Raw genomic sequence first — 52,493 nt, 5'->3', positions numbered from 1 at the left:
GCCGTCGCCCTGTCCGTCGGGGCGGTGGTGGCCGCCGGACTGCTCGTCGCCGCCTATCTGCCCGGTGACCCGCCGGCCGACCGCGGTGCTTCCGTGACGACGGCGGACGCGCCCGCGGCGCCGCCGCCGTCCGCCGTCGCCTCGTCCGCTTCGCCGTCGCCCTCCGTGTCGAAGAAGGCCAAGCCCAAGGCGAAGCCGAGCAGCCCCAGGCCCACCAGGACAGCGGCCCGGCACGCGCCGCCCGCACCGGCCCCGAAGCCCGTGGTGGCCTCGGCGCGCAAGGGCGTCGGGGTGTGGACGTTCCCCGGCGTGAGCAAGGCGCTCGCCGACTCGGGGGCCGGCTGGTACTACACCTGGTCCACCCAGCACTCCGGCGTCGACGCACCGGGTGCGACGGGCTTCGTGCCGATGATCTGGGGCAAGGACTCGACGGGCGCCGCCGACCTGGCGCGGGCCCGCGCCGCCGGGCCGTATCTGCTCGGCTTCAACGAGCCGGACATGGCGGCCCAGTCGAACATGACGACCGATCAGGCGCTGTCGCTGTGGCCGACGCTGGAGAAGACGGGCCAGATCCTCGGCAGCCCCGCTGTCGCGTACGGCGGTGACACGGCGGGCGGCTGGCTCGACCGCTTCATGAGCGGGGCCAAGGCACGCGGCTACCGCGTCGACTTCATCGCGCTGCACTGGTACGGCGGCGACTTCCGTACGGAGGCTGCCGTCGGCCAGCTCAAGTCCTATCTGGAGGCGGTCCACGCGCGCTACGGCAAGCCCGTCTGGCTGACGGAGTTCGCGCTGACCGACTTCTCGCAGGGCGTCCGCTTCCCGTCCGAGACGGAACAGGCCGCCTTCCTCTCCTCGGCGGCCCGGATGCTGGCGGGGCTGCCGTACGTCCAGCGCTGGGCGTGGTTCGGGCTGCCCGCCAAGGACAGCGGCGCGAGCACCGGCCTCTACCGGAGCGGGCCCGCGATCACCCCGGCGGGCGAGGCGTTCCGCGCGGCCCGCTGAGCAGGGCGGGCTTCGGTACCGAACGGAGAAACCATTCTGAAGTGGGCACGCCTCGGCTCTCCCGGGCGTTGAGCCAGTGGTTCAACCTGACAGCACGAGGAGAGATACCGAATGGCCCTCTGGGACCGTTTCAAGGATTCAGCCGCGACGATGCAGACGCAGCTCACGGCCAAGAAGAACGACCTCAAGAGCGGCGCGTTCCGCGACGCCAGCATGGCCATGTGCGCTCTCGTCGCCGCGGCCGACGGCTCCGTCGACGCCTCCGAGCGCCAGCGCGTCGCCTCGCTGATCGCCGCCAACGAGGTCCTGCAGAACTTCCCCGCCGCCGACCTCCAGCGGCGCTTCGACGACGCGATCAACAAGCTCACCGCCGACTTCGCCTTCGGCAAGGTGAGCATCCTCCAGGAGATCGCCAAGGCCAAGAAGAAGCCCGCCGAGGCCCGCGCCGTCATCCAGATCGGCATCGTCATCGGCGGCGCCGACGGCGACTTCGACAAGGACGAGCAGGCCGTCGTCCGTGAGGCGTGCTACGCCCTCGACCTGCCGCCGCACGAGTTCGACCTCTGATCAGCCCTTCACCGGTGGGGTGATCCGCCGTCGCGGATACGATGGCGGATCACCGAAGGGGTCGTGGATGACAACCATCAAGGACGTCGCCCGCCGGGCGGGTGTCGCGCCGAGCACGGTCTCGTACGTGTTCAACGGGTCCCGGTCGATCTCCGAGGAGACGCGCCGGCGCGTCCAGGAGGCGGTGGAGGCCCTCGGCTACCACCCCAGGGCCAGCGCCAGGACGCTGCGCAGCAGCCGTACCCAGGTGATCGCGCTGGCGCTGCCGCGCGCCGCGGGGCTCCAGCACTCGGTGGACGGCCGCTTCGCCATCGACGTCAGCGACGCGGCGAACAGCCTCGGCTACGACCTGCTGCTCACCACGTCCCAGGACAAGGCGGGCGGGCTGCGCCGGGTGGCCCTCAGCGGTCTCGCCGACGCGGCCGTGCTGATGGCGGTCGACATGGAGGACGCGCGCATCGACGTCGTACGCGAACTGCTCTTCCCCGCGGCGCTGATCGGCCGGCCCGCCGACGAGGACGCCCTCCCGTGGACCGACCTCGACTGGGAGGAGGCGGCCGCGCTCGCCGTACGGGAGCTGGCGGCCGCGGGACACCGCACGATGGTGTATCTGGCGCCCGGTGAGGCCGAGGTGAGGGCCCGTCGCAGCTACGCGCTGCGTGGGATCGCCGGCGCCCGCAGGGGCGCCAGGGACACCGGCGCCGCCGTCAAGGTGGTCCATTCGATCGACGACCCGGTCAAGCTCGGCCGCAGACTCGGCACCCTGCTGTCGGACCCGACGGGCGAGGGGCGCGCGCGGCCGACCGCCCTCGTCGTCCAGCACCCGTCGGCGCACCACCACATCCTCACGTCGGTGGCCGCTTCGGGGCTGCGGGTGCCGGAGGAGCTGACCGTCGTGGTGATCGGCACCCTCCCCGGCGACCCGGCGGGTCGCCGGCTGCCCCGGATCGAGCTGCCGGTCGAGACCCTGGCCACCGAGGTGACCCGGCTCGCGGTGTCGGCCGCCGACACCCTGCGCGCTTCGGTGACGAGCGAGGTCGAGCCGGGTGGTCAGCTGCTGGCCGCCTCGATCGGCCATCTGCTGATCCCCCCGGTCCTGCTGCCCGGCACGGCCCCCCTCACCGCCACGGACCGCTGAACGGCCCAGCGGGGGTACTAACATCGCGTAGCGGATGTTCTGTACCGAGCTGGGAGGCGGGCCGTTGCACACGCTGGCCCTGAATCTGTTCGACCCCGAAGCGGGTCAGGGGGCCCGGCAGTTCGCCGAGCTGGGGCTCGCCCTGCTGCTGTCGACCGTCATCGGCGCCGAGCGGGCGATCCGGCAGAAGAGCGCGGGGCTGCGCACGCACACCCTGGTCGGGGTGGGCAGCGCGCTGTTCATGGAGGTGTCCCAGCACGGCTTCAACGCGGTGCTGGGCATGGAGAACGTGTCGTTCGACCCCTCGCGCGTCGCCGCCCAGGTCATCTCCGGTATCGGGTTCATCGGCGGCGGCATCATCTTCGTCAGGCGCGACGCCGTACGGGGACTGACGACGGCCGCCACCGTATGGCTGACCTGTGCGATCGGCATGGCCTGCGGCGGCGGGCTGCCGCTGCTCGCGATCGGCGCCACGCTGGCGCACTTCCTGGTCGTACAGGGCTATCCCCTGGTCACCCGGCGCATCCCGGTCCTGGCCACCCCCGAGCAGGCCCGGCTGCATCTCGCCTATCTGATCGGGACCGGGGTGCTGACCCGGGTGCTGGAGTACACGGCGGCCCAGGGGTTCCAGGTGGTGCAGGTCCGGGTGGACCGGGCGGCGCGGCGGCCGGGCGGCGAAGGGGACGGGGACGAGGACCACCCGGAGGCCGGCACCGCCCTCGTGTACGTCGATATCGCCGGCACCGGCAGCGTGCACCGGCTGGTGGCCGAACTGTCCGAGTTCGAGGAGCTGTTGAGCGTCTCCTCGATCAAGGAAGAGACGGCCGAGTGAGCAGCTGCGCCGCCAGCCGCTCGATCCGTTCCTGCCAGGCGGCCAGCGCCGTCTCCGCGTCGAAGCCCTCGGGCCCGCTCTGGGTCAGGACGAGTCGCGCGCCGTGGCCCGTGCCCTCGCCCAGCTCCCAGCTGACCGCGCCGTCGGGCTCGACGGCGAAGGTCACGAAGCCGGGGGGCCGCACCTCCGTCACATGACCCGCCTCGACCTTCTCCGCCGTGAACCCCTCGGGCACCGGCAGTCCCGGCACCGGCTCGACACCGGCGCACAGGGTGTCCCAGACGACCTCGGCGGGCCGCACCAGCTGGCGTTCGAGCCGCAGCCGTCTGCCGCCGGGTACGGATTCGACGACGCCCCTGCCGAGCCCGAACCGTTCCACGTACGCGTCGTGCAGCGCGCCGTCGTCGCGGCCGGCCTCGACGGGCCCGCCGTCGAGGAGCTGACCGAGCGCGCCGAGACACAGGTGCCAGCCGGAGGCGAAGCTCGCCGCGCCGGGCTGGTCGCCGAAGGTGTGCACGAGCGTGAGCAGCGAGCCGTCGCCGTCCGGGCTGACGGACCATTTCAGCTGGTCGGTGCCCCAGGTGAAGCCGAAGAGGCGCGGTTCGTCGAGGTCGGTGACGGTGCCGCTGGCGGCGGGCGCCGACTCGCCGGGCAGGTGGAAGCCGATCGTGCCGCCGGGTACGAGGTCGACGGTGACCTCGAAGGGGAACCAGCGCGCGAGCCGTTCGGGGTCGGTGAGGGCCGCCCACACCGCCTCGGGCGGATGCGGGAGCCGGCGCTCCATGCGGAGCGCGGTGCGGTCGCCCGTCGTGGTCAGGGAGTCGGGGCGCGAACTAGTCGTCATGGGAGTCGTCCTCCATCGCGTCGAGGTGCCGTTCGAGTGCGTCGAGAGTGCCGGACCACAGATGCCGGTAGTGGGCGAGCCAGTCGTCGAGTTCGGCGAGCGGCTCGGGCCGCAGCTCGTACCAGCGGCGCTGCGCGTCCTGCCGGACCCGTACGAGTCCGGCCTCGCGCAGCACCCGCAGATGCTTCGACGTGCCCGGCTGGCTCAGTCCCAGCCGCTCGGTGAGCTCGCCGACCAGATAGGGGCGTTCCAGGAGTAGATCGAGGATCCGCCGCCTGCTCGGATCCGCGAGGACGTCGAACGGTATGGACATACCACGAACATACCCCGGGCGGTATATAACCGTCAAGCAATGTACAGCGTATGTGCGACCGGCTCATCCGGTCATGGTCACGCACAGAAGTCAGTTGATTTCTGGCTGGAATCGCATCGTGACAGCCCGTCATCGGCCGGTCCATAATTGTAAGTTGGGGCGATCAGAAATCGATCACTCTGCTCTCCCAGGATTCGCCCCGCGGCCAGCCCGGCCCCCCACCCGAACGGCGCAAGGAGAGCGGCCGTGCATGACGAATTCCTGTGCCATGTCACCGCGTACGGAATCTGCGGCGGTCAGTACGTCGGCGTACCGCTGGGCACCTACCGCGCCCCCACCCTGCCCCTGGCCCTGTGGTGGTTACGGGACCGCGCCACCTGGATCGCGGAGCGGCTGGATCCCAGCCCCGAGAGCGGGCGCTTCCCCGCGTCCGCGCTGACCCCCGTCGGCGAGAGCGTGCCGAACGTGCCGGACACGCTGCGGGCCTGGCGGGACGACGTGTCGCACCAGGACATGGTGGCCGAGCATCTGGCGGCCGGCCGGCTGATCAGGGTCGCGACGCGCGACGACACCACGGAGTACGAGCTGCTGGCCGAGTCGGTCGACGCGCTGCGCATGGACCGCGCCCTGCCGTCGCTGATCACCTCGGCGGCGAGACCGGACGTCTACCGCAGCGAACGTCCGCTGGCCTCGTCGGCGATCACGACGGTACGCGACCTCCGGCAGGCCGGCGACACGCTGCAACTGGGCAGGGTGCACCACTGACACGACACCGCCGCGTGCCGGAGCGCGAAGCGCCGGGACACGCGGCAGTGGTCGAGCCGGGGTCACTTACGGGGTCACGAGTGCTTTCCGCATCGCCCGCAGGGGCGCTCCCGCGTCGTGCAGACTGCGCAGCGCCTGGCGGTACGAGCCGATCAGGCCAGTCTCCAGGTAGCCGACTTCGAGCTCTTCGCAGTACCGCCTGACGATGGGCTGCGCCTTGCGCAGCTGCGGGGTCGGCATGTTCGGGAACAGGTGGTGCTCGATCTGGTAGTTGAGGCCGCCCAGCGCGATGTCGGTGAACCAACCGCCGCGCACGTTGCGCGAGGTGAGCACCTGACGGCGCAGGAAGTCGGGGCGGTCCGCGCCGGTCAGCACCGGCATGCCCTTGTGGTTGGGGGCGAAGATCGAGCCCAGGTAGATCCCGAACAGACACTGGTGGACGGCGAGGAAGGCGAGCGCCTTGCCGGGCGGCAGCACGACCAGCAGGGCCGCCAGATAGACGGCGAAGTGCCCGATCAGCAGGGCCCCTTCCTGCCTGCGCTGCTTCAACGACCGGTTGGCGAGCGACCGTACGCCCGCGACATGCAGGTTGAAGCCCTCAAGTGCCAGCAGCGGGAAGAAGAGATACGCCTGCGAGCCGCCGATCAGCCGCGCCACTCCCCTGGCTTCCCTGGCCTGGGACTGGGACCACACCAGGATGTCCGGGTTGACGTCGGGGTCGAGGTCCTCGTGGTTCGGGTTGGCGTGGTGCCTGGAGTGCTTGTCCTGCCACCAGCCGTAGCCCATGCCGATACCGAGGTTCCCCGCGAGCCTGCCGGTGCGGACGCTCGCCCGGCGCAGCCGGAAGACCTGGCGGTGCGCCACATCGTGCGCGACGAGGGCGACCTGACCGAAGACCACGGCGAGGAACGCGGCGACGGCCAGCGTCCACCAGCTGTTCCCGATCATGGCGAAGGCGATCCAGCCGACGGCGTACAGTGCCACGACGAGGGAGATCCGCAGGACGTAGTACCAGGGGCGGCGGCGCATCAGTCCGGCCGCGTTGATGAGCTGGGTCAGGCGCGCGAAATCGCTGCCCGACTCGCGTGGTGGATCCAGAACCGCCGATTCGGAATCGCCGGTGGTGGGCAGGGACATTGAGCCACGCCTTTCGGGTCGGTTCACGACCGCTGGTAGCCGGTGCGGTGAATGCTCGGCAGGGTGGCTTGTTCAGCACACATTGTTTGAGGCAAACAGACGCCGCGTAGGATGCGCATAAGAAGTCGTGCGCATAAAGAGAATCGCAAGGTCGCTGGCTGCCGGGTCCAGGGCAGCTGGGAGCCAGGGTCTTGGGCGTCTTGCTCTGTCAGTGTAACCGCCGGCGCCCGGAAGCGGCCTTGCTCGGCCGACCGAGCGGTAACAGTTCGCCGCCCCGGCCAGGTGCCATCGCCGCCTGCGGGGGTAACAGTCACACTGACGACACCTGCACCACCAGCGGATAAAGAGGCGAATTGCTCGTGTTCGAGGCTGAGGACATCCGGGAATGGCGTGGCCACGATGTGGTCGACACCGACAAGAAGAAGATCGGCTCGCTGGAGGCCGTGTACGTCGACACGGCGACGGACGCACCGGCGTTCGCCACGGTCACCGTCGGGATTCCGACCAAGAAGCGGCTGATCTTCGTACCGCTCACCGACGCGACCGTCGGTCCGGGCTATCTGAAGGTCGGCTGGGACAAGCAGTTGGTCAAGGAGGCGCCCTCGATCGACACGGACGGGGAACTGCCCGCCGAGGACGAGCCGCAGATCTTCGCGCACTACGGACTTCCCTACAAGACGGGTGCGACCGGCGAGCGCCGGCTCGCGCGCCGTTAGGAGGGCGGGATGGCCCTTTTCCTGCTCCTTCTCCTGATCGCCGTCGCGCTCGGAATCATCGGTGTGGCGGGGTCGGGCCTTTCTTATCTGCTCGCGATCGGTGTGATCGTGTTCGTTCTTGATCTGGTCCTGCTCGGTGCCCGCTGGGGCGCCCGCCGCGGGAGGCGTGTCACCCGCTGATCGCGGTCTATGCTGAGATGAGCCACTTGAGGCTGCCGTCCCCCCACGTGGAGTACGGAGAAGGGGTGGCCGCCAATGATCAGTGACGCCATGACCGAGGTCCTCCGGCTCGTGCACATTCAGGCCCAGCCGAGGCTGGCCGGCTGCGCCGAGGTGCTCGGGGTCGACGGTCTCGCGGTGTCGCTGGTCGTGGACGGTCAGATCACCGAGCAGCTGTGGTCCTCGGGCAAGACGGCGGCACTCTTCGAGGATCTTCAGTTCACCCTGGGGGAAGGCCCCGGCCCCGACGCGCTGCGCGATCACGCGCTGCGCATGGTCGACGACATCGCCACTGTCCCGTCGGGCAGATGGCCCGCGCTGCTGCCGGCGCTCGGGGATCTGCCGGTGGCCGCGGTGTTCTGCTTCCCGCTGCATCTCGGCGGCATCTTCGTGGGCGTCCTGACGTTGCTGCGGGCCGAGCCAGGACCGATGAGCGGCCAGCAGATGGACGACGCGCTGGCCCTCGCCGAGGCACTCACCCTCCAGTTCCTGGGCGGCGAAGGCGTGCAGCTGGAGTCCTGGGGCGACGCGCGGCCCACCGAGCTCCACCGGGCCGTCGTGCACCAGGCCACCGGGATGATCAGCGTCCAGCTCGGTCTCGCGCTCGGCCCCGCCCTGCTGCGACTGCGCGCCTACTCCTTCAGCCAGGGCCTGCCGATCACCGACATCGCACGCGACATCGTGGCGCGGCGGCTGCGTCTGCCGCCCACTGCGGGCGACCCCGGCCCGACCGATCCGACCGACGAAATGAGGGGATGACCTCTATGTCCCGCGAACAGCAGGTGTCAGCGGTGTTCGTGCAGGTTGCGGATTCGCTGACGGACGACTTCGACCTGATCGACTTCCTCGAGCAGCTCTGCGCGCACTGCGTCGCCCTGCTGGATGTGTCGGCCACCGGAATTCTCCTCGCCGACGAGAAGGAGACCCTGCAGACGATCGCCGCGTCCGACGAGACCACGCATCTGCTGGAACTCTTCGCCCTGCAGCACGACCAGGGCCCCTGCGTGGAGTGTTACCGCAGCAGCACCGCGCGTACCAACATCGACCTGGCGGACGCCGAAGCGACCGCAGCCTGGCCGCAGTTCGCCGCGCACGCGCGGGAGAGCGGGTTCGCCACGAGTCACACCTTCCCGCTGCGGCTGCGGGACAGGGCCGTCGGCGCGCTGAACCTCTTCCACACCGACACGCAGCCGCTGAGCCCGCAGGACGCGTCGCTGGCGCAGGCGCTGGCCGATGTGGCGACCATCGCGCTGCTCCAGCAACGCGCCCTGGACCAGCAGCACATCGAGAAGGCCCAGCTGCAACGCGCGCTCACCAGCCGCATCATCATCGAACAGGCCAAGGGCATCCTGGCCGAGCGCTGGCAGACCGACGTGGACGCCGCGTTCGCCGCGCTGCGTTCGTACGCGCGCTCACATCAGCTGCGGCTGTCGGACTGCGCCCGCCGGGTCATCGACCAGACGCTCGACACCGACGCGATCCCGCACGGCGGAGGCAATGCCTGAGCCGGACGGGGGACGCTAGAGCCAGCCGTTTCGGCGGAAGGTGCGGTGGATGCCGAAACAGGCGACGACGATCACCCCCATGACCAGGGGGTAGCCGTACTGCCAGCGCAGCTCCGGCATGTGCTCGAAGTTCATGCCGTAGACGCCGCACACCATGGTGGGGACGGCGATGACGGCGGCCCATGCGGTGATCTTGCGCATGTCCTCGTTCTGCGCGACGGTCACCTGCGCCAGATACGCCTGGAGGATCGAGTCCAGCAGGTTGTCGAAGGCGGCTATCTGCTCGGTGACCCTGGCCAGATGGTCGACGACGTCCCTGAAGTACTTCTGGATCTCGGGGCCTATCAGCCCGTCAGGCTGGGTGGCCAGCTTCTGCAGCGGCCGGTCCAGCGGCGCCACCGCCCGCTTCAGCTCCAGCAGCTCCCGCTTGAGCTGGTATATCCGGCCGGCGTCGGCGCGCGCGACCTGCCCGGAGAAGACCTCCGTCTCGACCTCGTCGATGTCGTCCTGGATCGCCTCGGCGACGGCGAGATAGTCGTCCACCATGTGGTCCGCTATGGCGTGCAGCACGGCGGCCGGGCCCTTGGCGAGCTGTTCGGGGTCGGCCTCAAGGGCCTCGCGCAGCGGACCGAGCGACCCGTGCCTGCCGTGCCGGACGGTGACCACGAACTGCGGCCCGGTGAACACCATCAGCTCACCGGTGTCCACCACCTCGCTGGTCGCGGTCAGTTGCTCGTGCTCGACATAGCTGACCGTCTTGAAGACGGCGAACAGTGTCTCGTCGTACCGCTGCGCCTTCGGCCGCTGGTGCGGGGTGACGGCTTCCTCGACGGCGAGCCGGTGCAGGTCGAACAGCTCGGCCACCCCGGAGAACTCCTCCCAGGTCGGCTCGTGCAGCCCGATCCACACAAAACCGCCGCCCGACCTGCGGACCTTGCGCAGCGCCTCGTCAGCCGGGCAGTCACCGGACTGCCGTACGCCGTCCTGGTAGACCACACAGTGCACCACCGCGCTGCCCAGCGGTGATCTGGCCGGATGGCTCAGGTCCACGGTGCGCCGGTAGGCCCTGCCCATCGTGCGGCGCAGGTTGCGGATCATCGACACGCTCATGCCTCCTTCGGCTGATCGGCCGCCAGTGTGGCACGGCGGGACGAAGGGCCCGTGGCGAGGCGGAACGCCCCGCACCGGCAGGCGTATCTTGGGGCAACCCGTGCCGTGTCCTTGAGGGGTAGTCGACAACACATGACCCGGAAGCAGCCCAGCGAGACGAACCGTCCCGGCCGGATCCGCCGTCTGTGGGGCGAGGCGGTCGCGTACACGGAGCTGGTCTGGCGGCTCGGCCGCGAGACGGAGCTGATGCACCGGGCCATGGGGTTCGCCGCGCTCGGCTTCCTGACCCTCGTCCCGCTGCTGATCCTGGTCGCCGCCGCCGACCCGGCGAGCGGTGAGGGGTTCGCCAAGTGGCTGGGGCAGGGGCTCGGGGTCTCGGCCGACTCCCAGCAGGAGATCCAGGAGCTGTTCGGCAGACCCGGCCAGGCGTTGCAGCGTACGACGGCGTTCGGGCTCGCCGCGCTCGCGGTCTTCGGGCTGACCTTCGGGTCGGCGGTGCAGACCGGCTACGAGCGGGTGTGGGAGCTGTCGACCGCGCGCTGGCACACGATGTGGCGCCATGTGGTCTGGCTGGCCGTGCTGGTGGTGTTCCTGGTCATCTTCGTCAACACCCCGGTGACCTCGCGGTCCACGCTGGAGCTGGTCTTCGGCACGATCGGCGATGTGATCGGCACGTTCCTGTTCTTCTGGTGGTCGCAGCGGCTGCTGCTGGCGGGGCGGGTCCGCTGGCAGGCGCTGTTCCCCGGCGCGGTCGCCACCGCGGTGGGGCTGCTCGGTCTGCGGGCCTTCTCCGCGATCGTCTTCTCGCCGCTGATCGCGTCGAGCGCCGTCACGTACGGTCCTTTCGGCACCGTCCTGGTGATCCAGTCGTGGCTCGTCGGGGTGGGGTTCGTGGTGTACGGCGGCGCGCTGGTGGGGCGGCTGTACTACCAGCGGCAGATCGAGTACCGGCTGCGGCACGCGCCCGCCGGGGAGGGGCAGGAGGACGGCGGCGGCCCGGCGGAGCCCCGGCTCTGACCTACGGAAGGGCGGCGCCGCCGGCCTCCCGGCCGACGGCACCGCCCTGTTCGTACCGCCCTGTGCGTACCGGTCAGCAGCTGAGGTTGCCGCCGGGGTCGACGCCGAGTATCTGCGCGAAGTTCGTGTAGCTGTCGATACGGCTCTGCACCTGGGCGGGGTTGCCGCCGTTGCACTCGATGCTGCCGTTGATGGACCGGATGGTCTCACCGAATCCGGCGCCGTTGACGATCGCGTCGTGCGGGGTCATCGTGCCGGGACCGCTCTGCGTGTTCCAGTACCAGAGGCCGGTCTTCCAGGCGACGGACGCGTCGTTCTGGACCAGGTCGGGGTTGTTCAGCAGGTCGATGCCCAGCGCGTCGCCCGCCGACTTGTAGTTGAAGTTCCAGCTCAGCTGGATCGGCCCGCGCCCGTAGTACTTGTCCGTGCCCGCCGGGCAGCCGTAGGACTGGGTGGCGTCGCAGTAGTGCGGGTAGTTGGCGGTGTTCTGCTCGACGACGTAGACGAGGCCGCCCGTCTCATGGCTGACGTTGGCGAGGAAGGCCGCGGCCTCCTGCTTGCGTACGGTGTCGCTGCCGGTGCCGGAGAAGCCGGGGTAGGCGCTCAGCGCGGCCGTCAGACCGCTGTACGTGTAGAACGAGTTGCGGCCGGGGAACATCTGGTTGAACTGGGCCTCGCTGACGAGGAAGTCGTCCGCCTGGGCGGCCTGCACGGTGGTGGCGGGGCCGAAGGTCAGTACCGCGAGTGTGGCGGCCGAGGCCGTCGCTGTCAGCAGCCCGATGACGCGGTTGCGCATGTGACTCACTCCCTCTCTCAGCCGCCGACGTTGACGTCGATGCAGGCGTAGAACGCGTTCGCCGTGTTCGCGATGTTCCACACCGCGAGGACCTTCTGCTTCCCGGTCAGCGAACCGAAGTTCACCTGGTGGGTGACGGTGGCACCCGGCTGGGCCCCGTTGTCGTCGAACTCGGCGATCTCCTGGCCGCCGACGAAGTACTGCCAGGTGCTCGTGGAGTGCTGCGCCGTCAGGGTCCACTTGAATTCGGTGGTCTGCTGGACGGGGGTGACCGTCCACCCCTTGGCGTCGTCGTCGAGGTCGGCGAACCGTTCGTTGCCCCCGCTGCAGCTGGTCAGCCCCTTGGGGCCTTCCACGCTCTGCGGTTCGTAGGTGATGTCACCGCAGCTGACGGTGCCGGCGGCGCACTGGGCCTGCCGGCTGGGGGGCGAGGAGATGTAACCGTGGGCACTCGCGGAACTCGCCGGCAGACTCAGGGCGAGTACCGGGGCCAGAACCGCGCCGACGGCAGCGGCGATCTTCCTTTTCCGGTGCATGCGTACTCCTTCACATCAGGTCTTCCCGCGTGGTCTCGGGTCCGTGGGGGAACCCGGGTCCTGCGGGCCGGCCTCTCAGGTGTGGGGCCAAGAGGCGCGAAGGGGCAGTGAAGGAGACCGCGTCGGCGACGGCCGGAGGCCGGTGCTTCAGCAAACATCTCCCTCACTTGGCCTAGACCATACAGGTCGTCGTGTTCGCGTCAAGGGCTCGCGCGGAGGGCTCGGGTGAGCGCCCGTCAGCTGCCGGCGGCGGCCTGTCCGTGCCGGTACGGGTGGCGTGCGCCGGAGGCTCGTACTGTGGTGGGCATGATCGATCGCAATGCCCGGCGTCCGCGCCTCGGCTATCCGGTGGCGGCGGCGATCTTCGCCATCGGCATGCTCGGCACGACGCTGCCCACCCCGCTGTACGGCCTCTACCGGCAGGAACTCGGCTTCTCCGAGCTGATCGTGACGGTCGTCTTCGCCGTGTACGCGGTCGGCGTCATCGCCGTACTGCTGCTCGCCGGCAACTACTCGGACGTGGTGGGCCGGCGGCCCGTCCTGCTGGTGGCGCTCGGCCTGTCGGCGGCGAGCGCGCTGTGCTTCCTCTTCGAGGGCGGTCTCGCGGTGCTGTTCGTCGGACGGCTGCTGTCGGGCTTCGCCGCCGGGCTGTTCAGCGGAGCGGCGACGGCCACCGTGCTCGACCTGGCCCGGCCGGACCAGAAGGTACGGGCCGGACTGGCCGCGACGGCCGCCAACATGGGCGGTCTCGGCTGCGGGCCGCTGCTCGCCGGACTGCTCGCCCAGTACGCGCCGTCGCCGCTCAGCCTGCCGTTCATCGTGGACCTCGGCCTGGTCGCCGTCGCCGCCGTACTGACCTGGCTGCTGCCCGAGCCCGTCGAGCACCCGCGCTGGCCGGCGCCGCTCAGTCCGCAGGGGGTGCGGGTACCGCCCGAGGTGCGCGGGGTGTTCGCGCCGTCGGCGCTGGCCGTCTTCGCCGGCTTCGCGCTGCTCGGTCTGTTCACCGCCGTGGCGCCGAGCTTTGTGGCCGAGACCCTGGACGTGCACAACCTGGCCGTCTCCGGGGCGATCGTCTTCTCGGTCTTCCTCGCCTCCACCGTCGGCCAGTCCCTGATGGGGCGGGTCGGTGTACGCAGGGCGCTGCCGGGCGGCAGCTTCGTCCTGGTGGTGGGCCTTGCCCTGGTCGGGGCCTCGCTCGCCGCCGAGTCGCTGCCGCTGCTGGTGGTGGGCGCGATCCTGGCCGGGCTCGGCCAGGGCCTCGCCTTCCGGGCCGGCATCACCGCCGTCGGCGGCGCCGCGCCGCCCGCCCACCGGGCGGGCACCATCTCGGCCTTCTTCGTCGTCGCCTATGTCGGCATCTCGTTGCCGGTCGTCGGCGTCGGCGCGCTGACCGTCGCCCTGGGCCTGCGCACCGCCGGACTGACGTTCACCGGCTGCGTGCTGGTCCTCGCGCTCTGCGCGGGGGTGTACCTGAGCCGCAGGCCGGTGCCGGAGAGCTGAGACCCTAGTCGCGGCCGATCGGCGGGACCCTTTCGCCTGCCGGTACCGGGCCCGGCGGGGTGCCGTCGCCGAAGGGGCGGCCGCCCAGCCGTTCACGGTGGTGCGGGGTCAGCCAGCCCGCCGGGTCGGGGCCGATGGCCACGATGCCGGTGGGGTTGATGCCGGTGTGTACCCGGTAGTAGTGCTGCTTGATGTGGTCGAAGTCGACCGTGTCCCCGAAGCCCGGGGTCTGGAACAGGTCCCTGGCGTACGCCCAGAGCACCGGGTCCTCGGCCAGTTTCGCCATGTTGCATTTGAAGTGGCCGTGGTAGACCGCGTCGAAGCGCACCAGGGTGGTGAACAGCCTGATGTCCGCCTCCGTGATGGTGTCGCCCACCAGGTAGCGCCGGTCGGTGAGCCGCCGCGACACCAGGCCGAGGCGTTCGAACACACCGCGGCACGCCTCCTCGTACTCGCGCTGGCTGGTCGCGAACCCGGCGCGGTACACACCGTTGTTGACGTCCCGGTAGACGCCCTCCATCACCTCGTCGATCTCGTCGCGCAGCGCCCGCGGACAGAGGTCCGGCGCGCCCGGCCGGTGCAGCGCCGTCCACTCGGTCGCGAGGTCCAGGGTGAGTTGCTGGTAGTCGTTGGTCACCAGCTTCCCCGTGGGGACGTCCACGACGGCGGGCACGCTGACGCCGCCGGGGTAGTCCGTCTCCCGCGCGTCGTACGCCTCGCTCAGGTAGCGGATGCCGAGCACCGGGTCCCGGCCTTCGGGGTCCAGGGTGAAGCGCCAGCTGCGGGCGTCCTGGACGGGATCGGTGACGGCGAGCGACAGGGCGTCCTCAAGTCCGAGCAGCCGGCGCGAGATCACCGCGCGGCTGGCCCAGGGGCAGGCGCGGCTGACCACCAGCCGGTAGCGGCCGGCCTCCACCGGCCAGCCGTCGCGGCCGTCGGCGGTGATCCGGTCGGCGAAGTGGCTCCTGGACCGTTTGAACGGTTTGCTGCCCAGCTCGGAGTTGCCGTCCCCGGCTGCCGGCGGCCGGCCTCCGGTCGTGTCCGATTCGCTCATCGTCACTCTCCTCAGCTCTGCCTCGTCCGGTCCCGGCGGCCCGCGATCACGTCGGCCAGCGCGATGACCAGCGCCACCACCACGAACCCCACCGAGACGACGAGTCCGTGGTCGAAGGCGGAGTTCCAGCCGTTGGGGCCGACCTGGGCGAAGAAGACCGAGCCTACGGCGGCGATGCCGACGGCGGACCCGACACGCTGGCCGGTCTGGAGGGTGCCGCCCGCGCTGCCCGCCCTGTTCACCGGCACCTGGGAGAGCGTCAGGGTCTGGTTGGGCGCGATGACCAGGCCGCTGCCGAGGCCCGCCAGCAGCAGCGGCGCCGCCATCGCCCAGCCCACGCCACGGCCCGGCACTTGGTGGACGGCGATCACGGTCCCGACGAGTCCGACGACCACCATCGTCAGTCCGATGGCCACCAGCGGCCGGCCGAACCGGTCGACCAGCTTGCCGCCGATCCCCGCCGACGCGCCGGACCCCAGGGCGAAGGGGGTGATGGCGACGCCCGCGAGGAGCGCCGAGTAGTGCAGCCCGCTCTGCAGATAGAGCGTGCTGATGAAGAAGATCGAGGTGAATCCGGCGAAGTACAGCAGGATCAGCAGACAGCCCAGCCAGTACGAACGGACCCGGAACAAGGACAGGTCGATGACGGGCTGGACACCGCCCTTCGGACAGCGGCCCTCCCACCGGACGAACGCGAACAGCAGCGCCGCCGCGACGATCAGCAGCAGATACTTCTCGTCGCCCGGCCACTGCTGGGCCTGGACGAAGGGCAGCAGCAGCGCCAGCACACCGCCGCCGAGCAGCAGGATGCCCAGCGGGTCGAGGTCGCGGGCCCTGACCCGGCCCGCCGAAGGGGTGTCCGGCAGCAGCCGCCTGGCCAGCAGCAGACAGACGGCGCCCAGCGGCAGGTTGACGAAGAACACCCACCGCCAGCCCTCCTGCGCCCCGGCCGCCTGGATGAGCAGCCCGCCGAGCAGCGGCCCCACCGCCGTCGAGATACCGACGACCGTGCCGAAGGCGCCGAACGCCTTGCCGCGCTCCCGGCCCGAGAACATCTGCTGGATCAGCGCGGAGATCTGCGGCGAGATCAGTCCGCCGGCCGCGCCCTGGATCAGCCGGGCGACGACCAGCCACAGACTGGTCTGGGCGGCTCCGCAGGCGGCCGACGCCAGCGTGAACAGCGTCAGTCCCACCATGAAGACGGCGCGCCTGCCCCGGGCGTCACCGAGCCGGCCGGCCGGGATCAGGAAGAGGCCGAAGGACAGCGCGTACCCCGACAGCACCCACTGGAGGTCGGACTCCGGTGTGTGCAGCCCCTCCTTGATGGAGGGCAGGGCCACATTGACGATCGAGACGTCGAGCAGTGTCATGAAGCCGGCGACCAGGCACACGGCCAACGCCTTCCACCGCCGCGGGTCGGGCCCGTCCGCCGTGTCCTGCTCCGCCGGGGCTCCATCGGACTGCGCGGCCACAGACATCCTCACTTCTCGGTGCGGGTTCCGGCCACCGTCCCTGGGGCCGGAACTCGTCGGCAGGATCGCAGTTCCGTATGCCCCGGAGCGCCCCCGGCGAAAACAGCACCGCCGCCGCTCAGCCCCTGATCAGGGTCGTGCCCGCCGGGAGTCCCGTCACCTGCGCCGCGCCGTCCGGGCTGACGCTGACGTCCAGCCGGTGGCCCGCCAGGTCGAGGCCCGTGACCGTGAGCGGCCGGTACGCCTCGGTGAAGGCGGGCGCCAGGGTGAGCGTGGAGCCCGGCACGTCGGCCGAGAGTCCGAGCACCGACTGGAGGACCAGGACGGACGAGGCGGCGGCCCACGCCTGGGGACGGCAGGACGCCGGATAGGGCGCGGGGCGGGCGGCGTTCGCCGCGCCGTGCCCCGCGAACAGCTCGGGCAGCCGGGCGTCGAAGGCCGCCGAAGCGGTCAGCAGGCCGGCGGCCAGCGGCGCCGCCTCGTCGGGGAAGCCTGCCCTGACCAGGCCGTGCACGGCGATGGCCGTGTCGTGCGGCCAGATGGACCCGATGTGGTAGCCGTACGGGTTGTAGCCGACCGAGGCGCTGCTCAGGGTGCGCAGGCCGTGGCCCGAGTCCAGGTCGGGGGCGCTGATCCGGGCCGCGAGCAGGGCGCTCTCGTCCCGGTCGAGCAGGCCGGTGCCCAGCAGATGGCCGAAGCCGGAGGTGACGGAGTCGACGGGGCGCTTGTCCCGGTCGAGTGCCACGGCCGGGTAGCGGCCGTGCTCGTCCTCCACCCAGAAGTGGGCGCGGAAGCGCTCGCGCAGCCGGTCGGCCCACTCCTCCCAGCGGTCGGCGCCGGGCCTGCCGAAGGCGCGCAGCAGGGCGGCGCCGCCCCGGGCCGCCTCGTACGCGTACGCCTGGACCTCGCAGAGCGCGATGGGCGGTGCGGCAAGGCGTCCGTCGCGGTACCGGATGCCGTCGCTGGAGTCCTTCCAGCCCTGGTTGGCCAGGCCGCGGCCGGTCTCGTCGATGTATTCGAGGAAGCCGTCGCCGTCGGCGTCGGCGTGGTCCCGCATCCAGGCGAGGGCCGACTCGGCGTGCGGCAGGAGCTGTTCGACCTCTTCGGGGGCGAGGCCCCAGCGCCAGGCGTCGTGCAGCAGGGTGACCCACAGCGGGGTCGCGTCGACGGTGCCGTAGTAGGAGGCGGGCAGGCCGAAGGAGTCGTGGAAGGTCTGTTCGCTCCTGCGCACCTCGTGCAGGATCTTGCCGGGCTGCTCCTGGGTGTCGCGGTCGGACCTGACGCCCTGGCGGCGGGCGAGGGTACGCAACGTGCCGGCGGCGAGTGAGGTGCCGAGCGGCAGCAGCATCCGGGCCGCCCACAGCGCGTCACGGCCGAAGAGCGTGAGGAACCAGGGGGCGCCGGCGGCGAGGAACTGGTCGGCCGGGTCCTCGGGGTCGGTGAGGCGCAGCCGGTCGAGGTCGGCGGCCGACTGGCTCAGCCAGTGGTCGAAGCGGTGGTCGGCGCTGGCCAGTTCGGGGGTGCGCCAGGGCACACTGCCCGCGGTGGGCGCGGGGAACTGGTCGCCGGTGTCGTGCGCCGCCGAGCAGTGCAGTACGGCGGTCCAGACGGCGCCGGGCGCCAGCTCGACGTCGTAGCGCAGCTGTCCGGCCCGCGCGTCGATCTCGGGCGCCGCCGTGCTGGTGAGGCGGACGGCGAACGCGTCCTGCTCCCAGGCGAGTCCGCCGTCGACGGCCGTGGCGGCGACGGGTGGGGTGGGCCGGCCGGTCTTGACGCGCTCCATGGGGGCGAGGTCGGTCGTCGCCGTGACGACGAGGCCGACCCGGACGTCCTGGCCGCCCGCGTTGGTGAGTTCGAAGGTCTCGGTCAGCTGTCCCGGGGCCACCCGCCGGCTGCGGCGCAGGGTGACGGCCGGGTCGGGGGTGACCTCGCCGAGGCCGCGCAGCACACCGCGGAAGGTGGCGCTGTCCGCTCCGTCGAGGGCGCCGCCCACCGGGGCGAGCGCGACGCCGTCGGCGGCGACGGTCAGCCGGGCCAGTGCTCTGCTGTCGCCGTGGTAGAAGCCGTCGGCGCCGCCGCCGAGTTGGCCGTGAGGACGCGATATCGCGAAGCTCGGCGCGTACAGCGTCACCACCGCGTCGTGCAGGAAGGGCTGGAGTCCTGCCACCTGAGAGCCGTCCCCGTCGGTGAAGTCTTTTGTGTCGTGGGTCTTGACAGTGGTGTCCAACAGAGCAGAACCTCTCAGTCATTGGAGCGTTCCAAAAACTCTAACGACGACATCGGGACGTTGACAACGGTTTTGGAACGCTCCAATGAACTGATTCGCTTTTGCTACGAGTTCCTGTCCGTTCCTACAAGTTCCGGAGACCGCCATGGCCCGCTCTGCCAGCAACCCGCCTGCCAAGGCGGGTCCCGTGACGCTCGCCATGGTGGCGAAGCGGGCCGGCGTCTCGCCGCAAACCGTCTCCAACGCTCTCAACTCGCCGGACTTACTGCGTCCCGAGACGCTGGACCGGGTGCTGCGCACCATCGAGGAGATGGGGTACCGGCCGCACCGGGCGGCGCAGACGCTGCGTACCCGCTCCAGCAAACTGATCGGTTACGCGATACGGCCGGCCCCCGGTCTCTCGGCGCCGGTCATGGACCGCTTCCTGCACGCGCTGTCGCAGACGGCCGACGCCGCCGGTTACCGGATCCTGCTGTTCGCCTGGCCCGCCGACGGCGAGGGCGGCGGCCTCCCCGGCTACGAGGAACTCATCGACCAGCACAGCGTGGACGGTTTCGTGCTGAGCGGCACCGACAGGGGCGACCGCAGACAGGCGTGGCTGGAGAAGCGCGACGTGCCGTTCGTGGGTTTCGGCCGGATGTGGTCGGGCCGCCAGGTCGGTGACTGGGTCGATGTCGACGGTGCCTCGGGCACGGACGCGGCGGTCGAGCATCTGGTGGGCCTCGGCCATCGCCGTATCGCCTTCCTCGGCTGGCCGCGCGGGTCCGGTGTCGGTGACGACCGTGCCGAGGGCTGGCAGCGTGCCATGCGACGGCACGGTCTCCCGGTGCGCGGCAGGCGCGCGCAGAGCGTGGACGACATCGCGTCGGCGCAGGCCGTCGCGGGACCGCTGATCGACGGCGGCGCGACGGCCGTGGTGGCGGCGAGCGACATGCTGGCGCTGGGCTGCTACCACGCGCTGCGCGAGCGGGGCGCGGTACCGGGCAGGGACGTGGCGGTCGTCGGCTTCGACGACTCCCCCACCGCCGCCCTCATCTCCCCCGGTCTCTCCACCCTCGCCCAGCCGACCGAGGCGGTCGGCCGGGAGTGTGTCCGGCTGCTGCTGGCGCGGATGGCGTCGCCGGGCCGGGATCCCGAACGTGTCCTGCTCGAACCGTCGCTCGTCGTCCGCGACAGCACACCCCCGTACCCGCCCCCCGCCAACTGAGTCCGTCCGACCGAGTCCGTACGCACGTCTTTACTGGAGGAATTCATGGTCACCCGCACGGCTGCCGCCGCCTTCGTCGCATGCGCGGCGCTGCTGGCAGCCACCGGCTGCTCGTCCGGCTTCGACAGTGGGAAGGAGCCGTCCCAGGAGAAGAGCGGTCCGCAGCACCTGTCGGTGCTGATCGCCACCTCGGGCGACGCCGAGACCGCGGCGGTCAAGGCGGCAGCCGCCGCCTACGCGAAGAAGTCCGGCAACACGGTCACGGTCGAGGCCGCCAAGGACATGAACCAGCAGCTGGGGCAGGCGTTCGCGGGCAACAAGCCGCCGGACGTCTTCTACGTCAACTCCGACCAGTTCGCCAACTACGCCAAGGGCGGCTCGCTCTACCCGTACGGCGCGCAGATACCGGACGCCGACGACTTCTCGCCGCAGCTGCGTGACTCCTTCAGCTACGACGGCAAGCTGGTCTGTCTGCCCAAGGACACCTCGACGCTGGGCCTGGTCGTCAACACCGACCTGTGGGCGAAGGCCGGGCTGACGGAGAAGGACTACCCGACCACGTGGGAGCAGCTGCGGACGGTCGCGGACAAGCTCACCGGCAAGGGCGTCACCGGCCTGGTCACCAGCGACGAGTACCAGCGGCTCGGGGTCTTCCTGAAGCAGGCGGGCGGCTGGGTCACCGACTCGGGCCAGACGAAGATGACGGCCGACACCCCGGAGAACGCCGAGGGGCTCGGTTACGTCCAGTCGCTGCTCAAGTCCGGCTCGATGAAGTACGCCAAGGACGTCGACACCAGCTGGGGCGGCGAGGCGCTCGGCAAGGGCAAGGCGGCGATGACCGTCGAGGGCAACTGGCTGGACGGCGGGATGAAGCTCGACTACCCCGACGTGAAGTACAAGGTGCTGCCGCTGCCCGCGGGCCCGAAGGGCAAGGGCACCCTGGCGTTCAGCAACTGCTGGGGCGTCGCGGCCGACAGCGCGCACCGCTCGGCAAGCGTCGACCTGGTCAAGTACCTGAGCTCGGGCGACCAGCAGCTCACCTTCGCCAAGGCGTTCGGTGTGATGCCGTCGCGTACGAGCGCGCTGAAGACGTACGCCCAGCAGTACCCGGCCGCCAAGGCGTGGGTGGACGGCAGCGCCTACGCACAGGGCCCGGTGACGATCGCCGGCTTCGACAAGGTGCTGAGCCAGTTCAACACCGAACTGCAGTCGCTGCGCACGACGGACCCGAAGAAGATCCTCGGTGATCTGCAGCGCAACGGCGAAGCGGCGATAGCGAAGGGCAACTGAGCCCGGATGCCGCTACGTTCGATCCGCTCGGCGGGCAGGGCCCGCTCGGTGCGCCGGGACGGACCGTGGGGCTGGCTGTTCGTCAGCCCCATGGTGGTCGTCCTCGGTCTGTTCCTCGTGCTGCCCATCCTGATGGCGCTGTGGGTGAGCCTGCTGCGCTGGGACGGTCAGTCCAACCCGTTCACCGGCAGCGCCGACTTCGTGGGTCTGGACAACTACCGGACCCTGTTCGTCCAGGACGGCCTCGACCGCACCCTGTTCGCCACGGCGCTGCGCAACAACGCCTACTACGTGCTGCTCACGGTGCCGTTGCAGACGGTGCTGGCGCTGGGGCTCGCGATCATCGTCAACCAGCGGATGCTGCGTGGGCGCGGCGCGCTGCGGACGACGTTCTTCTTTCCCTCGGTGACGAGTTCGATCGCCGTCGCCACTGTCTTCCTCTTCATGTTCCAGGGCAGTGGGTCGGTCAACAAGATGCTGTCGTGGGTGGGGGTGAAGGGGCCCAACTGGTTCTCCGACCCGCGTGGTGTGCTGTCGCTGATCCTGGGTTCGGTGGGCATCGTCGATCCCGAGCGCCCGTCGGGGGCGCTGGCGTCCCACTCGTTCATGGGTCTCTCCTGGTTCGAGTGGCTGTCCGGGCCCTCGGTCGCGATGTGCACGATCATCCTGCTGTCGGTGTGGACCACGTCCGGCACCTTCATGCTGATCTTCCTCGCGGCGCTCCAGGACGTCCCGCGTGAACTGGAGGAGGCGGCGGCCATCGAGGGCGTCAACCGCCGCCAGTTGCTGCGGTACGTGACACTCCCCGCGCTGCGTCCCGTGCTGTTCCTGGTGCTGACGCTCGGGCTCATCTCGACCTGGCAGGTCTTCGACCAGGTGTACGTGATGGGTCAGGGGGCGCCGGGCAACACCACGCTGACGCCGGCGTTCCTGTCGTACTCGTCGGGCTTCGACAACTCGGACTTCGGTCAGGGGGCGGCCATCGCGTTCGTGCTGCTCGTCCTGATCCTCGTCCTGACCGGACTCCAGCGCTGGGTACTGCGGGAGCGCGGCGCACGTACCGGGAGGACACGATGAGTTCACAGGGCCGGCCGGTGCTCAACCGGTTCCCGATTCCGCTGCGGGTGGTGGGCTACGCCCTGGTGGTGGGGGTGGCGCTGCTGTATCTGCTGCCGTTCGCGCTCCAGTTGGTGACCGGTTTCAAGACCGATCCGGACGCGGCGGCGCATCCGCTCTCGCTGCTGCCCACCACACCCACCACGGCGGCCTACCAGCGGCTGTTCGGCCTCGGCGGCGCGGCGGACGGTGTGCCGTTCCTGCGCTGGCTCTCCAACTCGGCACTGGTGGCCGTCCTGGTGACGGCGGGCCGGGTGCTGTTCGACTCGATGGCCGGGTACGCGCTGGCGCGGCTGCGCTTCCGGGGCCGCAAGGTGCTGTTCGTCTTCGTCATCGCCGTGATGGCGGTGCCGGGAGTGGCGCTGCTGATCCCGAAGTTCCTGGTGCTGAACATCTTCGGACTGTTCGACACCTACACCGGCATGATCGTGCCGCTGCTGGTGGACGCCACCGGCATCTTCATCATGAAGCAGTTCTTCGAGTCGGTGCCGCCGGAGGTCGAGGAGGCCGCGCGGATGGACGGGGCCGGGGTGGTACGGATCTTCTGGTCCGTCGTCCTGCCCATGGCGAGGCCCGCGTTGATCACGCTGACCATCCTGTCGTTCCAGGGGTCGTGGAACGAGTTCACGCACTTCCTCATCGCCACCCAGTCGGGGCAGTACGAGACGCTGACCACGGGTCTCGCGCGCTTCGTCTCCGGCGGCCTCGGCGGCGGCACCCAGTATCCGCTGAAACTGGCTGCCGCCCTGCTCTCCACCCTGCCGGTGGCAGCGCTGTTCTTCTGCTTCCAGCGCTACTTCGTCAGTGGGGCCAATTCCGGGGCTCTGAAGGACTGATGTCGTGCTGACGGCCGGGCTGCGCGGGGATCCGCGCACCGGCCGTCGTAGCGCCGGCCGGCGCACCCCCGGCGGTGGCGGGCTGGTTCCAGTCGCCTTCGCCCAGGACCAGCAGCGGGTCGAACATCACCACGACACCGGAGAGTACGAGGAAGACGGCCGGGCCGAGCAGCATCGGGAAGAGCAGCGAGGTGGGTGAGGAGCCGGACACCGTGCCGGCGTCCTCCTGCAGATGCACGCTGATCGCCAGCATGCCGACGTAGTGCATCCCGGTCACGGCGATGCCCATGACCAGACTCGCGCCCAGGCTGGCCAGAAAACCGTGGACCGATACGGCCGCCCAGAGTGCGGCGGTCGCGGCGACGACGGCGATCACGATGGAGAGGGTGACGGTCGTGACGTTGTACTCCAGGTGCCCCTGGAGCTCCATTCCGGCCATTCCGAGGTAGTGCATGGCCGCGACACCGAGTCCGGTGATGACACCGGCGGAGAGCAGCGCCGCCGTCGTGGCACCGCGGTAGCCCACGATGAAGACGCCGATGCCGACCATCACGATCGCCACGGCCAGGCTGGCCACGGTGGTGAGTTTGTCGTAGCTGATAGGCGCCTCCTCGACGCTGAATCCGATCATCGCTATGAAGTGCATCGTCCAGATGCCGGAGCCGATGGAGAGCGCACCGAGCGCCAGCCAGCCGGGTTTCCAGGAACGCTCGTGCCGTAGCGAGCGGGTGGTGCAGCGCAGCCCGAGGGCCGAGCCGAGACATGCCATGAGAAAGGCCACCACGGGGGTGACAGCGCCGTAGGTGAATCCATCCACTGTGCCCTGCATAGCGGTGCACGCCCTTCAACCGGTGTCGCTCGTCTGAGATACGACAGCCCGACGTGAGCGTAGGCGGAATCCAGCCACAAACAAGGGTCTGGGCGATTACGTGTTGACAAAGGTGCGTGTTCACCATGATCAACGCCTAATGATTGCCATCCGGCCGCCGTGATGGCGGTGTTGGCATAGATTTTTTCCTGGACACGTCAAGAAATTGCGTGCAGTCATCTTGTCCATGCGTTGTCATGTCCATACCTTGTCTTCGGATGGCCCCCGTCCGGTGTGGGCCCTGAGCCGATTGCGAGGGATCCGTGAGTATTTCCAGACGGTCCGTCATCCTGTCCGCGCTCGCCGGCACCGCCACCGTCGGCGGGTGGTCGGCCGCCACCACGGCGACGGCGGCGCCCACCCTCGCCGCCGCTTCGCCGCCCGGCGATGTGGTCGGCAAGGTGACCGTGGGCTACCAGGGCTGGTTCGCCTGCAAGGGCGACGGAGCGCCCATCAACAGCTGGTGGCACTGGAGCGCCAACGCCGGTCAGCCGCCGTCGCCTTCGAACACCACCATCGCCTCCTGGCCGGAGATGAAGGAGTACGAGAAGTCGTACGCCACGGCGTACGGGAACCTCGGCAGCGGCGCTCCGGCCACGCTGTTCTCGTCGTGGGACCAGCAGACGGTGGACACGCACTTCCGCTGGATGCAGGAGAACGGCTGTGACACCGCGGCCCTCCAGCGGTTCAACCCCTTCGGCGCCGAAGGCCCCACCCGGGACGCGATGGCGCAGAAGGTGCGCCAGTCGGCCGAGGCGCACGGCCGCAAGTTCTACATCATGTACGACGTCACCGACTGGACCGCGATGCAGTCGCAGATCAAGGACGACTGGACGTCGAAGATGAAGGCGCACACCGCGTCGGGCGCGTACGCCAAGCAGAACGGCAAGCCGGTGGTGTGCATCTGGGGCTTCGGCTTCAGCGACCCCGGCCGGCCCTTCGAGCCGGCGCCGTGCCTGGACGTCGTCAACTGGTTCAAGAGCCAGGGCTGTTACGTCATCGGCGGGGTGCCCACCCACTGGCGCACCGGCACCGAGGACTCACGTCCCGGCTTCTCCGACGTCTACCACGCGTTCAACATGATCTCGCCCTGGATGGTGGGCCGGATCAGCAACGTCGACCAGGCGGACCAGTTCTACCGCGACAACAACGGCCCCGACCAACTCGACTGCGACGCGCACGGGATCGACTACCAGCCCTGTGTCATCCCCGGCGATCTGCAGGGCAGGGCGCGCGCCCACGGCGAGTTGATGTGGCGTCAGTTCTACAACCTGGTCCGGATCGGTGTGCAGGGCTTCTACATCTCGATGTTCGACGAGTACAACGAGGGCAACCAGATCGCCAAGACCGCCGAGACGGCCGCCGACGTGCCGACCGGGTCCGGGATCTGGGCGCTCGACGAGGACGGCACCCGCTGCTCGTCCGACTACTACCTGCGGCTGACCAACGACGGCGGCCGCATGCTCAAGGGACAGATCGCCCTCACCGCGGTGCGCCCGACCGTACCGCTGCCGGGCGGCGGCGGACCGACGCAGCCGACCGGCGACCTGGCCCTGCGCCGCCCGGCGACAGCCAGCAGCACCACGCAGTCGTACGGGCCGGGCAACGCCGTGGACGGCAACGCGGGCACCTACTGGGAGAGCGCCAACAACGCGTTCCCGCAGTGGCTCCAGGTCGACCTCGGCAGCGCGTACACCGTCAAGCGGCTGGTGCTCGCGCTGCCGCCGGACCAGGCGTGGGCGACCCGCACCCAGACCGTGGCCGTGCTCGGCTCCACCAACGGCACCACATTCACCACGCTGTCGGGCGCGGCGGGCCGTACGTTCAACCCGGCCTCGGGGAACACCGCCACGATCACCCTGCCCGCCGCCGTCACCACCCGTTATGTGCGGCTCCAGTTCACCGCCAACACCGGTTGGCCGGCCGGACAGCTCTCCTCGCTGAGCGTCTACGCCGACTGAGCGCGCGGCAGGTGCGGCCGGCGCTGATTGGTGCCGCCGATTCGGGTTACCCGGGGGGCAAGGCAGGCACAGCGCACCAGGTACCGGCACGACCATGCGCCGGCCGCACCCAGGAGAGGTCATACCGATGACGGACGAGCGGAGCACGAACGACGGCGAGCCCACCGCCGAGGAGTTGCGGGAACAGGCCGAACGTACCCGCGACGAGCTGGGCAGAACCGCGGAGGGCGTCGCGGCCAAGGCCGAGGCGGTCAAGAACGACGTGAAGGCGCGCGCCCAGGAGACGAAGGAGCGGGCGCAGGAGAAGGCCGCCGAGGTGCAGGAGAAGGCCCAGGAGAAGGCGACCGAGGTCAAGGAGCGGATCGACGACCAGGCCGCCAAGACGAAGATCCAGCTCCAGGACCGTACGGCGCAGCTCCAGGAGAAGGCGAGCCAGACGCTCCAGCGCGCCCAGGACAAGGCTCCCGACCAGTGGAGCGAGCGGGCGTCGCAGCTGGCCGAGGCGGTCCGGCGCAATCCGGCACCGTACATAGCGGCGGCCGCGGTGATCGTCGCGCTGACGGTACGGCGCTCCCGGCGCTGACGGCCGGCCGGAGCAACGGCTCGACGAGGGAGGACAGCGGGCACCGGCCCGCTGCCCTCCCTCTCGCGTGCGTGCTCAAGAGCGGACGATCCTGACAGATCCTCAGTTCGCAACCCGGCTCGGGGAAACAGTAAATGAATTCTTGACCGCGTGGGGCGCGTCGAACCGTGCATGGTCATGCCATCGTGTTGCAGCACCAGCACCCTCCTGGGCCGGCGACCGGAAGGCGGAACCGTATGGGCAGCACACGCAGAGGCACGGCGGCTCGCCGCTGGGGAGCGCTGGCGGGGGCAGCCGCGCTGACCGTACTCGGCGGGGCCGCGCCGTCCTTCGGCGCGGTACGGGGCGGGCAGCACCCGGGCAGCCACACCGCCACGCCCGTCAAACACCTGGTCGTCATCTTCGACGAGAACATCTCGTTCGACCACTACTTCGGGACGTATCCGAAGGCGGCCAACACCGACGGCACCCGCTTCACCGCGTCCCCGCGCACGCCCAGGGACATCGACAACCTGCGCACGGCGGGGCTGCTGACGAAGAACCCGAACCAGTACGCGCCCAAGCGGCTCACCCCTGAACAGGCAGTGACCTGCGACCAGAACCACGCGTACAGCCCCGAGCAGTACGCGTACAACGGCGGCGGCGCCGACAAGTTCGTCCAGTTCACGGACTCCGGCAAGTGCTCGGGCAATCTGTTCGGCGAGCCGGGTCTGGTGATGGACTACTACGACGGCAACACCGTCACCGGCATGTGGAACTACGCCCAGCACTACGCGCTCAACGACAACTCGTTCGGTTCGGCCTACGGCCCCTCCACGCCCGGCGCGATCGAGCTGGTGTCGGGCCAGACGCACGGGGTGGTCTCCACCGACCCCGCGTCGTCCACGGAGGACCCGGAGCAGACCGACGAGCCGGATCCGGCCGCGGTCGCCTCCCCCGACGAGCGGGGCGTCGGCACGATGATCACCGACCCCGACCCGGCGTACGACGACTGTTCGGGCAACGACCACACCAGCCAGTCGTCCCTGGCCGAGCTGCGCGGCAAGAACATCGGTGACCGGCTGAACGAGAAGGACGTCAGCTGGGGCTGGTTCCAGGGCGGCTTCCGGCCGAGCACCCCGTGGGACGGCGGCGACACCCTCGCCACGTGCGACGGCACCACGCACGCCAACGCGATCGGCGCCCAGGTCGTGGACTACAGCCCGCACCACAACCCGTTCGCGTACTACCGCTCGACGGCCAACCCGCACCATCTGGCCCCGGAGTCCGTCGCCGAGATCGGCCACGACGGCCGGGCCAACCACAACTACGACCTCACCGACTTCAACGCGGCGCTCAAGGCGGGCAAACTGCCCTCCGTGAGCTTCCTCAAGGCGGCGTCCTACCAGGACGGGCACGCGGGGTACTCGGGCCCGGTGGACGAACAGAACTTCCTCGTCGGGCAGATCAACGCGATCCAGCGCTCGCCGCAGTGGAAGGACACCGCGATCGTCCTCGCGTACGACGACTCCGACGGCTGGTACGACCATGTCTACGCCACGCCGCGCAACGGCTCGGACGACACGACGAAGGACAGCAGCGGCCGGAGCCTCGACGCGCCCGGCTGCCGGAACGGGCCGCCCGCCGCGGGCGGTTACCAGGACCGCTGCGGCCCGGGCGCCCGCCAGCCGCTGCTGGTGATCTCGCCGTTCGCGAAGGTCAACAGCATCGACCACACCAGGACCGAGCAGACGTCCGTGCTGAAGTTCGTGGAGGACAACTGGCACACCCGGCGGATCGGGGACCACTCCTTCGACACCCGGGCGGGATCGCTGGAGAACATGTTCGACTTCGACCGCCCCAACGGCAGGCAGGTACTGCTGAATCAGGACGGCTCGGTGGCCTCGGTCGGCCCGGTCCGGCACGTCGCGCCCGTCACCACGGCGATCACCGACCCGCAGCCGCGCGACGTGGCGATGGCGGACCTCTCGTCGAGCAGCAGCACCCCTTCGCCCACGCTGCTGGGCACGGCGGCGGGAGCGGTGCTGGTCGCCGGTGCGGGAGTGACCCTGGCGGTGCGCAGGCGGCGCCACTCCCGCGGCGCGCTCTAGTGTGACTCGCGGGAGACCTCGTGGCCGCTGGAGCCGACGAGGAAGTCCAGGTCGACGCCCTGGTCCGCCTGGTTCACATGCTCGACGTACAGCCGCTCCCAGCCGCGCCTGGGGGCGGCGAACGCCGCCGTCATCGCCTTCGACGGACGGCGGCGCGCCAACTCCTCGGCCGGTACGTCGAGATCGATCCTGCGGGCGGCCACGTCCAGCACGACGAAGTCGCCGGTCTCGACCAGCCCCAGCGGGCCGCCGGCCGCCGCCTCCGGCGCGGTGTGCAGGACGACCGTGCCGTACGCCGTGCCGCTCATCCGGCCGTCGCAGACCCGCACCATGTCCCTGACGCCCTGCTCCAGCAGTTTGGTGGGCAGCGGCATGTTCGCCACCTCCGGCATGCCCGGGTAGCCCTTGGGACCGCAGCCCCGCAGTACGAGCACCGACGAGGCGTCCACGTCGAGGTCCGGGTCGTCGATCCGGGCGTGCATGTCCTCGACGCTGTCGAAGACGACGGCCCTGCCCCGGTGGCGCAGCAGTTCGGGCGAAGCGGCGGCCGGTTTGATGACGGCGCCGGACGGGGCGAGGTTGCCGCGCAGCACCGCGATGCCGGCGTCAGGCAGCAGCGGGTCGGCGCGGCTCCGGATGACGGTCTCGTCCCAGATCCGCGCGCCGTCGAGATGGTCGACCAGCGGGGTGCCGGTGACGGTCAGGGCGGCCGGGTCAAGCAGGTCGCCGACCTCGTTCAGTACCGCCAGCAGCCCGCCCGCGCGGTGGAAGTCCTCCATCAGATGGCGGCCGGCCGGCTGGAGGTCGACGAGGAGCGGCACGCCCGCGCCGGTGCGGTCGAAGTCGTCCAGCGTCAGTTCGATGCCGAGCCGCCCGGCGATGGCCAGCAGATGCACCACGGCGTTGGTGGAGCCACCGACGGCGGCGAGCGCGACGATCGCGTTGAGGAAGGAGCCCCGGGTGAGCAGCGTGCTGGGGCGGCGTTCCGCGGCGACCATCTCGACGGCGAGCGCGCCGGTGGCGTGGGCGCTCTCCAGCAGCCGGCTGTCGGGGGCGGGCGTCCCGGCCACCCCCGGCAGCGTCGTACCCAGCGCCTCGGCGACGACGGCCATGGTGGAGGCCGTTCCCATGGTGTTGCAGTGGCCCCGGCTGCGGATCATCGAGGATTCGGACCGCAGGAAGGCCTCCTCGGAGAGGGTGCCCGCCCGTACCTCCTCGCTGAGTTTCCACACGTCGGTGCCGCAGCCCAGCGGCTTGCCGCGGAAGGTGCCGGTCAGCATCGGGCCGCCAGGCACGACGACTGCGGGCAGGTCGACGGAGGCCGCCGCCATCAGCAGCGACGGAATGGTCTTGTCGCAGCCGCCCAACAGCACGACGCCGTCGACGGGGTTGGCGCGCAGCATCTCCTCCGTCGCCATGGCCGCCATGTTCCGCCACAGCATCGCCGTGGGCCGTACCAGCGTCTCGCCGAGGGAGACCACCGGCAGGTTGAGCGGGACGCCGCCCGCTTCCCAGATGCCCTGTTTGACGCTCGCCGCGACCTCGTCGAGATGGGAGTTGCACGGGGTCAGGTCGGACGCGGTGTTGGCGATGGCGATGTGCGGCCGGCCGTCGAAGGCGTGGGCGGGCAGTCCTCTGCGCATCCACGCCCGGTGGATGTAGGAGTTCCTGTCGGTGCCCGCGTACCACTGGGAACTGCGCTGTTCCGCCATTGCGTACTCCTCCGTCGTCCGTGGCTGCCAACTTGCCATGCCGGGGCGGTGTTTTTGAAGTGCGCTCCACCCGTACGGATGTTCATGCCGCGTACTAATATCTGGCCATGCGCGCCTTTGTCATCACAGGTCCGCGCCGGTGCGGGGTGCGTGACGTGGCGCCCCCGGCAGCGGCGCCGGGACAGGTCGTCGTCGATGTGGAACGGGCCGGTGTCTGCGGTACGGACAGCGAGCTGTTCACCGGCGAGATGAGTTACATGGACGAGGGCAACTCCCGCTACCCGATCCGGCCGGGCCACGAGTGGTGCGGCGCGGTCTCCGCGGTGGGCGACGGCGTCGACCCCGGCTGGCTGGGACGGCGGGTGACCGCCGACACCATGCTCGGCTGCGGCGGCTGCCGGCGCTGTCTCGCCGGCCGCCACCATGTCTGCGAGGACCGGTACGAGATCGGCATCCGGGGCGGCTGGCACGGCGCGCTGGCCGAGCAGCTCGTCGCGCCGGTGAACGCGCTGCATCCGCTGCCGGACTCCGTGGACGGTGTCGCGGGCGCCCTGGTCGAGCCCGGCGGCAACGCGCTGCGCGCCGTCGAGGCGGCGGCCGTCGCGCCCGGTGAGCGGCTGCTGGTGCTCGGCCCCGGCACGATCGGGCTGCTCGCCGCCCTGTTCGCGCTCGCCGCCGGGGCGGAGGTCCATGTCATGGGTCTGACCCCGGCGTCACTCGACTTCGCCCGCAGCCTCGGTGTGCACGGCGCCTGGACCGAGTCCGAGCTGCCCGACCTGCCCTTCGACGGGGTCATCGACGCCTCCAACGCCCCCGGGCTGCCCGCGCTCGCCGTGGAGCGCGTCGAGCCGGGCAGGCGGGTGGTCTGTATCGGGATCGCCGCGACGCCCAGTTCCGCCGACACCCGGGCGCTGGTCCTGAAGGACGTCACAGCCGTGGGCATCCTCGGTGCGTCGGCCGGCCTGGCGCGTACGATCGGGCTGTACGCCTCCGGCGCCGTGGATCCTCGTCCGCTGGTCGCCGCCACCGTCGGTTTCGAATCTCTCGGCGGAATTCTCTCGGGTGTACGTCCCGAAGGGGTGGGGCCTGGGCCTAAATTCCTGGTGAGCCCCGGTACCTGAGATCCGCCCCGGCTCCATGCCGTAGGCTTCCCAAAGATTGTCTGACCGCATCTTTTTAGGATGTTAAGGAGCACCGTGATGGCGAAGCAGGATGCCGGAGCCGGGCTGGTGAAGCTCCTCTCGGCCGACGCGCAGCAGGTGGCGACCGGCTGGGTCGAGCGCGTCTCGGATTCCCTGGGCGGCCGCATCAGCAGGGCCGAGGTCGACCAGGAGCTGCGCGAGCTGTTCACGGCGCTGGTCGAGGCACTGCGGGCCGGCGGCCCCGACGCCCACGGTGAGGCGATGTCCGAAGTCAGGGCGCTGCTGACCGAGTTGTCGCGGAACCGGGCACGCCAGGGCTTCACGCCGACCGAGACAGCGGTCAGCGTGCTCGCGCTGAAGCAGGTCGTCGAGCCGGTCCTGCGTGACGGTTCGGCCGCCGACATCCAGGCGTACCTGGAACTGAGCCGGCTGGTGGACGAACTGAGCCTGTTCACCATCGAGACGTACACCCGGGCCCGCGAGGAGATCATCAGCTCCCAGGCGGACCAGCTCATGGAGCTGTCCACGCCCGTGGTGAAGCTCTGGGACGGCGTGATCGCCGTACCGCTGGTCGGCACCCTCGACTCCGCCCGTACCCAGGTGGTGATGGAGAAGCTGCTGCAGGCGCTGGTGGACACCGGCTCCGAGCAGGCGATCATCGACATCACCGGGGTCCCCGCCGTGGACACCCAGGTCGCCCAGCACCTGCTGAAGACCATCGTCGCCGCGCGGCTGATGGGCGCCGAGTGCACGGTGTCCGGGATCCGGCCGCAGATCGCCCAGACCATCGTGGCGCTGGGCATCGAGTTCGGTGACATCGTGACGAAGGCGAGCCTGGCCGACGCGCTGAAGCTGGCGCTGCGCAAGTCCGGTGTGGATCTGGTCGCCCGCAAGGATGTGCTGCGGTGACCGAGCGCGTTCCCGTCCTGCGGATCGGTGACGTCCTGCTGGTCTCCATCCAGGTGGACCTGGAGGACCAGACCGTCCTGAACCTGCAGGAGGACCTGGCGGCACAGATCGTGGCCAGATCGGCGCGCGGTGTCGTCATCGACATCACGGCCGTCGAGATCGTCGACTCGTTCGTGGGCCGCATGCTGGCCACGATCGCGGCCATATCCCGCATGCTCGACGCGGAGACGGTGGTGGTCGGCATGCGCCCGGCCGTCGCCATCACGCTCGTGGAGCTGGGTCTGTCGCTGGGCGGTGTGCGTACCGCACTCGACCTGGAGAAGGGCCTGGCCCTGCTGCGGCGATCCGACAGCCGCACGGATCCGGCATGATCACGCCCTGGGCCGCCGGGGAGGCACCGCAGACACACCCCATCGTGAAGAACGACGACGTCGTCCGGGTGCGCCAGCTCGCCAGGACACTGGCCCAGCAGTGCAAGCTCTCACTCGTCGACCAGACGAAGTTCATCACGGCGGCCAGCGAACTCGCCCGTAACACCCTGGTGTACGGCGGTGGCGGGCTGCTCACCGCGGGTCTTGTCCGCAAGGACACCCGGGTCGGGGTGGCCGCGATCTTCAGCGACGACGGTCCCGGGATCCCGGACATCGAGCTGGCGATGACCGACGGCTGGACGTCGGGCTCGGGTCTCGGGCTCGGGCTGAGCGGGGCGCGCAGGCTGGTGGACGAGTTCGACCTGAAGACCGAGGCGGGGAACGGCACGACCGTCACCGTGGTCAAGTGGTCGAGGTGACCGCCCTCGGCGTGCTCGACTGCGAGGATGTCGCCTGGTTCCGCGACAGCCCGACCATGCCCGCCTCGGCGCGCGGCGCCGCCGCCACCCTGGCGCGGCGGATCGGGCTGAACAGCCATCGCGCCTCGGAGGTGGCACTCGCCGTCACGGAAGCGGCGACCAACCTCCACCTGCACGCCGTCGACGGATCGCTGCTGCTGCGGGTGTTGCGTACGGCGAACGAGGCCGCGGTGGAGTTCCTGACCGTGGACATGGGGCCCGGTATGCGCGACGTGGCCGGCGCGTTCGCCGACGGGACCTCCTCACGGGGCACGCTCGGCATCGGGCTCGGCGCCGTGGCGCGGCTCGCCGACACCTTCGACATCCACTCCATCCCCGGTCGTGGCACGGTGATGAGCGCGCAGTTCTGGTCGCGCAACGCGTCGGACAGCGTACGGGCGTCGGAGACGGCCGTGGTCGACACGTCGGTGGCCGCCGGTGTGACCCGTCCCATCAGCGGCGAGACCAGCTGCGGCGACGCGTGGGCGGTACGGGTCGAACCCGGCGCGGACGCCGAAACGGCGCCCGCGCTGCTGGTGATGATGTGCGACGGGCTCGGGCACGGCCCGCTCGCTGCCCTGGCCGGTGACACGGCGGTCACCGCCTTCCGGCAGAGCAGTGCCCGGCTGCCCGACGCCGTCCTGCGCGACATCCATACGGCGCTGCGCGGCACACGGGGCGGCGCGGTGGCGGTCGCCCGGGTCGAGCCGTCGGCGGGGCGCCTGCTGTACTGCGGTGTCGGGAACGTCAGCGGCTACGTCATCACTCCGACGGCCAGGGCCGGGCTGATGTCGGCGCCGGGCATCGTCGGCCAGCAGATGCGCACCCTGCGCACCTTCGAGCAGCCGCTGGTGCCGGGCGGTGCGCTCGTGATGCACTCGGACGGACTGACCGAGCGCTGGACCATGGACGCCCTGCCGGGACTGCTGCAGCACACCCCCGCCGTGATCGCGGGGCAGTTGCTGCGCGAGGCGGCCGTACGGCGCGACGACGCCGGGATCGTGGTTGTCAAGGGAGCCTGGTGAAGGTGGCCGGCGCCGGCGCCGGACATCTCCTCGCTTTCGACCTCGCGTCGGCGCAGGACGTCTTCGCGCTGCGCCGCAGCGGGCAGTCGGCGGCCGAGGCGCTCGGCCTCGACGCCCAGGACCAGGTGCGGCTCGCGACGGCGCTCAGCGAGCTGGGCCGGGACCGGCTGGGCTGCGCGGCGCTGACGGTGACCTTCGCGCTGGCCGGCGAGGCGCCGCCCACCCTGCTCGTGACGCTCGCCTGGAACAGCGGTCCGCCGCCCAGCACCGAGTCGCTGGAGCTGGCGACCCGGCTGGTGCCCAGGCTCCGGCACGAGCCGGGCGACCCGCGCAGCCGGATCGTGGTGGAGCAGCCCGCCGTCGCCCTCGCCCCGCACGAGGCACACCGCCGGGTGAGCGAGGCGCTGCGCCGGACGGACCACACCACGCTCGCCGAGGATCTGCGCGCCCAGACCCGCGACCTGATCGCCACGCTGGAGGAGACCCGCGCCCAGCGGGAGGAGCTGCGCCGGCTCAACGAGGAGCTGGAAGAGACCAACAAAGGTGTGCTGGCGCTGTATACCGAACTCTCCCAGGAGCTGGAGGAGACCAACAGCGGTGTGGTGGCCCTGCACAGCGAACTGGAGGACAAGTCGCGGCAGTTGCGGGAGACCAGTGAGGCGAAGACCCGGTTCTGGACCAACATCAGCCATGAGCTGAAGACCCCGGTCAACGCCGTCGTGGCCCTGTCCCAGCTGCTGCTGGCCCCGGACTCGGCGTATCTGGACGACGAGCAGAAACACCGGATCGCGCTCATCGCCTCGTCGGGGAACACCCTGCTCGCGCTGGTCGGTGATCTGCTGGACGTGGCCAAGGCCGAGTCGGGGCAGCTGGAGCCGCACCTCGAACCGGTCGACCTGCGGACGCTGGTGGGGCAGCTCGGCGGTGTGCTGCGCAGTATGTTCCCCACCGACGACGTCACGTTCGTGACACCCGAGGCGAAGACCCTGCCCGTCGTGGTCACCGACGAGGTGCTGCTGACCCGGGTGCTGCGCAATCTGCTGTCCAACGCGCTGAAGTTCACCGACAGCGGCGAGGTACGGCTGGACGTCGAAGCCGACTCCGCCGGGCCCTGGCTGACCTTCACCGTCAGCGACACCGGCGTCGGCATTCCCGCGCACGAACTCAAGCGGGTCTTCGAGGAGTTCTACCAGGTGCCCGGGGCACACCAACGAGGACGACAGGGCACAGGACTCGGGCTGCCGTACGCCCGCACCCTCACCGAGCTGCTCGGCGGCACGCTCCGGCTGACCAGCAGGCCCGGGACCGGTACCCGCATCGTGGTCCGGCTGCCCAACCCGTCCCCGGGGACGACACACGCACAGGAGGCCGACCGGTGACCGACGACGCGGCGCTGCTCGACAGTGCCCCAGCCACCGTTCTGGTGATCGACGACGACGAGTCGAACCGCTACGTCCTCAGCAGCTGGCTCAGGCGGGGCGGGCACACGGTGATCGAGGCGCACGACGGGACACAGGGCCTCGCGCTGCTCGCGCCGGGCCTGGAGCCGCGGCCCGAGGTCGCCGTCGTCGACGTACGGCTCCCGGACATGACCGGGTTCGAGGTCTGCGAACACATCAAGGCGGACCCGTACACCGCGGCGCTGCCGGTGATCCATATCTCGGCGGCCGCCCTCACCCCCGAGGACCACGCCGAGGGGCTGCACCGCGGGGCGGACGCGTATCTCAACCAGCCCATCGATCCCGCCGAGTTCCTGGCGACCGTCACGGCGACCCTGCGCTACGCGCGCGCCCGCCGCAGGGCCGAACGGCTCGCGGCGCGGCTGACCCTGCTCAACCGCACCACCCTCGACGTGTACCGGGCGATCGGCTTCCACTCCTTCGCCGCGGCGGCGACGGGCGGGGCCGCGTCCCTGATGTCGTGCGCCGTCAGCGCGGTCTTCCTGACCCCGCAGGGCCAGGCGGTGCACAGCTCCATCACCGGGCCCGGCCAGGCGCCGCGCTCCACACCGTCCACCCCCGAGCTGCTGAACCGGCTCGCCGGACACACGCTCGGCACCGGCACCGGCGCGGAGATCGCCCGGCTGCCACGGGCCGTGTGGAAGACACTGCTGCCGGGCGACCAGCTCGACGAGGACGTGATCCTGGCGGTGGCGCGCACCAAGCGCGGCCGGCCGCCGGTCTGCTTCGCCGTACCGGCCGCCGCCGTGGGCGGCAACGACGACCAGGAGCTGTTCCAGCAACTGGCCCATGCCTGCGCCCTGTCGCTGGAGGCGCTGCGCACCTACAACGAGGAACACTCCTTCGCCCTCACACTCCAGCGCACCTTCCTGCCGGACCGGCTGCCCGCGGTGCCCGGGGTCGATCTGGCGTTCCGCTATCTGCCGGCGTCCCGGCATGCGGAGATCGGCGGTGACTTCTACGAGGCGCTGGAGACCTCCGACGGGCTGCTGCTCGCCATCGGTGACGTGGCGGGGCACTCCATGGCGGCGGCGGCCGTGATGGGTGAGGTGCGGCACGGGATGCGCGCCTACGCGCTGGAGGGCCACTCCCCGCACCACATCAACGAACGGCTGGAGACACTGCTGGCGCAGTCACAGCCGGGGCTCACCGTGACGATGTGTCTGATCCTGGTCGAGCCCGGTGGCCGCAGGCTCCACATCTCCAACGCGGGGCACATTCCGCCGCTGCTGCTCCTTCCCGGCGGCGGGGCCGAATTCGTCCACGAGCACGGCCCGTTGCTGGGGTTGGGGCTGCCGCACCCGGCGGCCACGGTGGTCGACACCGCGCCGGGCACCCGGATCGTCCTCATCACCGACGGGCTCGTCGAGGTCCGCAGTACCAACATCGACGACAGTCTCGACGAGTTGAGTGCCGCGGCCGCGACGGGTCCGCAGGAGCTCGAAGCGCTGTGCGACTCGCTGCTGGAGAGGTTCGGCGAGGAGAAGGACGACGACATCGCCCTGCTCACCGTCCGGCTCAACTGACCGGATCAACAGGCCGGATCAACTGGCCGGATCAACTGGCCGGCCGGGCGCCTCCGTCGGCGAGCGCACTGACCTCGCTGTCGACGTATCCGCGGTGCCGCTCGGCGTCCTCGCGCGCCTTCTTCGGGCTCCAGCGTCCCGCCATCACGAAGATGAACGGGATGAAGACGACCTGGCCGCCGACGGTCACCCACCACCAGGTCTGCCACTGACCAGGTCCGTCGGCCACCGCCTTCTGCACCTCGGGACCGTGCTCGCGAAGGATCTTCAGCTGCGGCTGCGCCTTCTGTACGAGCGCCAGGTCGGCGGGTCCCACCTCTCGGGCGGCCTGTTGTGCCAGCGCCGGGGGGATCGCCGTCGGCGGGTACTTGGCGAGTTGGGCGAAGATCTCGGGGTGCGCGTCGACGACGGCCAGCGCGGGCGCCGCCTGTGCCTGCGCGGTCGCCACCTCCGTACCGTGTTCGACCAGCGGGGACGCCGAGGTCACCACGATCGGGACGAAGGCCGAGGAGACCGCGACCACGATCCGGATGATCCAGCCCCACACGGCGAGTCCGGTGGCGGTGGCGGCCGGGTTGCGGCGCTCCACGGTCTCGGTGAAACTCGCCATCCACGGCGCGTAGGCGATGCCGGAGAGCGCCCCGATCCCGATGAACAGCACGGCGAAGGTGTAGTAGCCGGTGTGCGGATGCGTCGCGAGGACGGCGAACGTGGACGTGACGGCGATCGAGCCCAACCCGCCGACCAGCATGAACGGTTTGCGCACCTTGACGAGGTCGGAGAGCAGCCCGGCCACCACGAGGGCGATGGCGTTGGCACCCCAGTACCAGTTGGCCAGTCCGTTGGTGCGCTGCTGGCTGTAGCCGAAGTTGGCCGAGAAGTAGACGACGAAGTTGCCGACGGCGGCGAAGTACAGCAGCAGGAAGAGGCTGATGGCGATGGCGGAGCCCACCACGTCGAGATGGAGCATCTGCCGCCAGGTCTGTTGTGACTCCCTTACGGGCGCGGCTCGTTCGGCGCGGGCCTCGACCAGTTTACGGTCGTGCAGGCTGACCATGACCTGGTCCCGCATGCCGGGGGACAGCTCCCGCAGCCCGAGCAGGGCGATCACGAACATGATCAGCCCGGCGATGCCGGAGTAGCGCAGCTCGTCCTGCCAGGTCGACGAGTCGAGTGTGCTGCTGGTGACCACGGTGACGACGAGACTGCCGAGGACGGGACCCATCGTCCAGTACCCCATGGCGGTCGCCCTGCCGAGCTGCGGCGAGAAGTCGCGGATCAGTGCGGGGGTCGCGACCAGGACGATGCCCTCGACGAAGCCGACGGCCGCGAAGAGGATCAGATAGGCCGTCTCGTTGGGCGAGTTGGGCAGTCCGAGCAGCAACAGCAGTCCGGCCACGAGCAGTCCGTAGACAACGAGGTTCGCCCGTCCCCAGCGGTCGGCGAAGCCGGCGATGAGGGAGGTGAAGGCGCCGACGGCGTTGCCGATGACGGACACCCACACGAAGTAGGTGTACGACATGTGGTAGTTGGTGATGATCGAGGTGGCCACCGCGTACTGCACGTACAGCATGTAGTAGAGGACGACGGTGGTCACGACGACGATCGCGAGATAGCCGTAGCGGCGTGCCGGGTCGGGATAGTGCGCCAGGTCCCGGCGCCAGAGCCGGGCACCGATACCGGGCGTGCCGGCGTCGGTGGTGGGTCCGTTCCCCATGTCGGCAGCCTGCGGCGGATGGGTGGACATACGGCCTCCTCGGGGTACCGGGAGCAAGGCGTCCGACCGCGCTTGATGCGCCGGTGGCCGCTCCGGGAACGACCAGAGGCTAGTACCGACTGGTCGGTACGGCCTAGATGCGTGCAGGGGGAATTTGACCGGACACCGGGGCGCCGCCGGGGCGGCTCAGGGCTCGACGGCGGCTGGTGGCGGATCGGTGGCCGTTCAGTAGCCGCCGCGCCCGCGCAGGATCCGGCGCGGGTTGTCGACCAGCATCGTGGCGATCTCGCTCTCGGACACGCCGCGCGCCCGCAGCGCGGGCAGCACATCGCGGGTGAGGTGCAGATAGTGCCAGTTGGGCAGCAGTCCGGGCAGCTCCCGCATCGGGAACCAGTCGATGTAGCAGGACGCGTCGTGGGACAGCACGATCCGGTCGGCGTAACCGCGCTCGCACAGCGCGGCCACCGTGGCGACCCGCCGTTCGAAGGGCAGGAGCGAGTCCAGACCGAACCGGTCCATCCCGAGCAGTGAGCCCCGGTCGGCGATGGCCGTCAGATAGTCCAGGTCGGCGCTGTCGCCGCAGTGTCCGATGACGACGCGGGTGAGGTCGACCCCCTCGGCGGCGAACAGGTCCTGCTGCTCGATGCCGCGCCGGGTCCCCGCGTGGGTGTGGGTCAGGATCGGCACACCGGTGGCGCGGTGCGCCCGTGCGACGGCCCGCAGCACCCGTTCCACACCGGGGGTCACACCGGGCTCGTCGGTGGCGCATTTGAGCACCCCGGCCCTGACCCCGGTGTGGGCGATGCCTTCGGTGATGTCGGCGACGAACAGGTCCACCAGGGGGTCGTCGCCGCCGAGCGGTGTGCCGGGGCCGCGCATGCTCAGATAGTGCGGGACGTCGTTGTAGGTGTAGAGCCCCGTGGCGACGACGATGTTGATGCCGACCTGTTCGGCCACCCGCTGGATCCGCGGGATGTACCGGCCGAGTCCGATGACGGTGGGGTCGACGATGGTGGAGATTCCGGCGGCGGCGAGTTCCGTGAGCCGCCGGACGGCGCGCGGCACCTCTTCGGACTCCTGGAACCCCTGGTGCTCCGGGTAGTTGTCGGCGAACTCGGGGCTGAGCACGAAGATGTGCTCGTGCATCAGCACCCTGCCGAGCTCACCGGCCGGCACGGGGCCGCGCACGGTGGGCACGGTGTCCGGTGTCGCGGGGGTGTCTCCGTACGCCATCGCCCGGCCCCTCCCGCGTCGCCCGTGTGGTGCGCGGTAGTGACCGTAGAGGCAGCCCGTCGCGCGGTCAATGGGCGCTACCGGCGGTCCAGTCGGCGCTGCGAGACTGCACGACGCCACCGACCCGGAGTGATGCAGATGACCCAGTCGCTCGAAACACTGCCGCCCGAAGAAGGACCCGGCGAAGAACCGGACGAGACCCCCGCCGGGAGACCCGGTCCCGCGCGAGCCGCCAGGCGCTGGCCGCTGGTGGTGCTGCGCACCCTGGTGTGCGCGCTGACACTGCTGATGCTGATCCAGCCGGTCCTGGCCGGACAGTTCGTCACCGGTGACACCGATCTGCTGGACCTGCACGCCCTCAACGCCACCTTCATCTCCGCCGTGAGCTGGATCCTGGTGGCCGCCGCCGTCACACTGTGGCGGCCCGGCGGCGGACCGGTGTGGCCGATCGGTGTGACACTGCTGGTGGCCGGGCTCGTGGAGGCACAGAGCGGCTTCGGCTACTCGCGGAATCTCGCCGTGCACATCCCGCTCGGTGTCGCCCTGGTCGCCGGTACGACGGCGCTGGGGTACTGGGTGTTCGCCTACCGGCCCGGCCGGCCGCGGAACGCGTCGTGATGCGCGCACGGATCGACCGGCGGACGCTCGTCAAGGGCGCCGCCGTCGCCGGGATCGGCGCCGCCGGCCTCGGTGCCACCGGCTGCGGCGCCGACCGGGGCGACGTGTCGGGGGAACAGCTGACCAGCGCGGCCCCGCTCCCCCGGCCCTTCCGGGTGCCGCTGCCGGTGCCGGTCACGGCAAGGGCACAGCGCGCCAAGGACGGCAGCGACCACTACGAACTCGTGCAGCGGCGGGGCGAGATGGAGATCCTGCCGGGGCTGCGTACCGAGGTCTGGGGGTACGACGGCACGTTCCCCGGCAGCACACTCGTCGGCCGCTCGGGCCGCACCACCACCGTGCGGATCCGCAACAGCCTGCCGGTGCCGACCTCGACGCATCTGCACGGCGGGGTGCAGGCCGCCTCGTCCGACGGCTATCCGATGGACCTGGTCCTGCCGCCCGGCTACCGCCATCCGCCGGCCGGGCCGGCACACGCCATGCCGGGGATGCCCGGAATGCCCGGGACAGCGAAGGGCGGGGCTGCGGGGTGGACGCTGACCTCGGGCGCCAAGACGTACACGTATCCCCTCGACCAGCCGGCCGCCACGCTCTGGTACCACGACCACCGGATGGACTTCAGCGCGCCGCAGGTCTGGCGCGGGCTCGCCGGGATGTTCCTCGTCCACGACGACACCGAGGACGCGTTGCCGCTGCCCCGGGGCGAGAAGGACATCCCGCTGATGATCTGCGACCGTGCCTTCGAGGAGGACGGGGCGTTCCGCTACCCGTCGCTCGACCCCTCGCTGACCGGCCGGCCGGGCGTCGAAGAGGCGTACATGGAAGGGGTGACGGGCGATGTGGTTCTCGTCAACGGCGCCGCCTGGCCCGAGTTGGAGGTGTCGGACACCCTCCACCGGTTCCGGATCGTCAACGTGTCGAACGCGCGCCGCTACCGCTTCGCGCTGGAGCCGGGTCCCCGTACGGGCTCAGGGTTCGTCCAGATCGGCAGCGACAGCGGCCTGTTGGCGGCGCCGCTGCGCCATGACGAGCTGCCCGTCGCGCCGGGTGAGCGCTTCGACGTGCTGATCGACTTCGCCGCGTATCCGCACGGCTCCACCGTCGAGCTGGTCAACACCCTGGGCAGCGGCGGCACTCGGCGGGTGATGCGGTTCAGGGTCAGCAGGCGCGAGAAGGACACCAGCCGGATCCCCGGGCGGCTGGCGGAGTTCGAGACACTGCGGGCGGCCCAGGCGGTCGCTGAGCGCAGATTCGACTTCCGGCTGACGCAGGGCGGCGGCAGTCGGATGTGGACCGTCAACGGAGCCCCCTTCGACCATGCGAAGGTGCTGGCGTCACCGCGGCTCGGCACGGTCGAACGCTGGCGCTTCAGCAGCGACTTCCACCATCCGGTCCATCTCCATCTGGCCCGCTTCCAGGTGGTCGCGCGGGGCAACGGCGACCCGCTGGCGAGCGACGCGGGCTGGAAGGACACGGTCGACGTCAGGCCGTACGAAGTGGTGGACGTCCTGGCCAGGTTCACGGGCCAGCGCGGCCGGTACATGCTGCACTGCCACAACCTGGAGCACGAGGACATGGCGATGATGGCCAACTTCGAGGTCGTCTGACACACCCTCCCGCTCGCACTCGCGAAAGCCGGTGCCGGACCCCTGCGTGCGGGTCCGGCACCGGCTTCGTGGCGCGGGAGGCTCAAGCGGCGTACATGTCGAGGACCCGGCGTCCCGGCCCCCGGTAGGTCTGGTCGAGGTCCACGTCTCCCCCGAGGATCGCGCGCTGGAGGCGCTGGAGCCGCGGGGAGGGGTCGAGACCCAGATCCTCCACGAGCCGGCCGCGCAGCTTCATGAAGACCCCCAGGGCTTCCGAAGGCCGTCCCGACCGGTAGAGGGCGATCATGCGCTGTGCGTGCAGGCCCTCGTGCAGAGGGTTGCGGGCGGTGAGGACGGTCAGCTCGGTCAGCAGCTCCGAGTGGCGCCCGAGGGACAGTTCGGCGTCGACGCGGCGCTCCAGCACACCGAGCCTGCTCTCCTCCAGACGGACCCGTTCGATCTCCAGCAGCGCCCCGGGCCGGATGTCGGCGAGCGCCGGTCCGCTCCACAGTTGCAGGCTCTCGCGGAAGATCCGCACCGCGGCCGCGTCGTCGCCGGACTCGAAGACGCGCTGCCCCTCGGCGGCGAGCCGGTCGTACTCCATCGCGTCCACACTGCCCCGCGGCACGTTGAGCCGGTAGCCGTCGTGCTTGTAGACCAGGATCTCCTTGGCGTCGCAGCGTCCCCTGACGGACGCGTCGATCAGCCGGCGCAGCCGCAGGATGTACGTTTGCAGCGTCGCCGAAGCGGTCCTGGGCGGTGAGTACTCCCACAGCTCTTCCATGAGCATCGAGACGGGGACCACCTGGTTGGCGTGCAGGGCGAGGAGAGCGAGGATCTGTCGCGTCTTCGCGGCCGACGGGAGTATCGGGGAGCCGTCCTCCTGTGCGTTGAGAGATCCCAGCAGGGTGATCTCCATCTGGTCTCCATACTGCTCCGAAGGGATGGTACGAGGTGCGCGGATCGGGATCCGCACTGTCTTGAAGGTCCCATGCGGGCGTACGGCGCCAACAGTGCGGAGATCCCCGGTCGTCCGTGATCCCCTCAGCCCCGGAGTATGAGAAGTTCACATTCCGCTCGGCCCGTCGTAGCGGTCCGCCGGACGTCGTTCGTCTAGCATTCCTCGGGGAGTTGAACGTCTGCTGCGTCCATGTGATGGGCTGTTCGTTCGAAATGGGGGGCTTTTGATCCGTATCGTCATAGCCGAAGACATGCACATGGTGCGCGGTGCACTGGTGGCGCTGCTGGAGATGGAGCCGGACTTCGAAGTCGTGGCCCAGCTCGCGGCCGGGGACCAACTCGTACCCACCGCGCTGGAGTTCCGGCCGGATGTCGCGATCATCGACATCGACCTGCCGGGCCTTGACGGGCTCAGCGCCGCCGATCTGCTCCGTACGGCGCTGCCGAGCTGCCGGGCGCTGATACTGACCAGCCTGGGCCGTCCCGGCACGTTCCGGCGGGCGCTCGCCGTGCGGGTGTCGGGCTTCCTGCTGAAGGACGCGCCGCCGGACCAACTGGCGGACGCGGTACGCAAGGTGGCGGCCGGGGTGCGGGTCATCGACCCGCAGCTCGCGCTGGCGGCCTGGGAGGTGCTGGAGAATCCGCTGACCCGCAGGGAGATCGAGGTGATGCGGCTCGCGGCGGACGGCGCCGAGGCGATGGAGATCGCCGGCCGGCTGTTCCTGTCGATAGGGACGGTACGCAACTACCTGACCAGTGCCGTCACGAAACTCAACGCGCGTAACCGCGTCGACGCGATCAGGATCGCTCAGGACAACGGCTGGCTGACCTGACGCGCTCCGACCCGCGGCACTTCCACCACCAGCCGGTACCAGCCGTCCGCGTCGACGTGCGAGGTCAGCCGGCCGCCGATCTTCTCGGCGCGCACCCGGAGGTTGCCCAGACCGCTGCCGTTGGAGGGGCCTGTCCTTCTCGACTCGTCGGCGCCGTCGTTGGCGAGGGTGAGCCGGATCAGGGACCGGCCGTCCTTGCCGGTCACCTGCCGGGCCTCGATGTGGCAGTTCTGCGCCTTGCTGTGCCGCAGGACGTTGGTGACGCCCTCGCGGATCACTGTGGCGAGCACGGTGCTGGTCGCCGCGGGCAGCGGACCGCAGTCCAGGTCGATGCGCGCGCCGATCTCGGCGACGGTCAGCACCTCTTCGGCCGAAGCGGCCTCCGCCGTCAGCGACATGTCGCGGTAACCGGTGGCGACGGCACGCACATCGGCGAGCGCCTGCCGGGATATCTGCAGGATGCCGACAAGTTCCTCACGGGCCCGCTCGGGACGGGTGGCGAGCAGACGCACCGTCAGTTCACTCTTGAGGGTGATCGCGGAGAGCCCGAACCCGAGCAGGTCGTGCAGGTCCCTGGCGAACCGTAACCGCTCCTCGGCCACCGCCATGTACGCCAGCTCCTCGCGGGCCTGGTGCACCTCGGCCACCAGGTTCGCCAGCCGGGTCAGACCGTAGACGATGAGCCCCGTGAGCACGGTGGAGACCACGAGGTAGGAGGTGTCGACCCAGTGGACCCCGCTCAGACCGGCGGAGACGCCGGCCGTGCTCACCACGACACCGAAGGCCAGCCAGCAGACAGGCGCCGCGACGATCAGCAGACACGATCCCGCGAGGAAGCCGCCCATGCCGCCCCAGGTGGCACCGAAGAACACCATGGGGACATAGGTCAGCAGCGTCTGGGCGCCCAGGGTCCAGGCCCCGAACCGGTCCCGGAAGCGCTGTGCGTCCGGGGAGCTGTGCACGGCCTGGATCGCGAACAGCGTGACGGCGCAGAAGAGACAGCCCGCCATGAGCAGCGCGCTCGGGTCGGTGTCCAGCACGTTGAGCACGGCGATGAGTACGAAGCCGGAGAGGACCAACAGCACGATCGTGAAGGCCAGTCGCGGCGGCAGAACTTCGGTCTGTTCTCTACCGGACCGCAGAAATCGTCGCGGCATCCCCACACGTCCCCCCGTTGAGGCACACAGCTACACCCCCATAGTAGGGCGCACGGGACGGCGTTGGTGCGTTCCTTGAACTCTCATTCGACCGGCGGCGCCCCCTGCGGACGGTCAACAGCCTTTTCGGACAGGCTCGTTCGGAACACCTCAGCGGTCCGTGGCTGGTCGGCGCCCTCCTGCGGCTGCTCCGGGCGGGGGCCGAGGACGAACGAACCCACCGGCGACTCCGTCCGCCAGTCGAGACCCAGTGCGCCGGCGCACACCGCGATGTCCTCACTGCACACCGCGCAGGTGGCGAGCCCCATCGCGGCACCCACCAGGTAGAAGGTCTGCAACAGCGCCCCGGTGTGCTTGAGTACCAACGAGTAGGCGAGGCCGCTGTACTTCCACGACAGCCGCTGGAACCGCGAGGTCAGCGTGATGAGCACCGGCGGCGGCCCGGACAGCGGGGCGGCGGCCATGGCGCCTGCCGCCATCTCCCCCGCCGCCGCCGGATCGTCGTTGACCAGCACCAGGGCGTGCTCGTGCGGGTCGTAGTAGTGGATGCCGTCCACCAGCCCCTCGCAGTCCCGCACGGTGAGATACAGCTCCAGGTCATAGGCGGCGCCGCCGGTGGGATACGGCCGGTCGGTGACCTGGTAGCTGGTCTCCCCCGCCCCCGACATGCCGGTCGAGCGGACCCGGGCCGTGCGGAACAGAAACTCGCCGAGGGTGCTCAGCCGCAGGGCCGGCGCCCCGTAGGTACGCCGTGATCTGCGGCCTTCGAGCACTTCGGTGAACGGGGCGTCCCGGGCGGCGATCGTGCCGAGTTCCGGCCGGGGCAGCGCGACGACCTTGCCGCGCGGGCGGCTCTTGACCGCGGGCTGCGGCGCGATGCTGCCCGCGTGGGCGAAGGTGGCGCCGAAGTCGCCGTCGGTGCGCCCCATCACGGACCGGGTGTGGAAGAGCATGTCGTGCGCCGACCAGGTCCGCAGGGCCGCGTCCTCGTCCTCGTCGAACCCCCCGTCCGCCGATCGCGCCACCAGCGCCATGCCGGTGCCGATGAGATAGCCCAGGATCTCCACCACCACCCCTTCGGCCAGCGGCAGCCCCGCCTCCACCGTCGCGACGTCGGCGGGCCGGCCGAGCGCGGCGACGACCCACTGCGCCTCGGCCTTGTGCAGCAGCACCCGGTGCAGCGAGAGGGGTGACTCCAGCAGGAACATGTCGCCCTCCCGGCGCAGCACGGCGAACCGGGAGAGCTTCAGCGCCCGGTCGGCTGGCGGCGGTTCAGGGGCGAACCGGGCTGCCCGGGACAGCGGTACGACGGAGAGCACCGGCTGCCCGCTGCCTGCGAAGGCGAGCGAGCGTACGACGAGGTGCTGCAGGCCGAGCAGCACGGCGCGCCAGGAGCGCTGGGCGCCCTGGTCGGCCGGGATGTTGTCGAGGCTGACCGGACCGAGACTCATCCGGCGCAGGGTCTCGATCAGCGCCGGCCCGGGCCTCCTGATCCGCAGATCGGCCCAACGGCCGTGCAGCTCCACCGTTTCGCCGTCCTCGGCGGCCTCGACCCGCACATCCTCACGCAGGGACCACAGGGGTGTGGTCGCCTGCGGAGAGGCGTGTTCCAGGCTGGCTGACTGCTGCACGGTGGGCTCCCGGGTGGACACGAGTGGCGGTCAGACGAAGAGGGGACGTGGATTGAGGGCGGAGCGGGCCGTGGGCGCGGCCAGCCGGCCCAGCGCGACGGGTACGTCGTACAGCCTGCCGGGCGCGAACCTGGCCCAGAACGAACGCAGCCCGGGGACCAGGACCTTGACGACGGGCAGTCCCACATCGGGCCGGGTCTGGTCGAGCACCAGCAGTTCGAGACCGCGCTCGCGTACCAGCTCGGTGACGGCGTTGATGTCGTCGAGCAGGTCGTCGCCGCGCGGGCGGGCGAAGTCCGTCAGCCGCCGGGCGGGTTCTGGCGCGGGGCGCAGGTAGGGGTCGCTGTCCAGGGTGGCGTTGCGCCACCAGTCCAGCGGTTCCGGGTCGGTCAGTGTGTATCCGCTGCCGTCGGGCTTCGCACCGAGCGCGGCGGGCAGCAGCTGGTTCAGCTCGGTCAGCGAGCGGCGCAGCGCGATCCGCGCGTCGAAGTGGGCGCCGAAGCCGAAGACGATGTCCTCGGCGGGCTTGTCGGTACGGCGTGACAGGGCGACGAAGACGGGGATGCCGAAGTCGGACGTCAGGTCGAGCGCCCACACCTCGCGCCCCAACGACCGGTGCACCTGCCGCAGTTCGTCGGTCCACGGGTCAGCGGCCGCGTCGAGGTCGACGGCGGGCTGCCGGGTGCGGTTGTACCACCACAGCGCCACCGCGTCCCGCTCGACCAGCTCCAGGAAGCCTTGCAGGACGGCGTCCTCCAGACTGCTGCCCGCCGCGTTCCCGTTCGAGTCGGCGTGCGCGAACCGGCGCCCCCGCACCGGGTTCAGCCGCTCCGCCGAGGTGGCGAAGTAGAGCAGCGCGGTCGGCAGCAGCTTGTGGCGGCCTTCGGTCAGCGACCAGACCGGGGTCCAGTCGATCGTCGCGTCCTCCTCGAACGGGGCCGGGACGTACTGGAATCCGGAGTGTGCGGCGTTCCATTCGGTGCGTCCGGCGAACTGCGCCGGATCGTACAGCTGGCAGGTGTCCGGATGTACGGCGCGCTCGCCGAGGTCGGTGTAGCGCGCGCTGATCCTGGCCTCGTCGCCGTGCACACAGCCGGAGTAGCGCTCGACCGACTCGCACAGCGCGCTGACCTCCGCCTCCAGCGGGGTGGTGCCCTTGCCGCCGTTGACCTGGCGCAGCCCGCTGGTGAGTGCGGCGAGCCCGTTGGCGTAGCCGGCCGGGTTCGGGCCCGAGCTGAAGCTGTTGAGGAAAGCGGGGCCGCTCTCCACCCGGCTGATGTCGGCGACGACTCCGGTGACCGGGCTCACCAGATGGCCGAACGAGTCCAGGGTCTGCTGGGCGGTACGGGAGCGGTGGCCGCCACTGGCCGCGATCTTGTACCGCGAGCGCGGTACGACGGGCCGTCCGGCCTGCCGGGCGACCAGGCCCGGGTCGCCGCACTCGGGGCACTGCGGGCGGCGGCGCAGCCGGTGGTGGCGTGATTCGAGGGTGAGGGTGTCGAAGGTCAGCACCCGGTCCTGGTCGGTGTGCTGGTGTCCGGCCAGGAACTTGGCCGCCTCAAGACCGGCGATCTGCAGACCGGCGACCCGGGTGCACGGCAGTCCGGCGAGCGGCCTGGGCATGGGGCCCTGCAGTCCGAGCGCGGCGCGCACCTGCGACTCCACCGCGCGGTGCAGCCGCACCGGCTGGGCGAGACAGGACCAGCAGGGCCCGGCGCCGGGCCGGAAGACCGGACCCACCCAGACGGTGGCGCCGGTGGGTTTGGCGAGCAGCCACGGCCGGCCGCTGCGCCGGTGTTCCGCGTCGATCTCGCCCAGCTCGGGGGTGAGGTAGTCGTCGCAGACGACCACGGTCAGCGCGGCGTCCGGCGCGCCGCCTTCGGCGACGGTCAGACCGGAGGCGCGCAGGGCGCGGGCGGCGGCGGGGTGGGACAGCTTGCCGGTGGTGCGCAGTTCGACCACGGCCGAGGCGGACCTGGCGCGGGCGGGCGTCCCGTCGAGGCCCGCGAGTTCCCAGTACGCCTCGGCGCTGTGGTCGGCGGCGGCGATGTCGGTGGTGTCGGTGTGACCCACGGCGTCGGTGGTGTCGGTGTGGGTGTCACCGTGCTCGCGGAACTCGATGAATCCCGCGTCGGCGAGCTGCTCGATGAGGGACAGCAGCCGGGCCGCCGGCAGCGGCTGCGGGGCGTCCCGCACCAGTGCGGCGAGGTCGCGGCTGCCGTCCAGCAGCGGGGCGACCGTTTCCAGATGGGGCGCCCTGAGGGCGGTGACTCCGCGTTCGGAGATCAGGTACGTCGCGTCGTCCGGCACCACCTCCGCACGGAGGTGGCGCCGGAATCCGATCAACGAATCTCTCATGAAGCGGAGTTGTTCGCGTAGCACAGGGTGTACAGGGCGGGCGCCGCCGACGAGGCGGTCAGCTCCTCGATGACGAGCTCCATCGGCTCGTCCTGGGGGAGGTAGGAGTTGAGGTGGTCCTGGTGCGTGCTCGTCGAGTGGCTGTCCTGCGTGGCGAGAGTGCTGTGGCTCGTCAACATGGGATGGGCTCCTGACTCGGCGGTGCTTTCCGTTGCGGACATTCATCAGCATGCGGGATCGGCGGCGGCGGTCACAGTGCCGGCCTCACCCACCGCATATGAGGAATTCATAGCCCCCGGGTAGCACCGGTTTCCCGGCGAGCCGCCGCGTCCACCGGCCATCCACCGGGCGGCCAGTCCGGCGCGCCATGGTCGGCAGGCCAGATGGCCGGAAGGAACCACACGGAGGGAAGACCCATGGTGGCCGCCGCCCGGATAAGGGAAGTTGAACGTACTCTCGACCAGCTCCTCGACTGGTGCTGCAGAGGGGCGCTCGCCAGCTCGCACGGCCGGACGGGTGTGTTCCGTTTCGTCGTGGACACCCCTGTCGGCACCCGTACCCGCTATGTGATCGCGACGGACCAGGGCTGCTCGACGGCGCACACGATCGCGCACCCGCCCAACGCGACGCTCTCGCTGAGCCAGGAGAACCTCACCAGGCTCGCCCTGGGTGACCTGCGCGGCGCGCTCGCCTTCGCCACGGGCAGGCTGCAGATCGAGGGCGACATCTTTCTCGCGATGAACTGGATCGACCAGCTAGGGAGAAGCCCGCTGTGACCACCCACGCCCAGGAGACACCTCAGCAGACGGCCCAGGATCCGGCGCTGCCGGACCAGTTGAGCGGAGCCGGCGGCAGGCTCGCCGAACTGCGCAGGATCAAACAGCAGATGGTCGCGGGCCCCGACCCGCGCGCCACCGAACGACAGCACGCGCGCGGTAAACTGACGGCCCGTGAGCGGATCGCGATCCTGCTGGACGAGGACTCGTTCACCGAGATAGAGGGGTTGCGCAGACACCGTGCCACCGGCTTCGGCCTGGAGGCGAAGCGGCCCTACACGGACGGTGTGATCACCGGCTGGGGCACGGTCAACGGCCGTACGGTGTTCGTGTACGCGCACGACTTCCGGATCTTCGGCGGCGCGCTCGGCGAGGCGCACGCGCAGAAGATCCACAAGGTGATGGACCTCGCCCACTCCGCGGGCGCCCCGCTGGTCAGCCTCAACGACGGCGCGGGCGCGCGGATCCAGGAGGGCGTGACGGCGCTGGCCGGCTACGGCGGCATCTTCAGCCGTAACACGCGCTCGTCCGGTGTGCTGCCGCAGATCTCGGTGATGCTCGGCCCGTGCGCCGGCGGCGCCGCGTACTCCCCCGCCCTGACCGACTACGTCTTCATGGTCAGGGAGACCTCGCAGATGTTCATCACCGGCCCTGACGTGGTCCGTTCGGTGACGGGCGAGGAGATCACCCAGAACGGCCTCGGCGGCGCCGACACGCACGCCGCGACCTCGGGCGTCGCGCACTTCGTCTACGACGACGAGACGTCCTGCCTCGAAGAGGTGCGCTACCTGCTGTCGCTGCTCCCGCAGAACAACCGGGAGCTGCCGCCGGTGGAGGTCGGCGACGATCCGGACGACCGGCTCTGCACGGCCCTGGCCGACCTGGTCCCGGAGGATCCGGCCAGGCCCTACGACATCAGGGCCGTCATCGAGGAGATCGCCGACCACGGCGAGCACTTCGAGGTGCACGCGGCCTGGGCCGGCAGTGTGGTGTGCACCCTGGTCAGGCTGGGCGGCCAGGTGGTCGGTGTGGTGGGCAACCAGCCGTCGGCGCAGGCCGGTGTGCTGGACATCCACTCGTCGGAGAAGGCCGCGCGGTTCGTCCAGACCTGCGACGCCTTCAACATCCCGCTGGTGACCCTGCTCGACGTGCCGGGCTTCCTGCCGGGCGTCGACCAGGAGCACGGCGGGATCATCCGGCACGGTGCCAAGCTGCTGTACGCGTACTGCAACGCCACGGTGCCGCGGATCCAGTTGATCCTGCGCAAGGCGTACGGCGGCGCCTACATCGTCATGGACTCGCGTTCGATCGGTTCCGACCTGTCGTTCGCGTGGCCGACCAACGAGATCGCCGTGATGGGGGCCGAGGGCGCCGCCAATGTCGTCTTCCGCAGGGAGATCGCGGCCGCCGACGACCCGGAGGCGGAGCGGGCGCGGCTGATCGCCTCCTACAAGGACGAGTTGATGCATCCGTACTACGCGGCCGAGCGCGGTCTCGTGGACGATGTCATCGACCCGCAGGACACCAGGAAGCTGCTGATCACGTCACTGCGGATGCTGCGGGCCAAACACGCCGAAGTGCCCGCGCGCAAGCACGGTAATCCGCCGATGTGATCGCCGCGCGGATGGACGGCGCATCGGGTGGGTAACTCCGGTGCGTTGTCCGCGTGCCGAGCCCGTGCAGGGCCGATCCAACCCGACTGACCGATGCAACTCCCCACGTTCGAAGCCGAGTAGGAGATCCGATGGCACACACACTCCCCTGGTCGTCAGGGCCGGCGGCAGGCCGGTCCGGTGACGACATCGTCGTGATGGCGTCCCGGCTGAAACTCAAGTCCCTGGTGCGCGTCCCGCGCTTCTTCATCCTGTCCGGCGGCGTGCTGCGGCAGGTGCGGCAGTCGCAGGGCGCCGTCGGCGTGACGCTGCGGGCCGATCCGTGGCGCAAGACCTTCTGGACGCTGTCCGCGTGGGAGAACCGGGCCGCGCTGCAGAGTTACATCAAGACCGATCCGCACTTCGCCGTGATGGCCAAGCTGCGTCCCGCGATGCGTGAGTCGCTGTTCGTCTCGTGGCAGCAGGACGCCGGGCAGCGGCCGTCCTGGGACGAGGCGGACCGGCGGCTCGCCGAGCAGGAGACGGCGCAGCGCGCCGCCGGGGAGAAGCAGAGCTGACCCGATCCTTACGAGCGTGCGCGTGCGGGGCCCGGACGGACGACGCCGGGCCCCGCTGCCGTCCCGGGCCCCCGCGGGGACCCGGGACGGCAGCGGCGTCAGACGAACTGCGGCCGGGCGGCGAAGAGATGGCCCGCCACTTCGGCG

47 protein-coding genes and 2 pseudogenes are annotated in these 52,493 nt (G+C 70.5%); 31 read left to right on the top strand and 18 right to left on the bottom strand.

Annotation, left to right across the window (positions count from 1 at the left end):
* The 4 genes from HY68_RS31630 to HY68_RS31615 form a co-directional block, all read left to right on the top strand.
* Nucleotides 1-1,005, top strand: a 1,005-nt coding sequence (locus HY68_RS31630) for a glycoside hydrolase family protein (protein WP_198533463.1), incomplete at its 5' end; no start/stop codon positions are given.
* Between the two features lie 111 nt (nucleotides 1,006-1,116).
* On the top strand, nucleotides 1,117-1,572 hold the full coding sequence (locus HY68_RS31625) for a TerB family tellurite resistance protein (protein ID WP_041998250.1): 456 nt from the start codon (nucleotides 1,117-1,119) through the stop codon (nucleotides 1,570-1,572).
* Between the two features lie 67 nt (nucleotides 1,573-1,639).
* Nucleotides 1,640-2,710 (top strand): LacI family DNA-binding transcriptional regulator, encoded by a 1,071-nt coding sequence (locus HY68_RS31620; protein ID WP_041998248.1) that lies wholly within the window; start codon nucleotides 1,640-1,642, stop codon nucleotides 2,708-2,710.
* A 34-nt stretch (nucleotides 2,711-2,744) separates the two neighbouring features.
* Nucleotides 2,745-3,542 carry an MgtC/SapB family protein gene (locus HY68_RS31615; protein WP_107070243.1) on the top strand — a complete coding sequence of 266 codons (798 nt, stop codon included), beginning with the start codon at nucleotides 2,745-2,747 and terminating at the stop codon, nucleotides 3,540-3,542.
* Here HY68_RS31615 and HY68_RS31610 read toward each other — a convergent pair.
* Entirely contained in the window at nucleotides 3,520-4,386 is an 867-nt protein-coding gene (locus tag HY68_RS31610) for an SRPBCC family protein (protein WP_041998246.1), read from the bottom strand. The two genes, HY68_RS31615 and HY68_RS31610, sit on opposite strands and share 23 nt — an antisense overlap.
* Nucleotides 4,376-4,699, bottom strand: coding sequence for a metalloregulator ArsR/SmtB family transcription factor (locus HY68_RS31605; RefSeq protein WP_041998244.1), 324 nt, complete (start codon nucleotides 4,697-4,699; stop codon nucleotides 4,376-4,378). The genes HY68_RS31610 and HY68_RS31605 overlap by 11 nt, the downstream gene beginning before the upstream one ends.
* Nucleotides 4,700-4,945: 246 nt before the next feature.
* Between HY68_RS31605 and HY68_RS31600 the strand changes: the two are divergent.
* A pseudogene (locus HY68_RS31600) lies at nucleotides 4,946-5,353 on the top strand (hypothetical protein); the annotation flags it as partial.
* A gap of 177 nt (nucleotides 5,354-5,530) precedes the next feature.
* On the opposite strand, the gene HY68_RS31595 reads toward HY68_RS31600, so the two are convergent.
* Entirely contained in the window at nucleotides 5,531-6,601 is a 1,071-nt protein-coding gene (locus HY68_RS31595) for an acyl-CoA desaturase (protein WP_041998242.1), read from the bottom strand.
* 359 nt (nucleotides 6,602-6,960) lie between these two features.
* Here HY68_RS31595 and HY68_RS31590 point away from each other — a divergent pair, with 359 nt between their 5' ends.
* The 4 genes from HY68_RS31590 (at nucleotide 6,961) to HY68_RS31580 (ending at nucleotide 9,041) form a co-directional block, all read left to right on the top strand.
* A complete protein-coding gene (locus HY68_RS31590) occupies nucleotides 6,961-7,317 on the top strand; it encodes a PRC-barrel domain-containing protein (protein WP_042000354.1) in 357 nt (118 codons plus the stop codon).
* Nucleotides 7,318-7,326: 9 nt separating this feature from the next.
* Nucleotides 7,327-7,497 (top strand): hypothetical protein, encoded by a 171-nt coding sequence (locus tag HY68_RS44290; RefSeq protein ID WP_198533462.1) that lies wholly within the window; start codon nucleotides 7,327-7,329, stop codon nucleotides 7,495-7,497.
* Nucleotides 7,498-7,572: 75 nt separating this feature from the next.
* Complete coding sequence (locus tag HY68_RS31585) at nucleotides 7,573-8,295, top strand: ANTAR domain-containing protein (protein WP_052457348.1); 723 nt, start codon at nucleotides 7,573-7,575, stop codon at nucleotides 8,293-8,295.
* Nucleotides 8,292-9,041, top strand: a complete 750-nt coding sequence (locus HY68_RS31580; RefSeq protein WP_041998240.1) for a GAF and ANTAR domain-containing protein — start codon at nucleotides 8,292-8,294, stop codon at nucleotides 9,039-9,041. Before HY68_RS31585 ends, HY68_RS31580 begins: the two co-directional genes overlap by 4 nt.
* Before the next feature lie 15 nt (nucleotides 9,042-9,056).
* On the opposite strand, the gene HY68_RS31575 is transcribed toward HY68_RS31580, so the two are convergent.
* A complete protein-coding gene (locus HY68_RS31575; protein ID WP_042000349.1) occupies nucleotides 9,057-10,139 on the bottom strand; it encodes a magnesium and cobalt transport protein CorA in 1,083 nt (360 codons plus the stop codon).
* A gap of 144 nt (nucleotides 10,140-10,283) precedes the next feature.
* On the opposite strand from HY68_RS31575, the gene HY68_RS31570 reads away from it, so the two are divergent.
* Nucleotides 10,284-11,168 carry a YhjD/YihY/BrkB family envelope integrity protein gene (locus HY68_RS31570; RefSeq protein ID WP_041998238.1) on the top strand — a complete coding sequence of 295 codons (885 nt, stop codon included), beginning with the start codon at nucleotides 10,284-10,286 and terminating at the stop codon, nucleotides 11,166-11,168.
* Nucleotides 11,169-11,241: 73 nt separating this feature from the next.
* On the opposite strand, the gene HY68_RS31565 is transcribed toward HY68_RS31570, so the two are convergent.
* Nucleotides 11,242-11,964: a chitinase gene (locus HY68_RS31565; protein ID WP_041998235.1), complete on the bottom strand. Its 723-nt coding sequence runs from the start codon at nucleotides 11,962-11,964 to the stop codon at nucleotides 11,242-11,244.
* A gap of 17 nt (nucleotides 11,965-11,981) precedes the next feature.
* On the bottom strand, nucleotides 11,982-12,500 hold the full coding sequence (locus HY68_RS31560) for a lytic polysaccharide monooxygenase auxiliary activity family 9 protein (RefSeq protein ID WP_041998233.1): 519 nt from the start codon (nucleotides 12,498-12,500) through the stop codon (nucleotides 11,982-11,984).
* 306 nt (nucleotides 12,501-12,806) lie between these two features.
* Here HY68_RS31560 and HY68_RS31555 point away from each other — a divergent pair, with 306 nt between their 5' ends.
* The gene (locus tag HY68_RS31555) at nucleotides 12,807-14,000 is read left to right on the top strand and encodes an MFS transporter (RefSeq protein WP_042000346.1); all 1,194 of its coding nucleotides are present in this window, start codon (nucleotides 12,807-12,809) and stop codon (nucleotides 13,998-14,000) included.
* Nucleotides 14,001-14,004: 4 nt separating this feature from the next.
* Here HY68_RS31555 and HY68_RS31550 read toward each other — a convergent pair whose 3' ends face one another.
* From HY68_RS31550 to HY68_RS31540, 3 genes and pseudogenes are all read right to left on the bottom strand, one after another.
* Nucleotides 14,005-15,054 carry a glutathione S-transferase C-terminal domain-containing protein gene (locus HY68_RS31550; RefSeq protein ID WP_041998231.1) on the bottom strand — a complete coding sequence of 350 codons (1,050 nt, stop codon included), beginning with the start codon at nucleotides 15,052-15,054 and terminating at the stop codon, nucleotides 14,005-14,007.
* A gap of 14 nt (nucleotides 15,055-15,068) precedes the next feature.
* Nucleotides 15,069-16,532, bottom strand: a pseudogene (locus HY68_RS31545) (MFS transporter); the annotation flags it as partial.
* 112 nt (nucleotides 16,533-16,644) lie between these two features.
* Nucleotides 16,645-18,753, bottom strand: coding sequence for a glycogen debranching N-terminal domain-containing protein (locus HY68_RS31540; protein ID WP_052457341.1), 2,109 nt, complete (start codon nucleotides 18,751-18,753; stop codon nucleotides 16,645-16,647).
* Nucleotides 18,754-18,898: 145 nt separating this feature from the next.
* Between HY68_RS31540 and HY68_RS31535 the strand changes: the two genes are divergently transcribed.
* The 4 genes from HY68_RS31535 to HY68_RS31520 are packed head-to-tail and all read left to right on the top strand — an operon-like array spanning nucleotide 18,899 to nucleotide 23,202.
* Nucleotides 18,899-19,960: a LacI family DNA-binding transcriptional regulator gene (locus HY68_RS31535; RefSeq protein WP_041998227.1), complete on the top strand. Its 1,062-nt coding sequence runs from the start codon at nucleotides 18,899-18,901 to the stop codon at nucleotides 19,958-19,960.
* A gap of 45 nt (nucleotides 19,961-20,005) precedes the next feature.
* Nucleotides 20,006-21,250 (top strand): extracellular solute-binding protein, encoded by a 1,245-nt coding sequence (locus HY68_RS31530; RefSeq protein WP_041998225.1) that lies wholly within the window; start codon nucleotides 20,006-20,008, stop codon nucleotides 21,248-21,250.
* A 6-nt stretch (nucleotides 21,251-21,256) separates the two neighbouring features.
* Nucleotides 21,257-22,327: a sugar ABC transporter permease gene (locus HY68_RS31525; RefSeq protein ID WP_241778820.1), complete on the top strand. Its 1,071-nt coding sequence runs from the start codon at nucleotides 21,257-21,259 to the stop codon at nucleotides 22,325-22,327.
* Complete coding sequence (locus HY68_RS31520) at nucleotides 22,324-23,202, top strand: carbohydrate ABC transporter permease (RefSeq protein WP_041998223.1); 879 nt, start codon at nucleotides 22,324-22,326, stop codon at nucleotides 23,200-23,202. Before HY68_RS31525 ends, HY68_RS31520 begins: the two co-directional genes overlap by 4 nt.
* On the opposite strand, the gene HY68_RS31515 is transcribed toward HY68_RS31520, so the two are convergent.
* On the bottom strand, nucleotides 23,168-24,031 hold the full coding sequence (locus HY68_RS31515; protein ID WP_041998221.1) for an MHYT domain-containing protein: 864 nt from the start codon (nucleotides 24,029-24,031) through the stop codon (nucleotides 23,168-23,170). The genes HY68_RS31520 and HY68_RS31515 overlap by 35 nt on opposite strands.
* Nucleotides 24,032-24,333: 302 nt before the next feature.
* Between HY68_RS31515 and HY68_RS31510 the strand changes: the two genes are divergently transcribed.
* The 3 genes from HY68_RS31510 to HY68_RS31500 all read left to right on the top strand — a co-directional run bounded on the left by HY68_RS31510 (nucleotide 24,334) and on the right by HY68_RS31500 (nucleotide 28,704).
* Nucleotides 24,334-26,031 (top strand): discoidin domain-containing protein, encoded by a 1,698-nt coding sequence (locus HY68_RS31510; RefSeq protein ID WP_041998219.1) that lies wholly within the window; start codon nucleotides 24,334-24,336, stop codon nucleotides 26,029-26,031.
* Between the two features lie 127 nt (nucleotides 26,032-26,158).
* Complete coding sequence (locus tag HY68_RS31505; RefSeq protein WP_041998217.1) at nucleotides 26,159-26,614, top strand: hypothetical protein; 456 nt, start codon at nucleotides 26,159-26,161, stop codon at nucleotides 26,612-26,614.
* A 236-nt stretch (nucleotides 26,615-26,850) separates the two neighbouring features.
* Entirely contained in the window at nucleotides 26,851-28,704 is a 1,854-nt protein-coding gene (locus HY68_RS31500; protein WP_041998215.1) for an alkaline phosphatase family protein, read from the top strand.
* Here HY68_RS31500 and HY68_RS31495 read toward each other — a convergent pair.
* Nucleotides 28,701-30,416: an IlvD/Edd family dehydratase gene (locus HY68_RS31495; protein ID WP_041998213.1), complete on the bottom strand. Its 1,716-nt coding sequence runs from the start codon at nucleotides 30,414-30,416 to the stop codon at nucleotides 28,701-28,703. The two genes, HY68_RS31500 and HY68_RS31495, sit on opposite strands and share 4 nt — an antisense overlap.
* A gap of 107 nt (nucleotides 30,417-30,523) precedes the next feature.
* On the opposite strand from HY68_RS31495, the gene HY68_RS31490 reads away from it, so the two are divergent.
* The 7 genes from HY68_RS31490 (at nucleotide 30,524) to HY68_RS31460 (ending at nucleotide 37,307) form a co-directional block, all read left to right on the top strand.
* On the top strand, nucleotides 30,524-31,537 hold the full coding sequence (locus tag HY68_RS31490; RefSeq protein ID WP_041998211.1) for an alcohol dehydrogenase catalytic domain-containing protein: 1,014 nt from the start codon (nucleotides 30,524-30,526) through the stop codon (nucleotides 31,535-31,537).
* Nucleotides 31,538-31,615: 78 nt separating this feature from the next.
* A complete protein-coding gene (locus HY68_RS31485; protein WP_041998210.1) occupies nucleotides 31,616-32,467 on the top strand; it encodes an STAS domain-containing protein in 852 nt (283 codons plus the stop codon).
* On the top strand, nucleotides 32,464-32,838 hold the full coding sequence (locus HY68_RS31480; RefSeq protein WP_041998208.1) for an STAS domain-containing protein: 375 nt from the start codon (nucleotides 32,464-32,466) through the stop codon (nucleotides 32,836-32,838). The genes HY68_RS31485 and HY68_RS31480 overlap by 4 nt, the downstream gene beginning before the upstream one ends.
* Nucleotides 32,835-33,257 (top strand): anti-sigma regulatory factor, encoded by a 423-nt coding sequence (locus tag HY68_RS31475; RefSeq protein ID WP_041998206.1) that lies wholly within the window; start codon nucleotides 32,835-32,837, stop codon nucleotides 33,255-33,257. The genes HY68_RS31480 and HY68_RS31475 overlap by 4 nt, the downstream gene beginning before the upstream one ends.
* The gene (locus HY68_RS31470; RefSeq protein ID WP_241778819.1) at nucleotides 33,245-34,321 is read left to right on the top strand and encodes an ATP-binding SpoIIE family protein phosphatase; all 1,077 of its coding nucleotides are present in this window, start codon (nucleotides 33,245-33,247) and stop codon (nucleotides 34,319-34,321) included. Before HY68_RS31475 ends, HY68_RS31470 begins: the two co-directional genes overlap by 13 nt.
* On the top strand, nucleotides 34,318-35,700 hold the full coding sequence (locus HY68_RS31465) for a sensor histidine kinase (RefSeq protein WP_041998205.1): 1,383 nt from the start codon (nucleotides 34,318-34,320) through the stop codon (nucleotides 35,698-35,700). The genes HY68_RS31470 and HY68_RS31465 overlap by 4 nt, the downstream gene beginning before the upstream one ends.
* Nucleotides 35,697-37,307, top strand: coding sequence for a fused response regulator/phosphatase (locus HY68_RS31460; protein WP_041998204.1), 1,611 nt, complete (start codon nucleotides 35,697-35,699; stop codon nucleotides 37,305-37,307). Before HY68_RS31465 ends, HY68_RS31460 begins: the two co-directional genes overlap by 4 nt.
* A gap of 31 nt (nucleotides 37,308-37,338) precedes the next feature.
* Here the strand turns inward: HY68_RS31460 and HY68_RS31455 are convergent, their stop codons facing one another.
* Together HY68_RS31455 and HY68_RS31450 are read right to left on the bottom strand one after the other, a co-directional pair.
* The gene (locus HY68_RS31455) at nucleotides 37,339-39,054 is read right to left on the bottom strand and encodes an MFS transporter (RefSeq protein ID WP_078864044.1); all 1,716 of its coding nucleotides are present in this window, start codon (nucleotides 39,052-39,054) and stop codon (nucleotides 37,339-37,341) included.
* 195 nt (nucleotides 39,055-39,249) lie between these two features.
* Nucleotides 39,250-40,257: a phosphotriesterase gene (locus HY68_RS31450; protein WP_041998202.1), complete on the bottom strand. Its 1,008-nt coding sequence runs from the start codon at nucleotides 40,255-40,257 to the stop codon at nucleotides 39,250-39,252.
* A 138-nt stretch (nucleotides 40,258-40,395) separates the two neighbouring features.
* On the opposite strand from HY68_RS31450, the gene HY68_RS31445 reads away from it, so the two are divergent.
* Nucleotides 40,396-40,875: a hypothetical protein gene (locus HY68_RS31445; RefSeq protein WP_157874469.1), complete on the top strand. Its 480-nt coding sequence runs from the start codon at nucleotides 40,396-40,398 to the stop codon at nucleotides 40,873-40,875.
* Complete coding sequence (locus HY68_RS31440; protein WP_041998199.1) at nucleotides 40,875-42,482, top strand: multicopper oxidase family protein; 1,608 nt, start codon at nucleotides 40,875-40,877, stop codon at nucleotides 42,480-42,482. The genes HY68_RS31445 and HY68_RS31440 overlap by 1 nt, the downstream gene beginning before the upstream one ends.
* Nucleotides 42,483-42,564: 82 nt before the next feature.
* On the opposite strand, the gene HY68_RS31435 is transcribed toward HY68_RS31440, so the two are convergent.
* Complete coding sequence (locus HY68_RS31435; RefSeq protein WP_041998197.1) at nucleotides 42,565-43,380, bottom strand: AfsR/SARP family transcriptional regulator; 816 nt, start codon at nucleotides 43,378-43,380, stop codon at nucleotides 42,565-42,567.
* Between the two features lie 265 nt (nucleotides 43,381-43,645).
* On the opposite strand from HY68_RS31435, the gene HY68_RS31430 reads away from it, so the two are divergent.
* Nucleotides 43,646-44,254: a response regulator transcription factor gene (locus HY68_RS31430; RefSeq protein WP_041998196.1), complete on the top strand. Its 609-nt coding sequence runs from the start codon at nucleotides 43,646-43,648 to the stop codon at nucleotides 44,252-44,254.
* Here HY68_RS31430 and HY68_RS31425 read toward each other — a convergent pair.
* The 4 genes from HY68_RS31425 to HY68_RS45715 all read right to left on the bottom strand — a co-directional run bounded on the left by HY68_RS31425 (nucleotide 44,230) and on the right by HY68_RS45715 (nucleotide 49,579).
* Complete coding sequence (locus HY68_RS31425; RefSeq protein ID WP_041998195.1) at nucleotides 44,230-45,411, bottom strand: histidine kinase; 1,182 nt, start codon at nucleotides 45,409-45,411, stop codon at nucleotides 44,230-44,232. The two genes, HY68_RS31430 and HY68_RS31425, sit on opposite strands and share 25 nt — an antisense overlap.
* An 83-nt stretch (nucleotides 45,412-45,494) precedes the next feature.
* The gene (locus HY68_RS31420; RefSeq protein ID WP_157874468.1) at nucleotides 45,495-47,042 is read right to left on the bottom strand and encodes a SagB family peptide dehydrogenase; all 1,548 of its coding nucleotides are present in this window, start codon (nucleotides 47,040-47,042) and stop codon (nucleotides 45,495-45,497) included.
* Between the two features lie 30 nt (nucleotides 47,043-47,072).
* Nucleotides 47,073-49,400, bottom strand: coding sequence for a TOMM precursor leader peptide-binding protein (locus tag HY68_RS31415; protein ID WP_041998194.1), 2,328 nt, complete (start codon nucleotides 49,398-49,400; stop codon nucleotides 47,073-47,075).
* On the bottom strand, nucleotides 49,397-49,579 hold the full coding sequence (locus HY68_RS45715) for a hypothetical protein (protein ID WP_041998192.1): 183 nt from the start codon (nucleotides 49,577-49,579) through the stop codon (nucleotides 49,397-49,399). Before HY68_RS45715 ends, HY68_RS31415 begins: the two co-directional genes overlap by 4 nt.
* 204 nt (nucleotides 49,580-49,783) lie before the next feature.
* Here HY68_RS45715 and HY68_RS31405 point away from each other — a divergent pair, with 204 nt between their 5' ends.
* From HY68_RS31405 to HY68_RS31395, 3 genes are all read left to right on the top strand, one after another.
* Nucleotides 49,784-50,176 (top strand): SCP2 sterol-binding domain-containing protein, encoded by a 393-nt coding sequence (locus HY68_RS31405; RefSeq protein WP_078864043.1) that lies wholly within the window; start codon nucleotides 49,784-49,786, stop codon nucleotides 50,174-50,176.
* Nucleotides 50,177-50,286: 110 nt separating this feature from the next.
* A complete protein-coding gene (locus HY68_RS31400) occupies nucleotides 50,287-51,789 on the top strand; it encodes an acyl-CoA carboxylase subunit beta (protein ID WP_078864129.1) in 1,503 nt (500 codons plus the stop codon).
* Between the two features lie 131 nt (nucleotides 51,790-51,920).
* Complete coding sequence (locus HY68_RS31395) at nucleotides 51,921-52,346, top strand: DUF3291 domain-containing protein (protein WP_041998190.1); 426 nt, start codon at nucleotides 51,921-51,923, stop codon at nucleotides 52,344-52,346.
* Nucleotides 52,347-52,493 lie beyond the last annotated feature (147 nt).

Origin of the sequence: Streptomyces sp. AcH 505 (genome assembly GCF_000818175.1) — a bacterium.
Taxonomy (GTDB): Bacteria; Actinomycetota; Actinomycetes; order Streptomycetales; family Streptomycetaceae; genus Streptomyces.
The sequence above is the reverse complement of the archived record's forward strand: the minus strand, read 5'-3'. Positions and strand labels throughout refer to the sequence as shown.

Coding starts and splice junctions, on each gene's coding strand:
- HY68_RS31485 (WP_041998210.1), top strand. CDS start 31,616: ATGGCGAAGCAGGATGCCGGAGCCGGGCTGGTGAAGCTCCTCTCGGCC.
- HY68_RS31450 (WP_041998202.1), bottom strand. CDS start 40,257: ATGGCGTACGGAGACACCCCCGCGACACCGGACACCGTGCCCACCGTG.
- HY68_RS31500 (WP_041998215.1), top strand. CDS start 26,851: ATGGGCAGCACACGCAGAGGCACGGCGGCTCGCCGCTGGGGAGCGCTG.
- HY68_RS31585 (WP_052457348.1), top strand. CDS start 7,573: ATGATCAGTGACGCCATGACCGAGGTCCTCCGGCTCGTGCACATTCAG.
- HY68_RS31535 (WP_041998227.1), top strand. CDS start 18,899: ATGGCCCGCTCTGCCAGCAACCCGCCTGCCAAGGCGGGTCCCGTGACG.
- HY68_RS31580 (WP_041998240.1), top strand. CDS start 8,292: ATGACCTCTATGTCCCGCGAACAGCAGGTGTCAGCGGTGTTCGTGCAG.
- HY68_RS31575 (WP_042000349.1), bottom strand. CDS start 10,139: ATGATCCGCAACCTGCGCCGCACGATGGGCAGGGCCTACCGGCGCACC.
- HY68_RS31405 (WP_078864043.1), top strand. CDS start 49,784: ATGGCCGGAAGGAACCACACGGAGGGAAGACCCATGGTGGCCGCCGCC.
- HY68_RS31445 (WP_157874469.1), top strand. CDS start 40,396: ATGACCCAGTCGCTCGAAACACTGCCGCCCGAAGAAGGACCCGGCGAA.
- HY68_RS31605 (WP_041998244.1), bottom strand. CDS start 4,699: ATGTCCATACCGTTCGACGTCCTCGCGGATCCGAGCAGGCGGCGGATC.
- HY68_RS31400 (WP_078864129.1), top strand. CDS start 50,287: ATGGTCGCGGGCCCCGACCCGCGCGCCACCGAACGACAGCACGCGCGC.
- HY68_RS31425 (WP_041998195.1), bottom strand. CDS start 45,411: ATGCCGCGACGATTTCTGCGGTCCGGTAGAGAACAGACCGAAGTTCTG.
- HY68_RS31550 (WP_041998231.1), bottom strand. CDS start 15,054: ATGAGCGAATCGGACACGACCGGAGGCCGGCCGCCGGCAGCCGGGGAC.
- HY68_RS31440 (WP_041998199.1), top strand. CDS start 40,875: ATGCGCGCACGGATCGACCGGCGGACGCTCGTCAAGGGCGCCGCCGTC.
- HY68_RS31565 (WP_041998235.1), bottom strand. CDS start 11,964: ATGCGCAACCGCGTCATCGGGCTGCTGACAGCGACGGCCTCGGCCGCC.
- HY68_RS44290 (WP_198533462.1), top strand. CDS start 7,327: ATGGCCCTTTTCCTGCTCCTTCTCCTGATCGCCGTCGCGCTCGGAATC.
- HY68_RS31395 (WP_041998190.1), top strand. CDS start 51,921: ATGGCACACACACTCCCCTGGTCGTCAGGGCCGGCGGCAGGCCGGTCC.
- HY68_RS31505 (WP_041998217.1), top strand. CDS start 26,159: ATGACGGACGAGCGGAGCACGAACGACGGCGAGCCCACCGCCGAGGAG.
- HY68_RS31475 (WP_041998206.1), top strand. CDS start 32,835: ATGATCACGCCCTGGGCCGCCGGGGAGGCACCGCAGACACACCCCATC.
- HY68_RS31455 (WP_078864044.1), bottom strand. CDS start 39,054: ATGTCCACCCATCCGCCGCAGGCTGCCGACATGGGGAACGGACCCACC.
- HY68_RS31415 (WP_041998194.1), bottom strand. CDS start 49,400: ATGAGAGATTCGTTGATCGGATTCCGGCGCCACCTCCGTGCGGAGGTG.
- HY68_RS31570 (WP_041998238.1), top strand. CDS start 10,284: ATGACCCGGAAGCAGCCCAGCGAGACGAACCGTCCCGGCCGGATCCGC.
- HY68_RS31560 (WP_041998233.1), bottom strand. CDS start 12,500: ATGCACCGGAAAAGGAAGATCGCCGCTGCCGTCGGCGCGGTTCTGGCC.
- HY68_RS31595 (WP_041998242.1), bottom strand. CDS start 6,601: ATGTCCCTGCCCACCACCGGCGATTCCGAATCGGCGGTTCTGGATCCA.
- HY68_RS31525 (WP_241778820.1), top strand. CDS start 21,257: ATGCCGCTACGTTCGATCCGCTCGGCGGGCAGGGCCCGCTCGGTGCGC.
- HY68_RS31490 (WP_041998211.1), top strand. CDS start 30,524: ATGCGCGCCTTTGTCATCACAGGTCCGCGCCGGTGCGGGGTGCGTGAC.
- HY68_RS31620 (WP_041998248.1), top strand. CDS start 1,640: ATGACAACCATCAAGGACGTCGCCCGCCGGGCGGGTGTCGCGCCGAGC.
- HY68_RS31615 (WP_107070243.1), top strand. CDS start 2,745: ATGTTCTGTACCGAGCTGGGAGGCGGGCCGTTGCACACGCTGGCCCTG.
- HY68_RS31625 (WP_041998250.1), top strand. CDS start 1,117: ATGGCCCTCTGGGACCGTTTCAAGGATTCAGCCGCGACGATGCAGACG.
- HY68_RS31530 (WP_041998225.1), top strand. CDS start 20,006: ATGGTCACCCGCACGGCTGCCGCCGCCTTCGTCGCATGCGCGGCGCTG.
- HY68_RS31515 (WP_041998221.1), bottom strand. CDS start 24,031: ATGCAGGGCACAGTGGATGGATTCACCTACGGCGCTGTCACCCCCGTG.
- HY68_RS45715 (WP_041998192.1), bottom strand. CDS start 49,579: ATGTTGACGAGCCACAGCACTCTCGCCACGCAGGACAGCCACTCGACG.
- HY68_RS31555 (WP_042000346.1), top strand. CDS start 12,807: ATGATCGATCGCAATGCCCGGCGTCCGCGCCTCGGCTATCCGGTGGCG.
- HY68_RS31610 (WP_041998246.1), bottom strand. CDS start 4,386: ATGACGACTAGTTCGCGCCCCGACTCCCTGACCACGACGGGCGACCGC.
- HY68_RS31435 (WP_041998197.1), bottom strand. CDS start 43,380: ATGGAGATCACCCTGCTGGGATCTCTCAACGCACAGGAGGACGGCTCC.
- HY68_RS31495 (WP_041998213.1), bottom strand. CDS start 30,416: ATGGCGGAACAGCGCAGTTCCCAGTGGTACGCGGGCACCGACAGGAAC.
- HY68_RS31520 (WP_041998223.1), top strand. CDS start 22,324: ATGAGTTCACAGGGCCGGCCGGTGCTCAACCGGTTCCCGATTCCGCTG.